Source organism: Dolichospermum sp. UHCC 0406 (genome assembly GCF_009712025.1).
Taxonomy (GTDB): Bacteria; Cyanobacteriota; Cyanobacteriia; order Cyanobacteriales; family Nostocaceae; genus Dolichospermum; species Dolichospermum lemmermannii.
Genome location: NZ_VILA01000010.1, coordinates 167,249 through 224,919, shown reverse-complemented (window position 1 = coordinate 224,919; position 57,671 = coordinate 167,249). Strand labels below are relative to the sequence as shown.

The following is a 57,671-nucleotide window of genomic DNA, read 5'->3' as shown; positions in this document are numbered from 1 at the left end:
ATTGCCACACACAGGACATGGCTAATAATTCACCGGTGAGGGGATATTCCCGCAGTATTTCCCAATCTTGATGTAAATGTTCGGTTCTGGCTAAATAGTCATCACCAACCTGTTTCAAGGCTTTTTCCATGGGGTCGAAAGGGTCTTTGCGACTGGCTAAAATCCCAAATTCGATTAATTCATGAAAAGTTTCCGGCAGGGCTTCTCTTTCATGGAGAGCAACATCGTAAAATTGCGGTATTAAGGTTGTCGGTTGATATACAAATAATTGCTGCACTGACATTCGGTTAAAAGTCAGCGTTCCGGTTTTATCCACACAGAGAACGGTCGCTGAACCCAATGTTTCTACTACGGGAACACGCCGAGTTAACACCCTAGCCTGGGAAAATCTCCAAGCACCTAAAGCCAGGAAAATTGCCAAGACCACAGGAATTTCATTGGGCAAAATCGCCATTGCCAGCGCCAAACCTGCTAAAATTCCTTGTAGCCAATCGTTCCTAGTTGCACCGTAAATAACGATGACAGCCACGCAAATAGCGATCGCTACAAAGGTCAATTTACTGACAATTTTTCGAGTTTCCCGTTGCAAAACCGTGTCTTCGGATTCGACAGTTTGCAAGGCTTTACCAATTTTACCCATTTCCGTCTGCATACCTGTGGCATAGACTTGGGCAATTCCCTGACCTTGAACTACTAACGTTCCCGAATAGACAAAAGGTAGATCTTCACCACCAGGACGATGCTGTGTGGCGGTTCTCATTGTGTTTTCTAAATCGGTAGTATCCTGCTTGCGAACGGGTAAAGATTCCCCAGTTAACAAAGACTCATCAAGACTCAAATGGGTAGACCACATCACCACAGCATCAGCAGGAACTCTATCACCCTCTGACAAAACAATCACATCTTCTCGAACTACTTCCCGTCCAGCAATTCGTTGACGTTTGCCATCACGAATAACTAATGCGCGTGGACTAGAAAGATCCCGTAATGCTTCCAGAGATTTTTCTGTTTTTTGTTCTTGGTATAAGTTGATGCCAACAATGAAAAAGATGAACCCTAGTAAAATTAAAGCTTCCTGGGCATCACCCAAAAACAGGTAAATGATACCACAACCTAATAACAGGAGAAAAATTGGCTCTTTGAAGATTTCTAAGGCAATTTCCCAGATTTGACGATGTTTGCTAGATGGTAACTCATTATATCCTTCTTGTGTTAGGCGATCACCTGCGGTTAATGCAGATAACCCCGTAATAGATTGGAGTGCAATTTTATGAGTCATGATAAAAGTTTTGTTTTCACGTCCACGTAGCGTGCAGAGTACATATAGCGATCGCCAAAAAATCCCCAAAATTTATCTTAAAAATCTCTTAAAACTGTTATTCTGAGCAGAGCGTTCCCACTCATAGGCTTATGACCAAGCTGTTTATTTATACATTAAAAACTTTTCAAACATCCTCTTAGAGGCGACACCAATACCAGTATCCGCCACTTCCATAACTACAAAATCATCCCATTTAACGATTTTTATCCTGACCAGACCATCATTAGACTGATATTGCAAAGTATTTCCCAGCAAATTGCCAAGTTGCACTTTCCAAGTTCTTGACATTTGCTGTTTTATCTAGGAAATATTAGCGGTACAAATAAAAATATCCATTAGGAGTTAACAGTATGAAAAGTTTCAAACCGATGTTAATTATTGCAAGTATCGGCTTACTGACTTTAGTAGGTTGTAACAAACCCGAACAAGCTGCCACCGAAACTACCCCAGCAGCAACTTCCAATTCTACAGAAAAAGTCCCAGGACAAAAATCCACAGTAAGTAATGCAGGTTTACTCGCTGTAGTCTCCAAAACAAAAACCGCAGTTAAAGCTGGCAATTTTGTTCAAGCCAAAAAAGAATTTGACAAATTTGAAGATGCTTGGAAAGAAGTAGAAGACGGAATCAAAGCTAAATCTCGTAATAATTATGACGCTGTAGAAAAAAGTATGGATGAAATTTCAGGAGAACTCAAAGCTGCTAAACCTCAAAAAGACAAGTTATTAGCATCATTACAGTCATTAGAAAAAACTATTAATGCTATTTCCAAGTCTTAATAAGATCTCAAATGCAATAATTTTGAATGGGACAACATTTAAATAAAATCTGTTTTCTGTAGGGTGGGTAATGCCCACCATTCTTGCTTAAATGTCTTGGATTAGTCACTTTTTTGAGTAGTTTGCATATAACGGTAAATCGCTGCTATATTCCGAGCATCATCAATACCTCGATGATGTGTACCTTGTAATTCCATTCCTAAATGTTCCAAAGCTTGTGCCATACCAAACTTATCAGATACACCTAAATATTCAGAAAATTCCGTTTTAATATTTCTATGTTCTGCACCAAAAGGATAAGGAATATGATGGAATTTACAATCTTGTAAAAATTGCGATTTATCGTAATTACCCCAAGAACAAAATATATTATTAGGAAATAAATTCATCCAATCAGTTAATTTTGACATCACTTCTGGGAAACTTTGTGCTGCGTCAACTTGTTGCTGAGAAATACTAGTCAATTCTGTGCAAAAAGCTGTAAGTTGAGGATTTCTCACAGGTTTAATAAATTGTTGAAACTCATCATCAATTTCCCAAGTTTGACGATTTAGTATTACCGCACCAATTTCAATAATTTCCATCTGATGACGGGGAATGCTCTTTTGATGACAACAAGTAGCTTCAAGATCAATGATCAAAAAGTAGTGATTCATAGGTAATTGGTAAATTTATTATATCCCCGACTTCTTTGAGAAGTCGGGGATATTATTTTTATGTTATTTACAAATTCATGAAAAAGGTTTGAGCCATTTTCGTAAAATAGCAATATCTAAAGCAAAAGCAGCAAAGGCAAACCACAATATACTTTCTCCTGCTAAGATTAAAAAAGGCAAAACCGGATTATTTATATGCCAACCAACTTCTATTTGAGTTAAACCTCGCACCAAACCAAAAGCCCAAACTCCACCAGTTTTCAGATGAGAATTGGTATCTACGCGGATAATATAGCGATAGGTGACACCAAATAGAAACCCAGAAAACCCGGCGATAACACCATTTAATAATATCTGTAAATTCACTATATCAATTTTATCATAACTAACCAAGGGAAAATACTTATCCAGCCATAAAACATTAATAAAGCTAGTGCTAAGGAAAGCTAAACCTAAAGATACGCTACCAATTGCTCCCGCTTTGAGAGATTCTAACCGTTCTGCCATTAATTCCATAATTTTTCTAACTCTCCTACCAATATAGTTAATAAATCCACTGCGTTTTCCCAGTATGATGAATATTAGAGCCGTTTTGTAATTATTTGAAAAGTAGAACTATGATTTTGACACTGGGTTGGGTATCGCTGTTAGTTGTGTTTACTTGGTCTATTTCTATGGTAGTTTGGGGACGCAACGGACTATAGAGGCATCGTGGAAAGTCCATTTTTGGGTATTTTAGCCGTATTTGGTGTAGTGCTGCTAGTAGGAGTCACTGGTGGTGTTGTTTATCTAACATTAGCAGATTGGCGCGATCGCCGTCGTCTCGAAGACGAAACCCGCGAAGCCCGACGTAGCACTAGCAAGCGAAAATGATTCTCTTACAGCTGACGTATAGCTGTATTTTGCGTTAAAAAGTGTTTATGTAGGGATAACAGCTATTCGTATCCCTACATAATCTATATTTATTGTTAAAGCAGATATCCAGGGAATAAATTCCCTGTCTAATAGCCAAAGTCGGTTAAAACCGACTAATAATAATTCTCTCTCTTCCTCTTTGCGCCTTTGCTCCTTAGCGCCTGCGAAATAAAATTAATTAAGTAAAATAGAAAAAAATATACCTGTCTATAGCCAAAAACTACAAACAAGTACAATTAAAAATAACAGTAGTTTATTAAAAAAACAAAATTATTAGTCGTTATCCCACTCTTCACGTCCGATTAAATCACCAATGCGATCGCGGAGTAAAAAATCACATTTCTCTAATTCACATTCTACACAAACCCACTCTCTAGCTGGAATGAACTGGCAAAGTGTATATATTGGTTGCTGACGGCCAACCATTCCCCTTTCCACCAGTCGGCGTGCTTCGTCCTGAATAACATTCAGAGAGTAGTAATTGTAATTGATAGAAGGCACCGTATTCACACTCATGGTTTTTTTCTCACAAAATTACATCAAAAATACATTTAGATAGCGTTCCTGTTATGCACGAGGAACAAAGATGGCAATAATTAAACCTGTGTTCGGGGTTTTGTAGTTTGCTATACGGAACTATTATCATTTTGACGCTATACACCTCTAAATTATCTAAAGAAATGTTAAGTTTGTCAAGAAAGCGTGACATTCATGGTAATTGAATTTGATATTCCTAAGATAACAGCAGTTAAGTTTACTAATCAAACCTAGATATTTCTATTTTTAACATTTTTTAACATTAATTTGTATAAAAACTATTAAAGTTATACTAGATTTGCTGTGACGTTAACTGTATTAGTATATATAGGCTTATGGCGTTTGACCTCTACCCTCAGACACAGGATTTGTAATACCCATAATTCTCTAAAAATAGGGAATCAAGGCATTGCCCATTATCCCCATCTAGATGGCTTTAACAAGCAACAAGTTCCAGATTTATGGATATTTTGGGAAACTTTAGATCAATCATTCGGTAATCTCTTCTGCTCCCTCATCCATACTTGACAATGTTCGTTTTTCCTCCAGTTGGTTTAACAAACTCAGCACTTTAGTACCTCGTTCTATAGAACGATCTTCCACAAAAATTACTTCTGGAGTCCGTCTTAATCTGACCCTAGAGCCAAGCTCACTGCGAACGTAACCTGTAGCTGACTTTAAACCAGCCATTGTTTCCGTCTTCGCTTCCTCAGTTCCATAGATGCTTACAAAGATGGTAGCGTGTTGTAGATCCCCAGAAACATCCACATCAGTAACACTGACCATTCCCATACCCACACGGTCATCTTTGATACCGTTGAATAGCATTTGGCTAACTTCCCGTTTAATTAATTCAGCAACGCGGGAAACGCGGCGATTTGTAGCCATATAAATTCCGCCTTCTCACAGAGGTTTAATAACATGATTCTAAATGCAAATTAGAGTGGACAGAGCTTGATGTGATAAAATCAACAGCAACAGTCCAATAAGCTCAACCCTTTCCTGGCTTTTGGTTTAGATTGGATTCAATCCCAGCATAGCCCGCACGGTAAGCGTTACGAAAAAAAGACCACCGGCAAAAAAGCCTAAAATAGCAATCAGCGTCACAGGACGTTTCAAGAATGGAAACAGCGGCTCAAGGGTGTTTAGAAAAATACCCAAGACGATACTAATCAAGTACCGAGGGTAGCGAAAGACGTTATCCCAAAATCCATCAAACATTTGAATTTAGACTGCCTTATTATAAACTTTATTGATTAGTTAGTTTTTAGTTTAATCGTAAGTAGATGGTAAGTCAAATCCCTAAACAAACTTACCCACGGCCATTTTTAAAGTGGGCTGGGGGTAAGACTAGATTAATTTCGCAATATAAAGACTATTTTCCTCAGCATTATCAGACTTATTATGAACCATTTTTAGGTGGGGGAGCAGTTTTTTTCTATTTGCAACCATCCAAAGCAGTTTTAACTGATATTAATGCAGATTTGATTCTTACTTATCGGTGCGTTAGAGATGATCTTGAGGACTTAATAACTTTGCTGCAAGCACATAAGCAAAGACATAATTCAGATTATTATTATGATGTGAGAAATTCTTATACTGGGACAGATTTAGAAAAAGCGGCTCGGTTTATTTATCTGAATAAAACTTGTTTTAATGGACTTTATCGGGTTAATTCTCAGGGTAAATTTAATGTCCCTGTGGGAAAATATAAAAATCCTGGTATTTGTCAAGAAGAAATTTTGAAAGTGGCATCGGTCGCACTCAAGAAGGTAGAAATTAAACAAGCTAATTTTGATGAAGTGCTAAATTATGCAACTGGTAGTAATGAATTTGTTTATTTTGATCCTCCCTATTATCCTCTAAATAAAACTAGCAATTTTACAGCTTATAGTAATTTTTGTTTTGACGAGAATCAGCAAATCAAACTTAGGGATATTTTTATTCAATTAGCTGATAAAGGTGTAAAGGTCATGCTATCTAATTCAGATTGTCCATTTATTCGTGATCTTTATAGTGATTTTAATATTCACACCATATCAGCAGCGAGGTCAATTAATTCTAATGCTCAAAAGCGAGGGAAAATCACTGAAGTATTAGTAACTTCTTATAAAAAATTGTAGGTTGGGTAGAACGAAGTGAAACCCAACATTGTTAAAAACAGTGAAACCCAACATTGTAAAAATGGTAAAACCCAACATTGTTAAAACAGTGAAACCCAACATTGTTAAAAACAGTGAAATCCAACATTGTTAAAAACAGTGAAATCCAACATTGTGAAAAACAGTGAAACCCAACATTGTTAAAAACGGTAAAACCCAACATTGTTAAAAACGGTAAAACCCAACATTCTAAAATCTAACATTTCCATAAAAATGTTGGGTTTCCTTGCGTCAACCCAACCTACGGAATTGACTTTAATTGTTTTTAGCTTCAGCATGACCGTTACGAATAGACCATGCTAATTCCAACATTTGTGTCCAGCGTTTTTGGAGTTGTTTAGGAGTACATTGAACAGCTTTAGAAATAAGTAGATCACTTTGACAGGCAGTTTTTAATTCAAAAATTTGCTGTTGCTGTGGTGTAAGTTGATGCCAAAAAATATCCCATTGCTGGGAAGATAAACCTAACTTATGTTCTAAACCAGCACCTAACCATTGATGAACTAATTGCCATTGGTGCTGTTTGGCAAACTTCTCAACGTGATATTTAAATCTTTGCTGCAAATAATCGCGTTGACGACTAGTTAAACCCAGAATTTGATCAATTTCCGGTGCAGAAAGATCCTGGAGTTTGAGAGTCAAGTAATTCATACAATCAGATTGTCCTTGAGACTCCAGATATTTCATCAATTCGGTAATCACGCGATTGCGTTCCGACTCTTCAGAAGGGTCAAAACCAGGTTTAGCAATCATTTGTGAGCGAATTTGCTGCACTGCCACATTGCGTTGATAAGATTCTGCTTCTTCCGTTTTCGCAGAATCCACAGCCATTTCAATATCTACAGTAGTTTCTTGGGGTTGACGACGGGCAAAACCTTGAGCGCGTAAAACAATTAATTGCTGATTAGCACCACCAGGTAAATTAATCCGACGTTTGGCATATTGTTCTGTAAACGCCATATACTCAGCTACTTGTAACTGAGTCCGAGGGGTGTAATTTTCAGGTAATTCAGTTTCTCGACGAAAAGCTTTAATAGCTTCGATATAAAAAGCTTGTAAAAAATCTTCAATCAGATTGTAACGAGCCTCAAACCCTAAATCTGAGCCGGCAACAGTAACGTGACGATAAACAATTGCACCCAAGCTGCTGTGTAATTCTACCCGTCCTTGTTTAGAACCAAGTTGATAGTAACGTAAACACTTTTGTAAACGATGTCTTCCTAAAGTAATTTGCCAAGACTGAATTTGTCCTGAGTTTTGAATGCGAGAGCTTTTATCACATATCCGTTCTACTTCTTTGGCTATGCGGCCAACGACATCTTGTACACCTGAAGTGGCGGATTTAACTTGAGATTGCATCTCATGGGATAAAAGTTGCACCAATGTATCACTGGTGGGAATAGACAATTCTTCAAGAGAAATATAGCTATCAAAAGCAGATGTAGAATTAGGCAGATTGGCGATGTTAGCTTTCATGACTTTTCTATAAAATTGGTATTGCACCTTAACTCAAATGCAGATACGGTATTTAATGCCAGTCTCAGGAGGGAAAGTCTTTGGAGATTTATTCCTCAAAATTCACCAACTAGATTGCTGATATGTAAATACTGTAGGAAATTTCCAAAGTTAAGGGCTTGTTAATTGTGTCGGTTTGTTTTTAGCAACTAAATCAAAGATGGCATATAAGATATTCACTGTGAGGGCAAATTGCCAAATTGCCAAAAGCCTAGTCATAGTAAGATTGGCTGATAGCCTGTATGGCGTAGCCATGATTACATGACTAAGGATGACAGCACCTGGAAGGATGACAATTTCAAAATTGGCGTAAGGTGATCATATAATTAGCGCAACGGAGTCCAAAACAAGGGGTTGCACTTGTAAAGCTTTATTCTTAAACCCAAGTAGCTACGGCTTCCCAACCTAAACCTCTCCGAATAATAACTGGTTCTTCATCGGTCAAATCTAAAATGGTAGACACTTGATATGTAGGTTCTTCGGCAGTGTCAATAATGATATCTACCAATTTATCCAAATGGTCATATAAATCTACCCTTGTCAAAATTGGTTGTTTTCCGTTCTCAACTATTTCCTGGTCTTCGTCATTTGCTCTAATATGAGCCGAAGTAGAAATAATCGGGTTTCCTAATGCTTCCATTAATGCCAAACAAACCTGATGATTTGGCACTCGAATTCCTGTGGTTTTGCGTTTGGGACTTTGTACTAGTCGTGGTACGAGTTTGGTAGCAGGGAGCAAAAATGTGTAGGGTCCTGGTATTAACCGCTTCATAATCCGGTAGGCTGTATCACTTACGGAGGCATAAGTCGCCACATTGGAGAGTGAGGGACATAAAAATGTCAGTGGTTTATCATTTGCTAACTGTTTGATTTGCCGCACTCTTTCCACCGCCGACTTGGAATTCAAATCACAACCAATTGCGTAAACTGTATCTGTAGGGTAGAGCATGATAGCGCCACCTAATAGCGCTAACTTTATTTCCTCTATTCGGCGGCTTTGAGGATTATCAGGATGAATGGTGAATATTTTGGCCATAATGATTATTGGTAATGGGTAATGGGTAATGGGTAATGGGTAATGGGTAATGGGTAATTGGTAATTGGTAATTGGTAATAGTTTTACCACTGACAACTGTACGGGCGAAGCATTTGGAGAACTATTTTTGGCAATGACCGATAATTTATCTTCCAAATGCTTCGCCCCTACTAACAACTGACAACTGTACGGGCGAAGCATTTGGAGAACTATTTTTGGCAATGACTGATAATTTATCTTCCAAATGCTTCGCCCCTACTAACAACTGTACGGGCGAAGCATTTGGAGAACTATTTTTGGCAATGACTGATAATTTATCTTCCAAATGCTTCGCCCCTACTGACAACTGACAACTAACAAATAAATTTATGAATAAAATCGCTTATCTTCAATGCCCAACAGGGATTTCTGGTGATATGTGCTTGGGGGCGTTAGTCAGTCTCGGTGTGCCTGTGGAGTATTTGGTGGAAAAACTCAATGGCTTGGGAATTGAGGCAGAATACCGATTACGGGCGGAATTGGTTCACCGTCAAGGTCAACAAGCGACTAAGGTTGATGTGGATTTGGTTCATCACCATCATCATCATTCTCATAATGAACATGATCACCACCACACCCGTCATTTGCCAGAAATAGAGGAGATGATTCTCAAGGGGAATTTGCCAGTGCGGGCGGAAGCTTGGAGTTTAGCTGTTTTCCGACAGTTGGCAGTGGCAGAGGGGGCTGTTCATGGCATCGCACCGGAAAAAGTTCATTTTCATGAAGTGGGGGCTGTGGATGCCATTGTGGATATTGTTGGTACTTGCTTAGGGTTGGATTGGTTGGGTATTGATTGCGATCGCTCAGGGTTGCCTTTGCTATACTGTTCTGCATTTCCAACGGGAGGTGGTACTGTTAATGCGGCACATGGAAGAATGGCTGTACCAGTACCAGCGGTGTTAAAGTTGTGGGAAATGCGGGGTTGTCCAGTTTATAGCAATGGTATTGACAGAGAATTGGTAACACCAACGGGGGCGGCGATCGCTACTACCTTAGTACAAGACTTTGGTTCTCCACCACCAATGACTATCAAACAGATAGGATTAGGGGCGGGTTCTCTAGATTTACCCATTTCTAATATACTACGGATCTGGTACGGTGAAAATGAATCTTTACAGACTGATAACTCTGATTTAGGGGAATATTCTCCAAATCTAGAAACTATTACTGTCCTCGAAACTCAAATAGATGATTTAAATCCGCAAGTATTCGGTTATGTGTTTGAGGCTTTATTTGCTGCGGGTGCGGTGGATGTTTTTACTCAACCCATAGGGATGAAAAAGTCACGAACTGGAATTTTATTAACTGTGATTTGTCATCCTGAAAATTTAGCTAGTTGTGAGGATGTGTTATTTCGAGAAACTAGCACTTTAGGGATTCGTCGTACTACTCAAAAACGGTCATTTTTACAAAGGGAAATGCAAAAGGTGGAAACTGTTTATGGGACAATATCTGTAAAAGTTGCCTGGACAGGAAAAGCTACAGAAAAGGTGATTACTAATGTGCAGCCAGAATATGAAGATTGTGCAGAATTAGCAAGACAAAATAATATTCCTTGGCGAGAAATTCATCGGTTAGCGTTAGAAAGTTGGCACAATTAACCAGATCCCCGACTTCTTCAAGAAGTCGGGGATCTGAATATTTCAATAAATCTAAAATGAAGAAAATTGTCCGGTGGTTGATTTTAGGTGGTACGCTATTTTTTTTGTTGAAAGCGTTAAAAGATAATTGGTTGGGAGTTAGTGCTATTCGGATTAGTGCAAATGGATGGTTAATATTAGTAGCTGCTACATTTATAACTTTACTGGCACATATTTGGGCGGGTTGGATTTGGACTTGGGTACTAAAAGAGTTGAATCAATCTGTATCTGCTATTGAATTTATTCAAGTTTATTTAAAAACGAATATTGCTAAATATTTACCTGGGAATGTTTGGCATTATTACGGGCGAATTATGGCGGCTAAAAATGCTAATATTCCTACTAATATTGCTACTTTAAGTGTTTTATTAGAACCATTATTAATGTTAGCAGCAGCTTTAATTATTATTGTTTTATTTGGTAGTGAACTTGTTGTTAATAATCTGAAATTTAATTTCATGATTCTGCAATTTCCGAGTTTAATAATTGTCTTGGGTATACTTCATCCTCGATTTTTAAATCCAGCTATTAAACTTTTAGATCGGTGGAAAAATAAAAAACCTAATGGAGAAAATCAATTAATTAATAGTTTTATAATTAAACGTTACCCGGTAAAACCATTATTAGGAGAATTAGTTTTTTTAGGGTTGAGGTGTGCTGGATTTATTTTAACTATGTTGGCTTTAACTTCTGTAAATTGGGAGCAAATACCCTTATTAGTGGGAGCTTTTAGTTGTGCTTGGGTATTGGGGTTAATTGTTCCTGGTGCGCCTGGTGGTTTAGGAGTATTTGAAACCACAGCGATGTTACTGTTACAATATCATTTTCCGGCGGCTTTGGTGATTAGTGCGATCGCTCTTTATCGTCTCATTAGTATCTTAGCAGAAACCACCGGAGCAGCCCTAGCTTGGCTATTTGAAAGGATTTAATCAATTTTATATCTATGCTCATTTAGGAGTCACCGAGATTTGATGTTATAATTTTGGTGAAATAAAATCGGGCAAATACTAGAAGGACAATTAGAAAGGCAATGAGGGAATGAGTGAAGATATCAGGCTTGATATAAAAGTTCCCTGACAAACAAATAAGCAAAGCAAAATTTGTTCAGCCAGAGAAGTTTCTAGTAAGTGAGGCTTTATATTTAAGTGAGTCAAAATAGCTATTTTGCAAGAGTTAAATATTCCTAAATAGAGAGAAATTATACTAATGCTGTTGCTATAACCATCACTGCTTGAGCAGGAGTTAGACGTGCTGAACCGTTGGCAGCTAAGAATCCAGCGAGGGCGGTAGCAGCAGCAGCAGCATCACCACCACTAACAGTAGCGGATTCTTCCAAAGAGAGTTCAGTAAACAGTTCCTTATGTTCGAGATTATTAATTTTTGACATAATTGTGTTCTTCTTAATTAGGCACATCTAATCAGAAAACCAAGTAATTATTCACTCCCCTACTCTCTGAAAAGTTTCCGAAAAACTTATGAAAAAATTAATTGAAGGGTAGGGAAGTGAACAGTTAAGGAGGAAATTGTCTATGGTTTTACTAAGTCTAAGAAATGCGCCCATCTCAATTTAAAGTAGAGAGTATCTGCTTGAATTTCTGGGAATCTGGGGCGCATTCTTGACCTCATTTGATGGAACAAACTCACGGAAAGCTACAAAGATACTACGGAGCTAATGTTGTCACTATTGATGCAACTGCATCCTCATTCCTTAATGCGGCTAATGGACGGGCTGCCAGAAATCCCGCAAGTGCCTGCGCCCCACCAACAGCAGTGCCACCACTAACGTTAGCAGATTCTTCATTGGAAAGTTCGCTAAACAATTCATTATTTTCGATAACTTGCATGATGTTTTTTCCTTAATTAACAGAATGAAGATAAAGAATGAAGTGGCACTTTTCTCAAGCAGAAAGGTACACACATTGCTCGCACAGTTCACGAAAAAGATTAAATTCCACAATTAAAAAAGCACTCAAAAATTTGAGAACTAGGAAACAAATTCCCGGAGGATAGCTTCACTAGCAGGTGTAGTTTAGAGCCAAAGTAAAATATTCACTAATGCTCAAACTTCCTTGCCTCTTTGTGAACTTGATGGTGAACTGTCCTTACTTTCTATAACGAACACCCAAAACAAAATATTCCGAAGTTGGCAAGAAAATTTGGAAGCCTTGCTGAATAGGTATTGAGCAAGCGCAACTAATGGTATTTAGGTTTTTATCAATCAAGAACTGCTATATTTTTTTCTGTTGCATAATTATAAATTTTATATTTTTCCTCTATCTAGAGTAATAAAAAAAGCTAAATTCTATCTCTACTGTTTAGACGATGTTGAATAGATTGGCATTGAGACTTAAATAGGAAGAATCGAAATAAAAATATGCGGTGATATCAAATCCGGGTAATTGCAATCATCGAATATTTTATGATGACCAAGCTGTGAACCGTCTATGCAGTTAGTGTGAGACATGGAATGTAAGTAAGAAAATATAGAGAAAAAAGATTTGGTTTCAAAACCATAAATTTATATGGTATTAATCAACATTCTCTACATTTCCTTATGTGAGAAAAAAGTATAAATGCTGAATTTATATATTTGTTGGTGAAGGCGTTATTCAATCAAGTTGAATTTACGCTCTAATTTTCACAAAAATAATCCTGTTATTCAGCAATTTGCGAATTGGAAAGATTATTTATTTCCTAGTTAATAGCCTATTTATCAAGGACATATTGTATGTTATCAGCGCAGGAATCATGGTCTTATTCTTCAGAGACTTGGCTTGACTCAAACTATCGCCAGAGATTAAAAAAAATTGCTAACAAATACACTAGGGGTACAGGCATATCTTGGGAAGATGCGGTTCAAAATGCCCATTTAAAAATATTTCAGGGTCTGCAATCTGGCAAGTTCAGAGAAGGAGGATTAGAAGAATTTTATCGCTGGGCTGCTACAGTAGCCCGCTGTGCGATTATTGATTTTGTCCGTCAAGAAAATCTGCGAAAATGCCAAAGTTTAGATTGCAATATCCCTGGAACAGATATAGCCCTGTTAGATACAATTACTGATGAATTTAATATTTTGGAAGCAACAGAAAGGGCAGATTTAATTCTTAAAGCGATAGAGAAAATTTATCAACTAGATCAACAATATCCACGCCAAAACTATCTGAAATTATGGCAAGGTAAAATTGATGGAAAAACACAAACTCAACTAGCTGGAGAATTGAGAGTTAGTCAGAGTGAAATATCCAAACGATGGCAGGAACTTTTAGGACGGATTGCTGATTCTTTAGGACTACTTAAAGTTGAAGATTTCAAGGGCAAACTGCAAGAAAATCGCCAGCAAAAGAGAGAATACAATCGGTCAACAAAGCAGTGGTAAGTGAATAAAATACTCAAATTGATTGAAATGAGAGTAAGTAGGTTAGCATTGAAAATCGTCGTTATGGCACTAGGCAAGAGGCAAGAGGCAAGAGGCAAGAGGGTTTGGGCGATTTTACTTTTCGTTACATATTACTCTTCGAGAAGCCGCTTCGCGTCTACGGTTTTTTTCCGTTCACCTACTTAAATCCTGATATTTAGAAGCGTCCGAACGTTACATAATATATGGGATTGGATGCGACTACACCCAGAATCCCGGCTCATTGTTAATTTTTGTCGGGAAACTAAATATATGCGTGTAAACTTGAGTAAATCCACATTTTTAAACAGGCAAGCGTCTAATATGCCAATCCCACAACCTGGAGAAATTTGGGAAGTGAGTCGCTTAATAAGAAGTCCTTTGAAATTCTCTCAAGAACAAGAAACTTTTTACTCTTCCTCAGCACAAAGTTTTTTGGCAGGCAACTCACCACCGCGCTATGTAATGATTGTCAAAGAACCTGAAGCAATTCTAGATACAAATGAGGAGTGGCTAATTTTTTCTGTCATGTTGCTATCAGGAGAAACAGATTTTCTCAGTGATGTAGATTTGCTAATTCCTGCGAAAATATCTGGACTAGAAAAAGATTTATTAGCTGAAACATGGCACATTATCCCAGCGTTAGCTTGTAACTTGCTACAGCCAGTTGGTAACAGACTATCGCGCCAAATTTATGACTGTCTTCTGACCGTTAGAGACTATCATTATGGGTTAGGTAAAGAACCATCAGTAATATCAGAAATCCAGGAATTAGGTTTAATAAATAGTAGCTTATCTTTTGCAAATAGCTTAAAGATTCAAGATTTTCACAAAGCAGAACAAGCCTGGAGTGATGTATTGACAATACCAGTAGCAGCTTGCCAAACTTACTTGAAAAGTATAAACTTCACCAATGCAGTATTAAATGAAGCATTGCAACTAGAACAAGACCTGCAAATTGATAGAACCTGGACTAAGAGGTTGTTTGAAAAGTATTAGATGAAACCAACAATCTCCGAAACCTAACCCCCCTTCCCCCCTTCCCTACAAGGGAATGGGGGTTTCAAAGCCTCTCCCCGCGTCGGGGAGAGGTTTGGAGAGGGGTTTATTGATACATTAAAAACTTTTCAAACATCCTCTAAGTTTGATGTCAATGAAAAGCCTCAAATTGATTAATTTGAGGCCATGATGTCAAAGTTTGGGAGAAATTTTCATGTTTTCAACAGATTCATGCAGACGCACAGAGTAAAAAAAGATATTAATCTCCAGTAATAGAAAGTTCACTCACCCAGACTCTCGGTGCAACTCCTCCTGGTGTTAACTCAACTTCTTTTTCTACATAAACAATTGATTTCAAAAGTTCTAAGAAATCACCAGCTACAGTTGCCGACTCAATACTGGTTTTTTCACCCTTATTAATTAACCAACCATCAAAAGGTAAAGAAAAAGAACCTTGTAAAGCCTTAACACCCGCATGAAGAGCTTGTAAATCATCAATTAAAATCACATTTTCCGCAGTTTCCAAACTCAATTCTTTCTCTGGAGTTCCTGCTGCAAAAACGTGATAAAAATTGGGACTGACACTCACTTTTGCGCCAATACTAGCATTACCTGTAGGTTGAGCATTTAACCGTTTTGCAGTTCCCGCACTATGCAAAAAGCTGGTTAAAATGCCCTTTTCTATTAACTTAATTTGCCGGGTGGGAGTCCCTTCACCATCAAAACTTTCAGCCCCAATATTAGCGGGGTGTAAAGCATCATCATAAACTGAAAGTAAAGGTGAAGCCAGTTCTTTACCGATATCATCAGTTTTCGATAAACTTTGATTATCCAGAATACTTTGGGCGTTAAATAAATTGGAAAAAGCCCCCAACAAACTTAAAAAAGCTTCAGCAGAGAAAACTACTTGATATTTACCAGTTTTGATTTTTTCATAATGCAAATGACTGATGGTTTTATCAGCAGTTTCTTGAATACAACCTGCAATATCTAAATCGGCTACACTTTCCTTGACTCGATAAGCACCAGCACTGCGAGGTTTTTTATTTTCCTCTTCAGTTTTGCTGTACAAATAAATAGAAGCTAAAGAATGAGATTCAGTTCTCACAGCACCATCACTATTGAGATAAAATCTGTCAATATCTCTTTGTGCTAAACCATTATAAGGCACACTTGTAATCGCAGGATGTTTTGCCATTAATTCTTTTTCTGCTACTAATAGTTTTTCTATTAGTTCAGAAACAGGTGCTTGCAGGGCTTTTTTCTGATGTGTATTAGGAATAGGAATAGTTGCTTCTGGACTAAAATCAGGAACATTTTCTTTCACACCAAAAAAACTCGCTTCGTAAGCAGTTTTTAAAGCTAATTCTAATCCTTGAGCATCTACATCTGTGGTGCTGGTAACACCCATTGTATTTTCTTCATTCCAAACCCGAACTGTTACCCCAGAACGATTGGAAGCTTTGACTTGTTTGGGTTCACCTTGGTCAACTTGAACGCTAGTATCATCTACAGTTGAACCGTAAATATCAAACTTTTTAATGCCAAGTTTGGCAGCATTTTCTTGAGCGTAGGTTGCGATTTCTTGAATGTTAGACATGATTACATTTTAAGATGAAAGTTTCGCGCAAAGGTACAAAGGAGCAAAGGCGCAAAGGAAGAAAAGAATTAATGATGAGAACAGATAATATGTATGGTTTATCTGTTTTTCATCTGATGATTTTTATCTGCCACCAACAGTAATAGAATCAACCTTAATATGGGGTTGTCCAACGGTGGTGTAAATACTGCCGCTGACTGAACCACAGAAGCCGGGAGCTAGTTCTAAATCTTGGGAACATAGGGAAATTTTATTCATGATTTCCTTGGCTTCTCCGATGAGGGTAGCACCTTTTAATGGTTTGGTAATTTTGCCATTTTCTATTAAGTAAGCTTCATCAACGCTAAAGTTAAATTGACCTGTTGCGCCCACACTTCCGCCACCCATTTTCTTACAGTAAATACCTTTATCAACGGAGGCAAATAGGTCTTCTGTTGTGTGTTCTCCACAATCAATATAGGTATTTCGCATCCGACTAGCGGCAGCAAAAGTGTAATTTTGCCGGCGGCCACTGCCTGTTCTGGGGTGTCCAGTCCGCACTGAACCGGTTCTATCAGCGAGGAAGTTTTTGAGGATGCCTTTTTCAATTAATAATGTTCTTTGGGCGGGCATTCCTTCGTCGTCCATATCAATTGTCCCGAAGGCATTATCGGCGCGGCCTTCGTCCCAAGCTGTTAAGCTTTCGTGGGCAATTTTTTCACCTTTTTTGTCGGCAAATGGTGTGGTTTTGCGTTCAATTTGGGTGGTTTCTAAAAGGTGTCCGCAAGCTTCGTGGAAAATTACACCGCCAAAGTGATTGGCCATGATAATCGGGTAAGTTCCTGATTCTACGTAATCTGCGTAAAGCATTTTACCAGCAGATTCGGCGATTTGTTCGGAGGCTTGTTGATAATCCCAGGTTCTCAGGAAGTTAGCGTCACTGGTGTTACCAGCCCTGTCAGCAATAGAGGAACGGTTAGCACCGTCAGCACAAAGGAGATTAAAACCAACGGACTGGGTGAGGCGGATATCACGGGCAAATGTGCCGTCACTGGCAGCAACTAATACTTCTTGCCAGTCGCGGAAGTAGGAAGCGCGGCGGGATTGGACGTGGGTAGCTTTTTTATTAAGTTGGGCTGTACCATCAAGGAGGACTTCTCCCATTTCGCTGATAGAACTACACAAGGGTAGCCAACCGTCTTTACCGCGTTTGCTGGCGTAGTCTCTGAGTAGTTCTAGGTTGATTTCGGGAATGAAGGCACTCGGTCCGGGTAGTTGTAAGCCTAAGATGGAAAGAGCTTTTTCTAAAGCAGCTTTTAAACCGGCAAATGTGAGGTTATTGGTGCTAACGTAGCAGTCAGCTTTGCCACGAAATACTCGCACTCCTGCACCGGTAGCTAAATTGGGGGAAATGCTGGTAATGGTATCTTCTTCGGCTAAACAACTGATGTAGTTGCGACGTTCTAAGAAGTATTCCACAAAATCAGCACCGGCAGCGCGTCCTAGTCCCAAAAGGGTTGCCAGGGGGGCTTCCCAAGTGTCATCGAAGCGTTCTGTGGTGGATGAATATTGTAAACTGGGAAGTTGATTTGAGAGAAGTAGGGTGTTTGTAAGCATGAAGTGCCTCGTCTGCTGGCGTTATCTACAGATGTGACTGAAAAAAAATCCTGGTGTGTTCAGTCTAACAAATCTATGAAAGTCGTTGTTGGCAGTTAGGCTGTAGGGTTTTCCGCCATATTGTCTTTTAAAAAGTCTATGTTGAGGATCAATTTTTATAGCTATGATTCTCCGCCCATTTATAGCAAGCCTTGTAACAGATATCATCATTATAATTTATAAGGAGAATGCCGAAAACCCTTGAAGGCGTGTCCGACTCAGGAGGACACACCTGTGCAACAGCTGCGGGATGAAGGCTAGTTGCAGGATCTATCCTGCACTGACATTTTGTATATATTGTATAATAAACGCAGGTCGAAACCAAATCAAGTTGATTGTTCAAGGTTAAATCAATGCTAGTTCTAGAATACAAAGTTAAAGGTAAACAAGATCAATACAACGCCATAGACGATGCAATTCGTACCACCCAATTCATTCGCAATAAAGTGATTAGATATTGGATGGATGCCCCGCGGGAACTCAAAATTGATAAGTTTTCTCTTAACAAGTATTCAACAGAACTACGCCAAGAATTTAGCTTTGCTGCTGAATTAAATTCAATGGCAGTACAATCAGCCGCAGAACGTGGATGGTCTGCTATATCAAGGTTTTACAACAATTGTCAATCTAATAAATCTGGCAAGAAGGGGTTTCCTCGTTTTCAAAAAAATTGCCGTTCTGTTGAATATAAAACATCAGGATGGAAATTACACAAAACTAAGCGACGGATTACTTTTACTGATAAAAAAGGGATTGGTGAACTCAAATTATTAGGTAAATGGGATATTCAATCCTACGAACTTAAAGATATTAAACGAGTGCGTTTAATCCGTCGTGCTGATGGATATTATGCACAGTTTTGTGTGAGCATTGATGTTGTAGATATTCAACCAAAAACAGGTAATGAAATCGGGTTGGATGTTGGTATTGAGTCGTTTTACACTGACTCTAACGGACATCATGAACCTAACCCTCAGTTTTTGAGAAAGGCTGAAAAATCAATCAAACATTCTCAAAGACGGATTTACAAAAAGCGGAAAGGTTCTAGTGGTAGAAAAAAAGCTAGAAAACTTTACGCTAAAAAACACTTAAAAGGTAGGGGCGAAGCATTCGCTTATAAAAATTATGCGACCAACCGACAACTCAACAGCGCGAATGCTTCGCCCGTACGGCAACGGATTGAACACGCTAAGAAAATAGCGCGTAACGTATGCAAGTCTAACGACTTAGTGGCCTATGAAGATTTACGTGTTTCAAACATGGTAAAAAATCATTGTTTAGCAAAATCAATTAGTGATGCTAGTTGGTATTTGTTCCGACAATGGATTGAATATTTTGCGGTTAAATTTGACAAAATTACTATAGCTGTAGCACCACATTATACTTCTCAAAAGTGTTCTAGCTGTGGCGTAATTGTCAAAAAATCTCTATCAACTCGTACCCATAATTGTGTTTGTGGCTGCGAATTGCACAGAGATACAAATGCTGCAATTAACATTCTTAATCTGGCAAAAAATAGGGGAGGGCATCCCCAAATTAACGCTACAGGAGTTGGAATCTCTACTCTAGTTGGTGACTCAGCGCGGTCTTGGGGGTTTCCCCCATGAGCGACTGAGGAACCCGTAAGGGTGAAAACCTGCTAGAGCAAATTCTGACGATGAATGTAGAATCCCCGTGTCTTTAGACCGGGGAGTGTCAATTCTGTAATAACTTTTGTGCGTAGGTTTAAAGAATCCATAGCAAATTAATGTAAATTAATCAAGCGATAAGTTAATTATATATCAGAACTAGCGGAAAAATTTATTCTAGCTGAACCGTCCCTGTTCCCTATTCCCTGGTAAAATATTTCAACATCTTTGAAAATACGTTACCATGACTACTGAAAATACCACAGGTGCTGATGCTATTGATAGAGCGATATCAAGGGGAATTGATTTTGATGGTTCTCCTATTCCCATAGTTAAATTAGACCTATATGAACAAGTTATGGGTTTAGAATCAAGCAGACAACGCAGCGGTGTATCCAATACCATGCGTTCTCGCATTGTTCGGATTGGTGCTAAACATATTCCCCAAACTGAACTTGATCAAAAGCTAGTTGCTGCTGGTTTTGCACCTTTAAAAGAAAAGGAAATTGCTTTTTTCTACGGTGGTAAATAAAAGACAAAGAATTCCGTGCAAAAGTCAGATCCCCGACTTCTCTAAGAAGTCGGGGATCTGGTGGTTTATAGTAAACCTAAAGATATCTAGAATAAATTTAAGTTCTCATCAAAAATGCTGCTAATTTATAAATAATTGGTTAAGCTACAAAGATTTTTAGATCAAGAAACCAAGTCAACCAGGTAATTTATCGTCATATCAACATTCACGTTTTGTGGGGTTCTGGTAATGGATATTACGACGCTGTTAATTGTTTGGTTAGTCACGGCTGTTAGCTTGTAGATTATTAGTAAATTACCTTTAGGAGTGGAAATTGATACTCCAGAAAAGGCAATTTTTTCCGCCGCAGTTTTAGGTATTATTACAGCACTAGTTAAGCCAGTTCTCAAAGTTTTGTTTGTGATACCAAATTTAGCCACCTTTGACTTATTATCTGGTATCTTCACTTTCATGATTGCTGTTGCTTGTTTTAGTACTGCTGCTTGGTTAGTAGATGGTTTCCGGTTACGTTATGGCATTTGGAGCGCAATTTTAGGTGCTTTTGCGCTTACTCTTGTCAATAACATTATCTACAAATTATTAGGTGTTTAATTGGTAATTGGTAATTGGTGATTGGTAATTGGTGATTGGTGATTGGTAATTGGTAATTGGTAATTGCTTACTATCACCTATTCGTTATATTATCAATACGAATCCCAAAAATCAATCTGGGATTAATCTCTGCAAAATCTGTTTCAAAACTATCCCAGTCCAATCAATATCGGCTGCCGTTGTCTGTTTCCCTAAAGTTAATCTAATTCCACATAAAGCCGCTGTTTGAGAATATCCCATTGCTAATAAAATGGGACTAGGGCTTAATTTTCCACTATTGCAAGCCGCACCTGCACTAATACCAATTCCGGCTAAATTTAACTGTCTTACCAAAGTTTTGCCGCTAATTTTTTCCCCGTCTGCTGGTTTTAAATAAAAACTGAGATGATGGGGTAAACGATGAATTTTGTCACCTGTGGGCATTAAACCGGGAACATCTGCTAGAATGGCAAAGAGGCGATCGCGCAATAGGATTAATCTCCCTGTTTCCGTCTCCAATTCCTGGGCTGCTAACTCCGCAGCTACTCCAAATCCAGCAATAGCGGGCGTTGCTTGCGTCCCTGAACGCAGTCCGTTCTCCTGTCCACCCCCACCCAGTAGCGGCATTAATTCCACTCCAGTCCGCACATATAACGCCCCTGCACCCAAACCGCCATAGATTTTATGACTGGATAGACTCAATAAATCTACGGGTAAAGTCTGCACATCTAGCGATAAACGTCCAGCAACTTGCACTGCATCTGTGTGAAATAAAGCGCCGTGTGTTTTTGTGATTTTCCCCAATTCAGCAATTGGTTGAACTGTTCCTATTTCACTTTGTCCATAAATCACAGATACCAACACGGTGTTATCTCGTAAAGCTGCTTTTAAGTCTTCGGGGTTGACTCTTCCTTGATGATTTACACCTAAACGGGTAATTTCCCAACCCCAATTTTCTAACATTTTCGCCGGTTCTGAAATGGCGGAATGTTCTACACTGGAAATGATCATATGTTGGGGAGTAGTGTAACATCGTGCCACTCCCATAATCGCTAAATTATCCGCTTCTGTTCCCCCAGACGTGAAAATAATAGATTCGGGAACTGCGTTAATTAATCCTGCAACTTGGATTCTGGCTGTTTCCACAACCAAGGCGGCACGGTTGCCCCATTCATGTAAACTGGAAGGATTACCCCACTGTTGTGTTAAGATTTTTTGGATAATTGCGATCGCTTCTGGACGAGTTGGGGTAGTTGCACTGTAATCTAGATATATTTGCATAAAAATTAATAAATAAGAGTTTCGCGCAGAGACGCAAAGGGGCAAAGACGCAAAGGAAGAAAGAAGTTAATGCAGGGTGTGATATAAATACATTAAAATCGCTGTAATTTACTTTGATCAGATTACTGTGTTTATTTTCCCACAAATCCGCTATTTTTCTTATATCTTTTTATTGCTATTCACTTTAGGTGGTTGTCAACAAGTGCAATCATCAAATCAGCGTTTAGCACCTTTACCTCAAGATTCTTTAATTCAAGTTTACTTCAATAATTCCCAATCTTCGGAATATCAAGAGACTTATCGTCAGCAAACCCGCTTGGGGGATGATTTAGAAAAGCAGATTGTTGACACTATTTCCCAAGCTAAATCTACTGTGGATATAGCTGTCCAAGAGTTACGTTTACCAAAAGTTGCTCAAATATTAGCACAAAAACAAAAGGATGGCGTAAAAATAAGGTTGATTTTAGAAAGTAATTATTCTCGGACTTGGAGTAGTTTTACTGCTGCGGAAATAACTAGGTTAGGAAAAAAAGAACAGGAACGATATCAAGAATTTCGGAAATTTGTGGATATTAATCAAGATCATCAAATCACACCGGAGGAAATTAGTCAACGGGATGGTTTAGCTATTGTTCAAAATGCCAATATTCCTTGGATTGATGATACTGCTGATGGTTCAAAGGGTAGCAGTTTAATGCACCATAAGTTTGTCATTGTTGATCATCGGTTTGTGATTATTACTTCTGCCAATTTTACTTTGAGTGATACGTCTGGAGATTTTAGTAATTCTAGTAGTTTAGGAAATGCCAATAATTTACTAAAAATTGATAGTTCTGAATTAGCAAGTTTACTCACGGAAGAATTTAATATTATGTGGGGTGACGGAATAGGAGGAAAACTAGATAGTAAATTTGGTGTTAAGAAACCTGTTCGTAACCCACAAACAATCATATTAGGTAAAAGCAAAATCACAGTTCATTTTTCTCCAACTTCTCCCACTCAACCTGGGAGTATTAGCAGTAATGGATTAATTGCTAAAACTTTATCTAAAAGTACAAAAACTGTTGATTTAGCATTATTTGTATTTTCAGATCAACAACTTGCCAATATTCTTGAAGAACGTCATCATCAAAATGTGCAAATTCGGGCTTTAATTGCACCACAATTTGCCTATCGTCCCTACAGTGAAGCGTTAGATATGATGGGATTTGCTTTAAGTGATAACTGTAAATATGAAGTTGATAACCGTCCTTGGAAAAATCCCATTTCTACTGTGGGAGTGCCAATTTTACCTAAAGGAGATTTATTACATGATAAATTTGCAGTTATTGATAACAAAACTGTTATTACAGGTTCACATAATTGGTCAGAAGCAGCAAATAATAGCAATGATGAAACATTAATAGTGATTGAAAATCCTACAGTTGCGAATCATTTTCAAAGAGAATTTGACCGCCTTTATGGTAAAATAAAACCCGGTTTACCAGCAAATATTAAATCTAAAATTGATACGGAAGTTAAAAAATGTCCCCAAATTAAACAACCATCATCTTTCGTAAATTCGATTAACACTAAAATTAATCTCAATACAGCAAGTCAAGCAGAACTAGAAACTCTGCCTGGTGTGGGTAAGAAGTTAGCCCAAAGGATAATTATAGCGCGTCAACAGCAAAAATTTACTTCTTTACAAGATGTTGATAAAGTACCAGGAATTAGTGATAAGATTTTAGCAAAATGGGAGGGAATGATAATATTAACCTCAGATTAACGCATATACGGATAATTGTGTTACCATTAATGATATGATGGTAGAGAAAACGGGTTAGTATTTTAGTAAATGCCTTAAAGTTAAAATATTGCTAGGAGAACTTATGAAATTTTACGATAAATTGAATGGGGCGATCGCTCAAAATCAGAGTTTACTATTTGTAGGACTAGATCCTAATCCAGAAATGCTCCCTGAACGATATTCCCAGAAATCAGATCCCAAAAGTATGATTGATAGTCTGTGGGATTGGTTAGAATTTACTATTTCCCAAACCAGTGATTTAGTATGTGCCTATAAACCAACTCTGGGATTTTACGCAGCTTTAGGTATTCCGGGATGGGAATTATTAGAAAAAACTTTAAAAGCTATTCCTGCCCACATTCCGATTATATTAGATGCCAAACATAGCGATCTTAATACTAGTACAATTTTCGCTAAAACTGTTTTTGAAGAATGGCAAATTGATGCGATTACACTGAGTCCTTATGCAGGACAAGATCACGTAGCACCCTTTTTAGTTTATCCCGATAAAGCCGTTTTTATTTTGTGTACAACTTCTAATCCAGGTGCGGCAATTTTACAGCAATATCCTACAGCGGAATCCCCTTTTTATTTACAAGTAGTCAAAGAAGCAAAAAATTGGGGAACACCTGAACAACTGGGTTTAGAAGTAGGAACTATTCAGCCAGATATTTTAGCAAAAATTCGCAAAGAAGCACCAGAAAGAGTAATTTTAGCCCGCAGTATTTGGTCTGAAGGTGGTAATCTTAAAAATTTGCTATCAGCGGGATTAAATTATAATGGTGATGGGTTACTTCTTCCCGTTTCTCAAGATATGTTAGGGAGTGAAAATCTATGTACACAACTGCAATCTTTAAGGGCGGAAATTAATCATCTCAGAACTGAAATTTCCCAAGAAAACTCCACTTGTTCCGTCTGGTTTTCCGATGTTTGTTTGTTAAATAAACACCCGCTTTTAGATTTAATTTTACAACTTTATGACATTGGTTGTATCATGTTTGGTGAATTTGTCCAAGCTTCTGGTGCTACCTTTCCCTATTATATAGACCTCCGCAAAATCATTTCCAATCCCCAAATATTTCATCAGATAGTAATTGCTTATGCAGGGATTCTTAAAGACCTAACTTATGATAGAATAGCCGGTATTCCTTATGGTTCTTTACCTACTGCTACTGGATTATCATTACATCTAAATTCCCCGATGATTTTTCCCCGCAAAGAAGTAAAAGCACACGGAACCCGCAAGGTAATAGAAGGTAATTTTAATCCTGGAGAAGTTGTTGTCATTGTTGATGATATTTTGATCAGTGGTAAAAGCGTAATGGAAGGAGCAGAAAAGTTAAAATATGCAGGATTAAATGTCAATGATATTGTAGTATTTATGGACCATGAACAAGGTGTAAAAGACAGATTGCGAGAAAATGGTTATCAAGCACACGCAGTTTTAACAATTTCTGAAATTACAGAAACTTTATATGCAGCAGGACGTATTAGTGAGGAACAATTTAAAACTTTATCTGAAATAAATTAGACATTTATTCTCAAGATAGTGATACAAAAATAATTCAATAATTAGGATTTTGTAGTAAACTGTTTATTAGTTTGACTAGGGATTTGATTGATGATTCCTACTATTTCCACTATTCCCCTTTTTCAACTTGCTTCTGGTGAGTTTCTTTCTCTTCAAGTATATAAATTTGTTGGTGCTAAATCTGGTAAAAAAGTATATATCCAATCTAACTTACACGGTGCGGAAATTGTTGGTAATGCTGTCATTTACCAAATTATTGATTTCTTAACGACATTAAATAATACTCAGATAATAGGAGAAATTTGGCTTGTACCTGTTTGTAATCCCTTAGCTGTTAACCAACGAACTCATAATTTTTCAACAGGTAGATTCAATGTTTACGATAGTCAAAATTGGAATAGAATTTTTTGGGATTATGAAAAAAAACATGATGATATAGAAGAATTTGCTCGTTCTCAAATTGGTTTAGATATAGATACAATTAAATATAACTTTTCCCAAAAAATTCAAACTAGTTTCAATAGTCTTTTAGATAAAATAAATGCCCCTAGCAGTGTCCAATTAACTGATAAATATCGTTATAAGCTGCAATCTCTGTATTTAGATGCAGACTACGTAATTGATTTACATAGTCACACTGGAGAAGGAATAGAATACCTTTATTATTTCCGAAATCGAGAAGATAGTGCTAATTTATTTCTTCTAGATTATAGCATTTTATTCGATGAATATGATGGTGATGCTTTTGATGAATCATTTATCAAACCCTGGTTAGCTTTAGAGAATGCTTTGTTAAAATTAACCGGACAAAAAATGAGATTTGATAAAGAAGCATGGACATTAGAATTAGGAACGGGAATGCAAATGAATGCAGATTCAGTAACTAAAGGAGTGAGCGGAATTAAAAATTATTTAACTCAAAAAAGTATTTTAGAAATACAGGATTTAACCCAATCAAAAACTATATATCATCAAACAAATTTTCGTTCACTTAGTCAACTAAAAAAATATTGGAGTCCCGTAGGAGGAATGATTTTATCTAAAGCTGCATTAGGTACTTCAGTAAATCAGGGAGATTTGCTATATCAAGTTCTGACATTCAATAAAATCGGTGAATTACCCACAACTATTCATGTTTATGCTGAGAAAACAGGCTTGGTTTATGATATATCAATAAATAACTCTGTTAACGAGGGAGAATTTGTATTAGCGACCATGTAGTTTGTCATGGAAAACATTTAACACAGAATTATTAAATCTATTAATTCATCTGCGTTTATTTGCGTTTATCTGCGTTCAAATGTTGATTCTTAAAAATGAAATTACCATTCGTCCTATGAAAGATGATATCCATGATTATCAATTAATAGAAAAATGGCGTAGTGATGAAAAAGTATTACAATTTTATGGTGGTACAGATAATCCTTATGATTTAGAAAAAGTAATAGAAACTTATCAACCTAGAATCAAAGGAGAAGAATCTCTAATTTACTGTATTTTCTCTTATCAAAATCGAGAAATCGGTTATTTACAATATTATGATTTGGATAAATTACCAGAAAATATCAGACAAATGTATTGTCTAGAAAAAACGGCGTTGCTGAATTGAGGGATGAAAAGCAAAAATTCCATGTCTGAAACTCTTAAACTTTGCGCCTTTGCGCCTTTGTGTGAGGCAAATTCATACTTTCATTCACCAATGCCGAAAAAACAGATATTCTAAAACCTGAACGATGAACTGGATTTCCCCCCTTCTTTGTCAGGGAATCCTCTATTTTATTGAGTATTTATACTTATTTTCCCAACCGGCTGTTTTTTAGCCAGAGGTAATGGCTAGAAAATAGTTATTTTGTACTATATTTTGAATTCCAAAATCAGGTTTGTAACGTTTTGTTACGCAATCAACATTTATGAACATAGTCCGTACCATACTTAATTATACAATTTAACTGTTACTCAATTCAAGTATTTACTTCTACGAAGGCATTCATTTAATAAATACCAAGAATTAAGGGGGTTAACTGCAAATTTCTTCTATCGGGTTGCCTAGGGATGGAATTTATTGGCCAATTTACAAATTAATGAAAAAGTTCCGTAAATTTTTCAGTCTGAATAGGAGCGATCGCGTGCTTCTGTTTAAGAGGTTGTTTGAAAAGTATTATATCAAACCAGTAATCTCCAAAAACCTAACCCCCCTACCCCCCCTTCCCTGCAAGGGAATGGGGGTTTTAAAGCCTCTCCCCTTGCAGGGGAGAGGTTTGGAGAGGGGTCAGTAGCAGTGTTAACACTTTTAGATAATACCTTAGTTGCTCGTCTCCGTCCTGAATTTGCTTTACCTATTTTAGGAAAGGCGGTTTCGGGTGCTGTTATCCTCAAAAGTCAACGAGGAGAAGCAGAGGAAACTGCAAAAGCATTATTACAAGATTTCGACAATTTAATGAATTTTAATAGTGAGGACAATCACCATGATACCAGTAGCTAGAACTGCCAACATCCTGATTACCGAAGTAGATAATGAAGTGATGATTTATGACCGTGAAAGGGATGCCTGTCATTGTCTCAATCCCATCGCAACGAAGGTCTATTATTATGCTGATGGTCGGAATACAGTCGATGATATTGCTACTTTTTTAGAACAAGAACTGGAATTATCTGAGGATTTAGATATTCGCGGGTTGGTCTGGTTAGCGTTAGAAGAGTTAGAAAAATGTGATCTAATTAAAGAATATCTCAGAGAACCGCTTCCTAATGTACTGAAAATGTCTCGACGCAAGGTATTAGGAAAAACTACCAAGTTGGCAGGAGCAGCAGCAATTGGGGTTTTGTTTCCGATGATTCAGTCGGTAATTGCTCCAAAACTAGTAATGGCAGCATCAGGTGGAGGCCCAACACCAACACCAACTCCAACAGACCCAACACCAACACCAACTCCAACTCCAACACCAACTCCAACTCCAACTCCAACTCCAAATTAATTTTTGCTTGGTTTAATCCTATTCCTAATCATCAAACACAAACTTGGCAATGGATACTGGCATTAACAGTTATGGTAGATGCCAGTATTCTGGGTTGGCATTCTCAAAAGCAACCCATTTTTGACTTTAATCGCCTCAAAGAAGGAAATCGTTGGAAAAAAGGCTGGTTAAAAAATAGCCCCTATGATTTACAAAAAGGTTCTTATTTTATTGTCTTTTTCAGTCAAACCTGTGGCTACTGTAAGCGATTGGTTCCTTTTCTCAATATGATGCAAACACAGAAAAGTTTGCCCCAAGTGTTGGGAATTTTATCAATAAATGATGAAGAAATAGAAACCTTTAAAATGGAACAAAGAGCGCGATTTCCTGTTATTTCAATGGATAAGTTGCTATTTCGATACATGGCAGATGCTTTTCCTACAGCCGCATTAATAGAAAATGGTCAAATTGTCAGTAAATGGATAGGGAAAATTCCGCCAGAGTTTCTCGATAAAATTAAACAATCCTATGAAGTCGCAATCTTAGGGAAATCCAGCACAGTTAAACAACCAGAATATGCGACCGTAGGAACATCTCAATCCTCTAATATTGCTACTTTTCCAGAGTCTTCTATTACCACTCCTAAAAAATTCTCAGAGAGTAATATTTTTCAGCGTTTTAAAAATAAATCCATCGAGATAGATAGAAGAGATAATCTTTCGGGCGAAGAGTTTTATGCAGACTATTATGCTAAAAGTAAACCCGTGATTATCACCAATATGATAAATCAATGGACTGCCTTATCTTTGTGGACTCCGAATTATTTAAAAGCCCATTATGGAGAGACAGAGGTTGAAATAATGGCTAATAGAAATTCAGATGATAAATATGAAATTAATATAGAAAACCATAAAACAAAAATCCAATTTGGAGATTATGTCGATATGGTAGTTAATCAAGGAGAAAATAACGACTACTATATGGTGGCTAACAATAGAAATCTGGAAACCACTCAACTAGGAAGATTATTAGAAGATATTGTCATGCCTCCTGAATATCTAGATCAGTCTAAAAGTTCTGGCAACGTCTTTTTTTGGTTTGGTTCGGCTGGTACTATCACCCCTTTACATTATGACCGGTCTAATCTGATGATGGCACAGATATATGGACGTAAAAAATGGCAAATTATTCCGCCTATTTATACTCCTTTTTTATACAATAATGTTGGGGTTTTTAGTGAAGTTGACTGTGAAAAACCAGACTATAATAAACATCCTCTTTTTGAAGAAGTAAAGATTATAGAAGTGGTCTTAGAACCAGGAGAAATTATTTTTGTTCCAACTGGTTGGTGGCATCAAGTAAAGTCTTTAGATGTTAGTGTCTCTCTCTCTTTTACTAATTTTAGGTTTTAAAATATGAATCAAGATGACTCTAAATATCTTCTTTACAAAGATTATGAAGCTGGACTAAATAACGAATTGATGTCTATAGAGTTAGCTGTAGGTATTGCCTATCTGACTAACAGAAAGCTCATCTATTATGGAACAGTTGGAGATGACAAACAGTTGATACATATTCGAGGCGGAAATGGTCATTATGTCCCTGCGATGAGACGGGATATTATTAATAATCAAAGAATTCCAACTATATTAGATCTTTTAGAAGAACTTCCTGTTGAAACAATTGATTATAAGAGTTTTCGAGAAAATATTGAATCACCAAAATTGGCTTATCATAACAGTGATTTAAGATTAATAAATACTGTTTTTGTTCCTTCTCGTATTGAATCAGATCCTAATAAATTAGATGAATTTGCTGAAGGGAGACAAATATTTAAAGATGTTGAAGAAGATGTTTTACATTTTAAGGAATGTAATTTAGGATTTTATTCTCGATTTTTTTACACACCACCAGATTCTTTTTATTCTGTTATAGACCAGATTCGTTTTAAAGAAGTATATAAAGAATTAGCTGATAAAATATCTCAATCATTAGGTGAATTTAATGGTATTGCTCTTCGTCTTACTGATTTTAGAAAATTTTTACCTCAAAATGAAGAAACTTATAGAGAAGAAATTTTAACAACTCTTCGAGCTAACTTTTCCAATAATGAATTATTAGTGATCCTCACAGATGAATCAGAAAATAAAGATTTTTTTATGTCTATAATAACAGAATACAAAAATCATTTATTTTTAGATGAATTTATTATTAGAGAATTTGCTGATTATTTTAAAACTTTACCTTTTACTGATGAAGTAACTCTAGGACTTATTTGTAATATGGTGATGCACAATGCTAAAGATTTTATCGGTACTCCAGGCAGTAGTTTTTCGGCCATTATCCATAGATATTGGTTAAAAAAACAAATACAAAAAGGAAAATCTGTATCTGAATCACCTTTTAAATATGTCAATAAGGGTTTTGCGGGAAGTTTTAAAGATGGCATCTTTTTAGAAACCAAAGAAGGATTTTATAGCTGGAATCGTGTTGATTTACCTATTCATACAGAAACAAAATCTTGGTATCGAGAATGGGTAGAATCAGTAGTCCCACCCCCTGTAGTAACGACAAAACAAAAAAAATTTCCTGTAAATTTGCTCGTGAAAATATTGCCAATTTGGAAAAAAAGTAAGCGTATTCAGCGAAAAATAACCAATTTTAACCGAACAAAAGTAAAAGTTTTTGATGATAATCAGCCCGAAATCGAGTTACTGCTTTGCTGTGCCAGAACTCAACTCTCTTCCGAAATCAGCCAACAAATCCAAAACCTAGTTCAGCAAAGCATCGACTGGACATACCTTCTCCAAACCGCAGCTCGTCATAGTGTTCTCCCTCTCCTCTATCAAAACCTTAAAACCCTCTGTCCAGAAGCCGTCCCCAAACCCGTTCTGTCCGAACTCCGCAATTTCTTTCATACCAACGCGGCTCACAACCTTTTCCTTACCCAAGAACTTCTCAAAATTCTTAAACTATTTCAAGATAATGATATCCCTGCTATTCCTTTTAAAGGACCTGTTCTAACGGCTGCAATTTATGGTAATTTGGCTCTACGACAATTCAGCGATTTAGATATTTGGGTTGACAGCAAAGATTTTCTGACAGCGATTGACCTCCTTACTGCTCAGGGATACCAAACATCCAAAACATCATTAATACAAACAGGGCTAAGGAGACTTGCGCTATACAAACTCTATATTGAATACAATGCCCACGAGTATCCCCTCAACAGCATCGATAATCGAGTCCACATTGATCTTCACAAAAGTATTACCAGCAAAAGCTTTTTCCTATTTCAACTTGATTTTGAATATCTATGGAAGCGTCTTGAGCCAATTTCTCTTTTTGGCACAGAAGTACCTAACTTGCATCCCGAAGATTTGTTGTTAATTCTCTGTGTACATGGTTCCAAACATGGCTGGGAAAGACTGGGATGGATCTGTGATGTTGCTGAGTTTGTTCTAGTCTATCAGCAGATGGAGTGGAAACTCCTAATCGAGCAAGCAAAAACCCTCGGTTGTGAACGAATGCTTTTGATGGGTCTATTGCTTGCACAACAACTTTTAGGTATTGATCTACCAGAACCCATTCATCAAAGCATTGAGGCAAATCCAACAAGTAAATTATTGGCTATGCAAGTGCGCCAGGGACTCTTTTATGACAGTTTGATTTTTGAAGCTAGTTCAAAATTTAGCTACGGTTTCAGAATGATGGAACGCCCACAGGATAAATTCCGTTATTCTGTCGGATTCATCATCAATAAGAGCTTCATACCTATCCTTATAGCCATTAGAGATTTTATTATAAAGTTGAAGCAAATTTAGATCCTCTGTATTCAGGATATTATCTCAAGCTTGGCTTTAAAACCCACATTCCGCACTTCATTTTGTAATATACTAAACACGGGTGAGATTTAAACTTTTGCCAAATGATAAAGAACCCAGATGTGTAGGGGTTTAGCACTGCTAAACCCCTACGTTTAGAATCAAACAATCAAGCCGTTTTGAGTATACATCAAGATTACCAATATCGGGCTAATAATGGTCAGATAGCGATTCCTAGGTCGCGCTTCGCGATCGCATTACCACCAGGAAAAATCAGGATTAATACTTAATAAAACTATCTAATTTGATGACATTTTTGAAGCATAAATACAGCACTTCCCGGTGTTATGAGGTACATATCTAGCGGGCAAGATGCCCGCACTACAAGAGTTTCATGATTCAACTTTGTACCTCATAAGAGCGGAAACCGCTGTATGTGACATTTTGAAGTGCGGAATGCCGATTATTATATATTTAAACATACCATGAATTAATCTCTTTCTTCTTGTTTAAGATTTTCCAACATCGGTTATAATACCACCAAATGCAAATTATGTCTAGTATCTGCTTGCAAATAACGTTGTTGAAGTGGTTGCCATTCTTGCCATAATTGATAACGATTTGCGGCTAATAGGGTCGTTAACCCACGTAATTGAGTATCCAGTTCTGATTTGAATATATTTTCTAACCATTCATGTAAAACCATATTATCTTGCATCATTCCCAAGATTTCTTGGATGCTTTTAATATCATGAAGATGTGCGGTAAAAGACTCACCATATAATTCAGTAAATAACTCCATTTGGTAGCGGAGACCTTTGGCTTGTTTCCGTAAACTATGCAAAGTTTTACCTTCTATTTTCAGATGTTCTTCTAATTGCTTGGGTGTCCATTTTGTTTGCACTACTATTTCTGATTTAACAATTTTAGTCCCAATTAACCATCCTGGATGTAAGCAAAATTCACTAACTTCTGGTGAGAGTAAATCTGGTAACACATGATAAATTGGTACTGATGAAAAACTTTGATAACTGGGATTTTTTAACCAATGTTCACATTCATTTTTAAAAGATTTATAAACTTCATCTTGAAATATATTCTGCACATGAGAAACGGCAATTTCTCGTTGTTTATGCAATTCCTTAAAAGCGGTTTCTAGAGATTTTTGTTCTTTTTCAAGTAAATGCGGTTTGTAATTCTTTTCCAGAATTTCTGCAAGCACATCTAAATCTCTGAGACCACCCAAAATTCTAGCAAGTTTACCAATATTTTTATCACTAACTAATTTTGGTAAAAATAAATATCTCTCGAATCTACTAACAGCAGTTCGTAAGCGCCGCATTCCCACACGCATTTGGTGGAGTGGTTCTGGATCTTCGTCTTTTTTAACTGCTTTTTCCCATTTTATGGTTTTTTCAAAATGGTTTTCAATGGCTTGATGTGCAGTTTCACCAAGAGTTTTGATAGATGTTTCTGAAGGAATTTTCATAAATAAAAAAAATTAGCAATATAGCAATCCCAAATAAGATACAGGTATTTCTCTTCCCTCTCTTCCTCTGCGCTCTCTGCGTCTCTGTGGTTCGTTACCTCCATTTCCCGTAAGGGATACACAAATCAAATAGAATTGCTCATAATATCTAAAGATTAGTGGAAATAGCTTGTACCGGACAAGTAGGAATACATTGTTCGCAAACAATACAGCGCGATCGCACAAAGGTGAGTTTATATGTCTCTGGATTAATAGCCAAGGCTTCAGTTGGACAAACCCCCGTACATAAACCACAGTGAACGCATACATCCTCATCAATGATAATTTCACCTAAACCCAGGGAAACATGAATATGTTGCGATCGCATCCATTCAATTGCTGCATCTAACTGATCAATGTCTCCCAATAATTCTACTACCAGTTTACCAATTTGATTCGGGGCAACTTGGGCGCGAATAATATTCGCAGCGACATTAAAATCCTTTGCTAGTCGGTAGGTAACAGGCATTTGAATCGCCCGTTTGGGAAAAGTCAGGGTAACTCTTTTTTTCATTATGTGAGAAAACAGTAAGATGAACTAAGTTAATAAGTCTTAATAAATTGATTATGAGTACCCAAGCCCCTGCAAATTCTAGTAACCGCATCAAAAACTTCTTAATTGCCATTGTAGCGATCGCTTTGGGAGTTGCCCTCTTCCTGGGACTTAAAACTGATTCTACCTCAGTTTCCCTGGCGGAATTGGGTAAAACTGCTATTCCCTTAGAAGTAGCCCTCAGCAACGGAAAACCTTCTCTAGTCGAGTTTTATGCCGATTGGTGTACAGTTTGCCAGAAGATGACACCCGACATGGCCAAACTCCGAGAAAAGTACAATAACAACCTGAATTTTGTGATGTTGAATGTTGATAATACCAAATGGTTGCCAGAAATGCTCAAATATCGAGTAGATGGCATTCCCCACTTTGTATTTTTGGGTAAACAAGGAGAAACCATCGCTGAAACCATTGGTGATATTCCCCGCACCATTATGGCTAGTAATTTAGAAGCTTTAATTACTGGTTCTACCCTTCCCCATATTCAAGGTAATGGTAAAACTTCGCAATTTTCCGCCTCAGTCGCCACAGATGGAAATCAAGATGATCCTCGCAGTCATGGTAGCCAAGTTGTAAATTAGATGATTGGGGATTGGTAAAAAGTTATTAATTTATTATTTGTCAGAATCAGGATTTTCAAGATTTAAGGATGTCCAGGATGAAGTTTTTTAATTATTATTTATGATCAGATCATATTAATATGATTGATTAATTTCCAATTACAAATCCTGTAAATCCTCTAATCCTATAAATCCTGATTCAGACTTGCTATCTTCAAAGTAAGATAGTGTATGATTGTCTTTTTTCTCAAAATTTACTATGGCTACAATTAACGACAACTACCTGAAACTCAAAGCTGGTTATCTGTTTCCAGAAATTGCGCGTCGGGTAAATGCCTTTGCCCAAGCTAACCCTGATGCTAAAATTATCCGTCTGGGGATTGGTGATGTCACCGAACCCTTACCAGAAGCTTGTCGCACAGCCATGATTAAAGCTGTAGAAGATATGGGCGATCGCTCATCTTTCAAAGGATATGGTCCAGAACAAGGTTATAATTGGTTAAGGGAGAAAATCGCCACCCACGACTTCCAGGCACGGGGAGCAGCCATAGAAGCCGATGAAATCTTTATTTCCGACGGTTCTAAGTGCGATTCCGGCAACATTCTCGATATTTTTGGCAAAAATAATATTATCGCCGTTACAGACCCCGTATATCCGGTTTACGTAGATACTAACGTTATGGCGGGTAATACGGGAGACGTGAATGAAAAAGGCGAATATGGTGGTTTAGTTTATTTACCTGTTACTGCTGAAAACAACTTTACAGCCGAAATTCCTAGCCAAAAAGTTGATTTAATTTATCTTTGCTTTCCTAATAATCCCACAGGTGCAACTGCTACGAAAGAACATTTGCAAGCATGGGTAAATTATGCCAAAGCTAACGGTTCAATTATCTTTTTTGATGCTGCTTACGAAGCATTTATTACAGATCCTACCTTACCTCATTCTATTTTTGAAATAGAAGGTGCGAGAGATTGTGCAATTGAATTTCGTTCTTTCTCTAAAAATGCTGGTTTTACCGGAACTCGTTGCGCTTTAACTGTTGTTCCCAAAACCCTCACAGCTAAAGCCGCTGACGGTTCTAATGTCGAACTTTGGAAACTCTGGAATCGTCGTCAATCTACCAAATTTAATGGCGTTTCCTACATTATTCAACGGGGTGCAGAAGCAGTTTATTCAGAAGCAGGACAAGCACAAATCAAAGCTTTGGTAAACTTCTATTTAGACAATGCCAAAATCATCCGTGAAGAACTCACAAACGCAGGTTTAAAAGTTTATGGTGGCGTAAATGCACCTTATGTATGGGTGCAAACTCCTCATGGTTTATCCAGTTGGGAATTTTTCGATAAGTTATTAGAAACCGTGAATGTTGTGGGAACTCCCGGTTCTGGTTTCGGTGCTGCGGGTGAGGGTTATTTCCGTATTTCTGCGTTTAATAGTCGGGTAAATGTGGAAGAAGCCATGAAACGGATTACCGCTAAGTTTAAGGTGTAGAATATGGTGGTGGGTAATGCCCACCCTAAATAAATTATGATTAAGTTAGCCGTGATTCAGTGTTAACGGTATAATTCAAATATGTAATATTTCTCAAGGAAGAAAATTCACATGAAGTTACTACAAGTTCAAGTACCCGATTTCCGCGTTTTGAAAGATGTTGATATTAAGTTTGATAGAAGGTTTGTCCCTAATATCTTTCCTTTAGGAAGTCTCAATGGAGGTGGCAAAAGTACACTTTTACAATTAGTTTTTGTGTTATTACATTGCTGCACAAATCCAGAAAGAAAAGTTTTTATAAAGAATCTACTACATGGATTTACACTTAATGATGATTCTAGTGATAGAGTATTAGCTATTATCAAGGTTTGGGATGGTGAAAAAGAAGTTGAAATTAAATTTCTGGTTTGTCATAATACTTATATTGAAAATATCTTAAACCAGGATACTGAATGTAAAAATAATGAAGACTGGAAATTATCTAATTTTCAAGAACTAGAGAATATTAACAAGAAGATTTATAAAATAGAACAAGATATTGAACAAATAGAAAAAGCAATTAATAAAATAGAAACTTATCAAGAAATACAAAGTGACATCCGACTAATTGACTTACTGAATGGTTTAAAAAGGATCAATAAGTTGAGGAGACCATTGCCATCAATTGAAGAACTCAAAGAAGAAGTTGAAGAAATGCTTGATATATATAACATAAATCTTAATGAATATTACCAAGAGAAAGAAAAAATAGATATTGTATTGCAAAAAATATCCACATATTTGCATGAAAAAAATATTGTATATATATGTAATTATTCTTCAGGAATTGATACCGAAAAAAATGAATTTGTATTATGCCAAATTGGTGATAATTTAGATATAAATAAAGCAGAAGCCTGGTTAGATGAAATATCAAATAAAGTATTCTTAGCTGCTCCTATTAGTCAAGTTTTTCTATTTACTTCTCAAACATCCAGAAGACTATTATTTCAACAAAATAGTGATAGAGATTATAATTCAGATTTAAAATTATCTAAATTAAAACTACCAGGATTTTTTACTTATGATTTTGCTCCAGTAGACTTATTGATTAAAGTATTCACAAATGCTCTTGAAGAAGATTCTAAAACTGCTATAGAAACTGAAGGTGAGTATGGTAAGCGATATAAAGCATTATTAGATGATTTGAATTTATTGTTAGCCAATAAAAAAGTGAATATCTCTACAGATTTCTCTAAAATCACCTTCAAGTTAGATACAAATGATGGAAATATTGAACTTTCTCCTGAAGATTTAAGTCATGGTGAATTAAAGAGATTGAGTATTTACCTATGGATAAAGTATAGTAAAATTAAAAATGCTATTGTTCTCATGGATGAAATTGAAATAGGATTTCATCCAGATTGGCAATATGAAATAATTAGAGATTTAGAAGAATGGTCTCCTAATAATCAATATATTCTAGCAACTCATTCTTATCAATTATGTCGAGCGCTTACACCGGCTCATGTCAGGGAACTAGAACCAAAACTTATCAAATCAGATAATAATATTCCACTATGAATACTTATCAAAAAAAACTAATGCAACATTGTAACGAAATTCTGGGAAATCCAAACATTAGACAGAGAATTGTTGTTTTGTGCGAGGGTCAAGGTAGTATTTTAAATTTAAGTGACGAAACAACAGTAAATTACGGAAAAATGAAGCAAATGCCAGATGCAGATTTTTATATAAAATGCATTCCAAAGACATGGAAAACATACAAACCAGAATTTTTTAATTGTCAAGGTAGAACAGGTGTTATAGATACTTATTTTAAGCTTTTAGAATTACATGAAGAAGGTAGTAGAGAGTCATACTTAAATCCTGATAAGCTGTTTGCTATAGTTGATTTAGATTTACAGTCCCAAAATATTGATAATTACGGTTTCTCTAATACAGAAGAAATTTTCTCAAATCTTTATCAGCAAGGTCAAGTTAATGAAGAAAATACCAGAAATCATCGCATTTGGGTAACAGGATTAATTCACAAAGAAGCATATTTTATCATACCTGAACTGCAAGAAGTTTTTGATAATCACATCAATGTTCCTATGTATAATAGTCAAAAACTTATTCTTGAAGATATTTATATTACTATGGCAGATGCTATTATTAATAGCAATGATTTAAACAATAACTTATCAACCGTCTCTAATCGCATTAGTCATTGCTCAGGATTAGATTGTACAGATTTAGAAAAGTTACGTAATTCCTGGAAAGAACAGTTTGAAAATTCTCCAGATAAAGCACGCAAAAATGATTTGATTTATGCCCTATTAATGCTTAAAAAAGTTAAGGATAAAACAACTAAAGAGAAGTATTGGGAAGACATTAAACCACCAATTGATTGGACTAATACAGAGGAGGTATTTAGGGATAAATTATTAGGGGAAATAGCTAAATTTTACTCAGAACAGAGTAATTGTGCTAAATATCATATTCCTGCTTTTATACAATTTTTAAAACATTTTTCTACTTTGAATTAATTTCACTCTATTCTCTCCTTTCCCCCGCAGTTCTAATCAATTCCCCTATCAAAGCCACAATAGCAGTCATAGAAATTAACATCACACTTAAAGCATTAATATCCGGTTTAAGTCCCGTTCTAATGCGACTAAATATTTCCATTGGTAAGGTATTAGTCCCACTTCCCGCAGTAAAACTAGCAATTAAAAAATCATCCAAACTCAAGACAAAAGCCAATAAACACCCAGAAATAATCCCCGGCATTAATTGAGGTAATAAAACTAAAATAAAGGCTTGTATGGGGGTTGCACCTAAATCTAAAGCGGCTTCTTCTAAATGAGGATTGATATTATTCATGCGCGAAGAAACCACCAAACCCACATAGGATAGACAAAAAACAATATGGGCAGCGATAATAGTCCAGATACTCAAAGGAATAGCAAAAGCTGCTAAACATACTAGTGTCGAAACAGCGATCGCAATATCAGGAATTAATAAGGGTAAATAGGCAATTCCCTGATATAATTTCTTACCAAGAAAGTCATAACGTGCCAACCCCACAGCCATTAATGTTCCGAACACTGCGGAAACTCCTACTGCACAAAAAGCCACCAACAAACTATTATATAACCCGGATAAAATCCGTTCGTCATTAAACAGTTTTCCATACCATTCTAAGGTAAATCCTTGCCATTTCGCACTGTAAGGTGACTGATTAAAACTATAAAAAGCCAGTACCAAAATAGGTAGGTACATAAACACAAATATAACTAGTGCAAAAACTGCCTGCCAGGAAACACGCGGTTTATTTATTTGTTTGTATATATTCATTTTACCTAATATATGCAACTATTTATTTATCGTTATATATTATACTTATTTTTGTCTTTTAAGTCAAGTTCAAAATCCAAAATATAACAATTATATTTTGTCTAATTTATTTCTTAAGGATCAGACATTGACATTACCTCAGATAGACAAAATATATCAAATATAAAGCATAAGATTTGGTAGTACAATCATGAATAAGGGCGGTTTTTTTACTTTTAGCTATTTCCTGTTAGCTATTCAATTTATTTTCAAATAACTGGAAATAGAAATCGGATATTTTAGGAGATTGATAATGAAAATTGCTCAAATCGCTCCACTGTGGGAGAGAGTACCACCACCAGCTTATGGTGGAATAGAATTGGTAGTGGGGTTATTAACTGATGAATTAGTCCGTCGAGGACACGAAGTGACATTATTTGCATCAGGAGATTCTTTAACTTTAGCCAAATTAATATCAGTTCATCCCCGCGCTTTAAGGCTAGATTCTACTATCAGAGATTCAAGTATTTATGAATTTCTACAAATAGCATCAGTCTATGAAAAAGCCGCAGATTTCGATATTATTCATTCCCACATGGGAGTCGCAACATTAACATCTGCAAACCTGGTAACAACTCCTACGGTGCATACCTTACATGGCATTTTCACACCAGACAATGAAAAAATATTTAAACATTGTCGAAAACAGCCTTATATTAGTATCTCTAATTCTCAAAAAGAACCCAGATTAGGATTAAACTATGTAGACACTGTTTATAATGGCATTGATGTTAGTAGTTATGAATTTTATCCTCAACCAACAGAACCATCTTATTTAGCTTTTTTAGGCAGAATGTCTCCAGAAAAAGGACCACATTTAGCAATTGAAATTGCTAAAAAAACTGGACGGAAGTTAAAACTTGCAGGTAAAGTAGATTTGGTAGATTGGGAATATTTTGAACAAAAAGTTAAACCGCATATTGATGGTCAGCAAATTGAATATTTAGGTGAAGCCAATCATCTCCAAAAAAATGCCCTTATGGGTGGTGCTTATGCAACTTTATTCCCAATTACTTGGCGAGAACCTTTTGGTTTAGTCATGGTAGAATCAATGGCATCAGGTACGCCTGTAATTGCCATGCGAATGGGTTCAACAGCAGAAGTGATTGTTAACGGGGAAACAGGTTTTCTCTGTGATAATGTCGAAGAATGTATTAATGCTATTGATCAAGTCAGGAGTTTAAATCGTTACGCTTGTCGTCAATATGTGGAAGAACATTTTAGTGTTCAGCAAATGACTGATGGTTATGAAGCAGTTTATCAAAAGCTAATTGCAGAAAAATTAGCGCGACAAAATGGTTTTTCTCGCACTGCTTTAGTGAGTTAGTAGGGGTGGGGTTTCCCCACCCAGAGAACTTCTTTCTAACTGCCTTTCTTACTCCTGACTCCTGACTCCTGACTCCTGACTCCTGCTATAAACACCTTTCTGATGTCTAACTTCAACTACTGTATGCACATTCCCACGAGGGGTAAAATCTGTTTTCACGGTGACTTCTAAAGGATCACAAGCAGCGACAAAATCATCTAAAATTTGATTGGCTGTTTCTTCATGGGAGATATAGCGATCGCGGTAGCTGTTAATATAAAGCTTGAGTGCCTTCAACTCTACTACCCTTTCATCTGGAATGTATGTAATATAAATGGTCGCAAAGTCAGGATAACCGGAAAAAGGACATTTACAAGTAAATTCCGGTAAAGTAATATTAACGTCATAGCGTCGCCCAATGCGGGGGTTCGGAAATGTAATTAATTTCCCTTCCGCAATTTCGCGTTCACCATATTTCATTTCTTGACTTACTGGAGATACAGTTTCAGGTGCAAAGTTACTCATTATATTAGTAAAAAGAAATGCAGAGATTCACAATTATTAACTTAACAGTTTTTAACATTTCTCTCCAGCTTAATGAGTTATTTACTAGGCATCTCCGGTAATTGTGCGTGGTTTGAAACCCTTGTAGAGACGTTCTATAGAACGTCTTTACATTCATTTTCGGAGAGGTCTACTCAATTTCTTTTTCCCAGTCAGGACAATTTTTATCATCCCAACCATGAGGGTGCATAGCACAGACTAACAAATTACCGCTATAAACCTGGCCATGATAGTTACTACAACCAATACAAGCAGCATTTTTTTCTAGTGTAGCTTCTACTTGATATGGAAAACCAGGATCTATATCTTCGGTGATATCTTCCAGTTCCCAGTAAATCTCCAAAATTGGTTCGGCTAAATCTTGTAAAAACTGTTCGTGCAACGTAGCTAAAGTATCAATATCAGCCTCAAATGCGCTTTGTACTTCTTCAGTAATCTGTTCCGTAACCTCAAAAAAAGCGTCTATCATGTCATTCACTCCGAGGAAGAACTGCTCTACTTCATCAGCCACGGTTTCGATCATGTCTATTAAGTCTTTTTGCCACTCTTCCATAACTTATACTCTCAAAGGCTGAAAACATGATGCTAAACGCCGTCTGACTGAAAGTTATAGAGTCTACGGTTAGTAATTGCAACTAAAACCATCTTGGGTATAGCGTCATTTTTCTAGAATTAAAAGTTACTGATACCCAAGGTGAAAATTTTATCTTTACGGTTTGCGTTGCAGCCGTTTTAACTCTTCCTGTAGTTCTAGCACTTGATCGCGGAGATGATCTACGTTATCGCCATTTTCTTTATTTTCTTTTTTCGCCTCTTTCACACTAGGCTCTTCGTCATCATCTATGATATTTATCCGACGAGGTTCGGAAGGGGGTGTTTTTTCAGGCGTTTGTCCAGAAGTTGGTTGCTGTTGAGCTTGCTTCATCATATCTTCAACGAAGCGACGAGCCTCTTCTGTGTTCATCTCGCCTTTAGCCACCATTTCATCTGCTAATTTCTGGACTTGCGATCGCAGTTCGGCTAATTTTCCGCCAGCTTTTTCGCCAGCGTAAGAAGCTAACCCAACGCCGAGATAAAAAGCTTTTTGTACAATATCTCCAAAACCAGGCATTGCTGCTGAAAGCTCCTACAAATAAGGCGACCCGGAGACTACGCCTACCACAAGCATCCCTTATTGCTGCTACCTTCCGGTCCTGACAAGATTTGGGCGTTGAAGTTGCATAGATCCAGGTCTTCCATCATCATAACACTAAAATTCAAAATTTGTGTACTATTCCACAACAATTCGCCATTCAAATAATTGGTAGCTGACACAATCGTTCTGTACCAAGGGATCAGCCAATACTATTGCTTGTGCTTCATCCATTGATGCCGCCTCAAATAACATCATTCCACCACCCTTTTGCGCCCAATAACCTGTTTTAGCTTTGTGTCCTTTAGTAATCAACTCTTGAACATAGGCTCTGTGAGCGGGTACATATTGGTCAAAGGTGGGTTTATCAAGCTTACCAGTTTCAATTTTAACAAACCAAGGCATATTTCAGATCGGGATTTTTAGATTAGCAATGTTTCATTTAGTCTAAAATATCATGATTTGTTATCGTATTCCCGCTAATTCATATATTTTTGTGATTTATGTAATATTTAAGATTACACATTTATCCTGTATACTTAGTGAGTAAAAGTTAAGAATAAAATGAGTCTGAAAACAGACAACTAGTAAATAAAAAACTCATATACAAGAAATGCACTGTGGAAATCGAGCAGGAACATTTAATTGTATGAGGATTATTTACTTGTTGCCAGAGGTAAACAGGAAATTTCGCATTGGCTTTTTTCCTAATTACCAAACTGATTAAATCAATGTCACCAGGATATAATCATGCCTAGCAAATTAAATCTAGATAGCAATGAAACTCTTAAAAAAGGTGCGAAAGGACCAAAAGTTCAACAACTACAAGAAATCTTAAAAGCACTCAATCTAGATCCAGGAATAATAGATGGTGATTTTGGCAATAATACTGTCAAAGCCGTTAAACAATTTCAAAGTCAAAAAGGGCTTGAAGCAGATGGTGTAGTCGGAAAAAATACTCAAAATGCTTTAAATAATGCTCTTGGACAAGCAACAACAAGCGCAGCATCATCTATATCATCTCCAACTTTAAACACCCCTACAAAAGGTTTTGGTGGGATAACTGGAAAACTACCACTTCCGGGTGTTCCTCTCATCAAAGAATTTGAAGGTTGTGATTTAAACGCTTATCGAGATCCTCTCAGTGGTAATTTACCTATCACCATTGGTTGGGGTACTACTAAAAAAAGAGATGGTAGTAACTGGAGATTAGGTGAAAGTATCACTCAACAAGAAGCAGATGATTTATTGATGCTTCAGTTGGAAAATAGCTATCTCCCACCTCTGCAAAAAATTCCGGTTTGGAATGAGTTAAACGCCAATCAACAGGGTGCTTTATTAAGTTTTGGTTATAACTTGGGTGCTAACTTTTACGGTAGTTCCAATTTCAAAAGTATGACTAGAGTGTTGAGAGATAAAAAGTGGGATGAAATTGAAGAAACTTTTCTAAAATACAGAAATCCTGGTAGCAATGTAGAAGCAGGATTGAAACGGAGAAGACAAGCAGAAGCTAAACTATTTTTAACTCCTGTTTAGTTAATAATTCAATCCTTGCAAAGAGGTTTAACGAAACCTCTTTACATGACAAGAATCCTATTTAATTACCATTGGGACGCTGAATAATTGTCTCTACTACTCGTCGTTTTGCTTGTGGATCAATTCCTACCAAACGCACATATTCACCGCTATATTCAGATAAACAAGCTTCTAAGGTAGAAATAGCATCGGAATGGGCATCAATTTGAAAAGAACCGCAACTTTGCCAAGAACCTGTGCGAAAACGTCTTTCATCAATGTGTTCAATACCAATTTTATAACCTTGAGCTAAAATTTGTCGAACTTGTGCTTGAGTTTCTAAACTTAAATGAGTAGGTTGATTAATCGCAGGTTTACTCACAGGAACTTCCGCAATAGGTGAAGTTGCTTGATAACCTTTACCTCGATTTAAACGATTATATTCATCCACTAAATGAGAAGTTTCCACCCGTTTTTGTTCACCAACCATAAATTTACCCGACTCAATTAAATGCGATAAAGTAAAATCTGGCTTTTTAAATGCTGGTGGACCCTCCAAACTATTGACAACTCGCAAAGAGACATTTTCAAAACCAATTTTATGGATAAAATGACGGATTTGTTCATCATAAATCCGAGAACGCAAAGCACTAAAAAAGTCAATAGATTGATGAGGGAAAGTATCAACAAATTGTGCAATTTCTTTTTGTGAAAGACCATCTTCTGCAAAAATTCCTCCCACAATTCCTACCTTATCATCGCGGTTTGGTTCCCAGTAAAATTTATCCATTCTCCCATCACGAATTAATGGTGCATAGAGAGTAGAAAAATCATTTCCAGTGACAATAATCGGGACACGACATAAAGGATTGGAATCATAACTTCCCGGTAATTGCACATCTGTGGGATTATCAGCAATATTCATCAATGTGGCATTTACCAACTGAGTATTTACTGTATATTGAGTTCCTTCATCAAAACGTCCCGCACCAGCATCTAAATCATTAATCATCAGTACGCACATTTTCCCCCGTACCTTGATTAATTCTGCTGTTTCCCGATAACGTAACCGAATTAACCGCGCAGGATCTCCCGCGTCTGGACTTTCTAATTCTCCTCCAGATATCAAGGTGACTTCGATACCCATTTTCTCAAAAACCAACTCGCATTGAAAAGTTTTTCCCTCACCTTTGCGGCCATGAATTCCTAAAATTAAAGGAACGCGAATCCCAGGAATATTTAAGAAATTTTTGGTGATATGAACTGCAAGTTTATCAAGAAAACTAGGCGCAATGTAGTAACTCATAGAATGTATCCCTGGTTAGTTGTCAGTTGTCAGTTGTTAGTAGGGGCGAAGCATTTGGAAGATAAATTATCGGTCATTGCCAAAAATAGTTCTCCAAATGCTTCGCCCGTACAGTTGTCAGTTGTTAGTAGGGGCGAAGCATTTGGAAGATAAATTATCGGTCATTGCCAAAAATAGTTCTCCAAATGCTTCGCCCGTACAGTTGTCAGTTGTTAGTAGGGGCGAAGCATTTGGAAGATAAATTATCGGTCATTGCCAAAAATAGTTCTCCAAATGCTTCGCCCGTACAGTTGTCAGTTGTTAGTTGTTAATTATCTAAGTCACTTTCGAGAACAGAGGCTAGAACTTGTCTGGTATTAGTTTGAAATTCTTTGACATTAACACGATTCAAAAACCAAATTGATAGTAACATTCCTAAAGCTTCTAAGACAAATACCAAACCATAAGCTAATACTAAATTATCTGGTAAAAACTTACGTCCCAAATCTAAAACTGTACCACCAATTACCGTAGCAATGCCTCTAGATAAAGATTGGGCAAGTCCCCAAGCACCAATAAATGTACCTGCGGCTTCGGCAATTGTTAAGTCTAACATTAAAGTTACTGCTGCGGTGGTCACAAAACCAGTAGCTAAACCAAATAAAACTAAAGTTGATTTTAGGAGAGATGGATTTGCAGAAAATCCAGAAAAACCTATGAATAAAGCGGCAAATGCTACTAAAATACAACCTAATTTTATAGTTCGAGCTTTACCTAAACGGGGAACAATGAAAAAACCCGTGATACCATAGGAAATTAATATCCCTGTCCCGTAAAAAACGTTGAGTTTGGTACTTTCTGCTAAGGGCATTTTAAAGACTTGCCCCGCATAAGGTTCTAAAATGGGATCTTGCATAAACAAGCTAATAGTCATCACTAATAAAAAGGTGAAAAACAAGCCTGTTTGGGGACTAGCTGTTAAAATTTTCCAAGCACCTTTTAAGGTGATACCATCTTCCCGATTTCCTTTATTGGCACGATTCAAGAAACGGGAATATTTGTTTTCAACCCCTGCAGTTGCCACAATTGCTAAACTAAAAACGATGCTGGGAACAATTATAAATAGACGATTAATTGCCGCTTGTAAAGTTTCTAGAGGTGCGTTTGCATCTAATTGTTTTAATAAGCTGGAACTGATGATTGCTCCCACTATAATCCCTACCATTAACATTGACCAAACAATCCCCACAACTTGAGAACGGTTGTCTTCTTCGGAGATATCCACTAATAAAGCTGCAAATGCTGTACCACTAGCGCAAATTGCTAAACCGTAAATTGCGAACATGAAACCGAGAACCGCTGTCCAACCGATTGTTTGGGTAGTCCATATCCAGGTATCGCCAATATTAGCGGCATTTAACTGCCACATTACTTGTACCGCAAAAAATGCGGCGATCGCAAATATTCCTGCTCCTCCCCAGACATAAGCCGTGCGATGATAACCTAATAAGGGTTTAGCATCGGACATTTGCCCAAATAGAATCCTTGTCGGTGCGATAAAATAAGGTATTGCTAATACTAAGCTGCCTATAGTTGCCGGAATTGCGATTTCTTGAATCATGACGCGGTTAAGCACTCCCAGAGTCAAGATAGACATCATACTCAACCCCATTTGAAACAATCCTAGCCGAAACATGGTCAAAATGTTGACCTTGGGGATAGATAAGGATTGATTTGGGGTGTCAAATGTATCATCCATTGCCATAGCTGCTTGTTTGTATTGTTTACCAGATACAGAAATCAAATACAGCACTTCCCGGTGTTATGAGGTACATATTTAGCGGGCAAGACTTGTACTGAGCTTGTCGAAGTATGCCCGCACTACAAGAGTTTCATGATTCAACTTTGTACCTCATAAGAGCGGAAACCGCTGTATGAGTCCTATGTTATCTCAATTAAATGGTAAATTAATTTTGGCAATGTTCACAGTTAATTTTTATTAGAATACAATTCTCACTATGAATGATTCATCAATTACCATTACTAAGTTATTAGATTCTGATTTAGAAGAACTGAGAAAAATCAGTCAAGAAATTTGGTATAACCACTATTCTTCAATTCTCAGCCATGCACAAATCGAGTATATGCTAACTAAAATGTATGGAACAGGAATAATTGAAAATGAAATTTATAATAGAGGGATATTTTATGATCAAGTTTTGCATAATTCTAAATTAGTTGGTTATTTATCTTACAGTTCAGAAATAATAGATAGTATTAGTTATTTAAAATTACATAAATGTTATTTATTGCCATCATTACATGGTTTTGGCTATGGTCAAAAAATGTTATTTCATATTTATCAAAAAGCGCAAGCAATGAACTTAAAACAAATAATTCTGAATGTTAATAAAAGGAATGAAAAAGGAATTAAAGCTTATTCTCGATTTGGTTTTAAAATTATTGATAGTCAGGTAATAGATTTTGGTAGTGGCTTTGTTTTGGATGATTATATCATGGGTTACGAGCTTTAAAAAATAAGAAACTAATTCTGATTAATAACTTGCTTGATTAATTTAATTATTTAGTAGTTTATTGAGTAGGGTGTGTTAGCGATAGCATAACGCACCTAATTTTTATGTAGTAATTTGTAATTGTGTAGTAATAAGCTGATACATATTTATTAGACATTGTACTACTTATAAATATAACCATTAGAGGATGTTTGAAAAGTTTTTAATGTATAAATAAACCCCTCTCCAAACCTCTCCCCGAAGCGGGGAGAGGCTTTAAAACCCCCCTTCCCTCGTAGGGAAGGGGGGCAGGGGGGTTAGGTTTTTGGAGATTATCGGTTTCATCTAATACTTTTCAAACAACCTCTTATAGCACTATATCCATTTATGTCCAGTGTTTGAATTATTTAGTCACAGCAGTATCCATATTTTTCATTAATTTTCATTAAAAGTTAAACAGAAAATAATCATTAGACATCTCCGAAAAAGATCGTAGAGACGTTCCACGGAACGTCTCTACAAGGGTTTCAAGTCACGTACATTTAATTCTCGGAGATGTCTATTATTTAGACAGGATTTGATATATTATACTGGAAGACTTATACTGGAATCAGTAAAATTTTGTTTGAGGTAATTACGATGAAATGTCATAACTGGTGACTACCACCGCTATAGCCTCTGTTTTTGGTGGAAATATGAATATAGCTCAAGCCCAATCTCTACTGGCACACTGCATTGGAGCGGATGCTAGTGAGTTAAGAGCGATCGCCTGTAGGCTGTTTGTTTGATCAAAATCACATTTTGAAGTGATGTGTTACGCTTCCCTTACTCATCCTAGGAAGAAGCTACCACACTCAGAATACTACATAACAGCCGTTTTTTTATATACGCAAGATTTCTGCGTGCTAACTAAACCAGGAGTAATTAAAATGAGTCAGCAAAATCTAGTTTTCACTAATCCCAATGAAATTACCATTCCTAATGGTGGAGCAGCAACAACCTACCCCTCAAGTATCAACGTCTCCGGGTTAAATGGCACAATTACGAGTTTGAAAGTAACCCTAAGCAATATTAGTCATACTTATCCCGATGACCTTGATATTCTACTGATAGGTCCTACAGGTGCCAATATCTTGTTAATGTCAGATGCAGGTTGGTCTTGGGACTTAAACAATGTCACCTTAACCTTTGACCCCAATGCCAGTGATTTTCTGCCGGATCAAGGTCAGATCAGCAGTGGTAGTTATCGAGCCACAGACTATGAAACAGATGACAGATTTAATAATTCTCCTGCTCCCAGTGGTGACTATGGAATAGATTTTTCCGTATTTAACAACACCATCCCCAATGGTACATGGAATCTGTATGTAGTGGACGATACAGGGGTAGACATCGGCAACATCGCGGGCGGATGGTCAATAGCTATTGATACTACTGATGTAACGACAAAACCAATAGTCACATTAGCTACTTCTCCGAAGAAAGTAGCAGAACATAGTGGAGGGAATATTCTCTACACCTTCACCCGAACAGGCAATATCGCCAGTGAGTTAACCGTCAATTACACCGTATCAGGTTCAGCTATATTCAACACAGACTATAGTCAGACTGGTGCCACATCCCATACTGCCACTACCGGAACAGTTTCCTTTGCGGCTGGAGCGGATACAGTTACCCTAACAATTTCTCCTCTTGAGGACAACATTCAAGAAAATGACGAGACTATCATCTTAACCCTGGCAACAGCGACAGATTATATCATTGGCACGACCACAGAATTGACTGGAACGATTACCAACGGAAATGATCAGTTTGAAGCAACGGGCAGTGATCTAGTTAGCAACAAGATATATGACGGTGGCGATGAAATTGACACCCTGATTGCGGATTACAGCAGTGCCAGTTTCACCTATTTAGGAAACGGTGGTTATGGAGTAACTAACACCTATACCAATAGTTTTGAAGGTTTATGGTATAGATTGGCGGGTTGGGGGTTTCAGCCATTACTAAACTACTATAACGTAGAAGTGTTTCAAGTAACAGGAACACAATATGCAGATTACCTCAGAGGCTACAGTGGAGATGACACCCTAATTGGGGGTGAGGGAAATGATGATATCGCGGGAGGAGATGGGAATGACCTGATCAGAGGTGGTAATGGTAACGACACCCTGAAAGGGGAAGGTGGAAATGACGAAATTGAGGGTGGTGATGGCAATGATACCATTGATGGTGGCACAGGTCGTCATGTTATCCGTGGAGGAAAAGGAGATGACACAGTAGTCAGTGCCAAAGCTGGAGACAGCATTGACGGGGGAGAAGGAACAGATACGCTACAAAGCCTAGACCTGAGCAGTTTAAATGTAGATTTAGGTCTGGATTTAAGAGCTACAGAACAGGTAAGTGGAGATAATAATACCCGCATTAACAATTTTGAGAATATTTCCTCTGTGACTCTAGGCAGTGGTTATGACACCATGATTGCCACTGGTAATTTATTGGTCAGCAATGGCAGCATTAACGGTGGGGGCGGCACTGACAGACTGATTGCGGATTACAGCAGTGCCAGTTTCACCTATTTAGGAAACGGTGGTTATGGAGTAACTAACACCTATACCAATAGTTTTGAAGGTTTATGGTATAGATTGGCGGGTTGGGGGTTTCAGCCATTACTAAACTACTATAACGTAGAAGTGTTTCAAGTAACAGGAACACAATATGCAGATTACCTCAGAGGCTACAGTGGAGATGACACCCTAATTGGGGGTGAGGGAAATGATGATATCGCGGGTGGAGATGGAAGTGATATTATCATACCAGTAAATCCCAATGTTGCCAAACCAGGGTTAGGTACTGTAGATACAGTCACTGGGGGAACAGGGGAGGACACTTTTATTCTCGGCGATGTCACATGGATTGGTTATGATGACTATAATCGTACCACTGCTGGTACAAGTGACTACCTGATCATCAAAGACTTTAATCCCCTGGAAGATATCATTCAGCTTTTGGGTTCCAGTAGTGATTATACGACCACAGTTTCAGGTAATAACATTAACCTCTACATCAATAAACCTGATAGCGAACCTGATGAACTGATTGCTGTTTTAGAAAATACCCAGGGTTTAATCAACTCATTGCAATTTAACCTCACTGGTAGCTATTTCAATTATATCGCCAGTAATGCTGTCCTAAACATCACTGGTACATCTAGCATACAAACGGAGGGCGACTCAGATAACAAGTCATTTGTATTTACTGTCACTCGGACAGGGGACGCTAGTGGTACAAGCACAGTAGATTGGTTTATTACCCCGTCTGGTGATAACCCCGTTAACTCCACCGATTTTTTTGGTGGGGCAATTCCACCAGGAGAAAGCCTCACCTTTTTACCAGGAGAAACCAGCAAGGAAATAAGAGTGCGGGTCAGAGGAGACAGCACCATTGAATCCAACGAAACCTTTACGGTTTATTTGTCTACTCCCTCCCGATCTACTATCGGTACTCGCAGTGCCACAGGCATCATTTTAAATGATGATGGTAGTCAACCGACTCTCCCAGTGATCGGTACTTCTGGTAATGATACTTTCAATGGTACTATAAATGCTGATTGTTTGATAGGTTTAGCTGGCAACGACACCTATACTGTGAATAATGCGGGTGATGTGGTAGTAGAAAACCCCAGTGAGGGAACTGATAGGGTTAATGCTTCCATTTCCTACACCCTGGCCGATAACGTTGAAAATCTTACGCTTACGGGAAGTGCTAACCTCAATGGTACAGGCAACGACCTCAATAATAGCCTCACTGGCAACACAGGCAATAATATCCTCACAGGAAATGCTGGTAACGATACTCTTAACGGTGCCGCTGGCATTGATACCTTAATTGGTGGTTTAGGTGATGATATTTATGTCGTAGATAGCACTACTGATACCATTACTGAAAACTCAGGAGAAGGAACAGATATCATTCAATCTTCTGTTACCTTTGATTTAACGGTTTTCCCCAACATCGAAAATCTGACCTTAACAGGAACAGCTGTTATTAATGGTACTGGGAATGCAGGTGACAATTCATTAACAGGTAATAGTGGCAATAATACCCTCACAGGAAATGCTGGTAACGATCTTCTTAACGGTGGTACTGGTAACGATCTTCTTAACGGTGGTGCTGGTGCAGACACCCTCACAGGTGGAATAGGAAGCGATACCTTCGTTTTCCAATTTGGACAATCCCCAGTATCAGGAGCAGACCGAATTACCGACTTTGCCATTGGCACTGATAAAATTGACCTGTTGACCTCCCTGGGTGTAGCTATGAATGCTCCCACTGCCTTCACTCGTGCTGCTAATAGTACAGACACTACCTTAACAAATGTGGTCAATAGTGTATTTACTGATGCTAATGGAGCATTAACTGATAATCAGGCTTTAGGTGTAAGTAGTGCAGCTTTAGTCAGTGTCACCACTTCTGGTATTGCCGGAACTTATTTAGTCATTAATGATGGTGTGGCTGGCTTCCAATCTAGTAATGACCTATTGGTGAATATCACAGGATCCAGTGGTACATTACCAGCTTTGGGTACTATTGCTGTTAGTAGCTTCTTTATCTAAGTGCCTAAGCTCTCCTTTTGTAATTGGGGAGCTATTTTCACCCAAATCACTTTAATACAGCAGTTTCCTAAGATATTATACTCAAAACGGCTTGATTGTTTGATTCTAAACTTAGGGGTTTAGCACTGCTAAACCCCTACACATCTGGGTTCTTTGTCATTTGGCAAAAGTTTAAATCTCACCCGTGTTTAGTATATGAGCGATCGCATTCCGTCCACCGGAGGCGATCGCCATCAAAAGTTATGCAGTTATTAAATCCAGGTTTCACTAGATGCCCAGATTAAGGAGACTTCATATTGATTAAACCCACATTCAGCATTACTATAAACGCTGTATGGGATAGACATCAAAAATTTTATCAGCACTGATTATAGGCATATTTTCTACCATAGCCTGTGCAATTAACATTCTGTCAAAAGGATCACGATGATGTAAAGGTAATTGAGTAATAGCCGTAATATGACTGATTTTTATATCTAACACCGTGAAGTCATTAATACTAATTTGCTGCGTGATAAATGTCTCAAATGGAAGATTAAACGTTAGCTTTCCTAACCCGTGTTTAATTCCCATTTCCCAAACACTAGCTATACTCAAAAAAATCTGATTATTCTCATCGTTAATCAATTCTAAAACTTGATTACTAAGTCGAGAGTTATCTGTTACATACCAAATAAATGTATGTGTATCTATCAAAAACATCATCACATATATTCCTGAAAATCTTCTAAAGGTGCATCAAAATCATCAGCCATTGTTACCATTCCTTTAGCAGTACCAGGTTGACGACGGTGTTTAACTGGTAATACAGGAATTAATTTCACCACAGGTTGATTATCTTTCATGATGATAATTTCATCACCACCAAGTGCGGCTTCAATTAAATCAGACAAGTGTTGAGATGCTTCATTAACAGTAATTTGTTGCATAATTACCACCTTTAGCCTTTTGTATGTGCGACTCAACCGACAATTCTATTCTCTATCAAAAACTAAAAAAAAGGGTATTGCTGAATCAAAGAATGAAACTCACCGATAGCCTGAGTGGCGTAACCATGGTTAATTTTGAAAACTCTTACCTTTGCGTCTTTGCTCCTTTGTGCCTTTGCGCGAAACATAATTCATAAAGCCATTATGTAACGCTAAAAAAAAGAGAGATAGAAAACTCTACCTCTCTTTTTAATTCATCAAATTACTATTAGCTAACTAGCTCTTAGTATCTGCTGGGTTTGTGAACAAGGAAGCTCATAACTTGACACTGCTTGATGTTGTCAAAACCAACAACACGAATGTAGCAGTTACCATACTGAGAACGGCAACCTTGAACTTCGCTCAATACTTCTTGAGTAGTTTTAGCGCCGAACAAAGGCAACTTCCACATTGTCCAATAAAGTTCTGTAGGTTCAGAAGTTTCGTTGAATTCAATTGCAGGAATGAAACCTTGTGTGATGATGTACTGAACTTGCTTGGCGATTTGCGCGTCAGACAGAGGGGGAAGATAAGAAAGGGTTTCGTAACGACGCTCTTTAGGTAAAGTTTGCATAGTTTTTGATAAGTGGGGGGAGATTTTTTATGACTTGGTTGACTGACTAATTAGATAAATTATCCAAATTAGAATCAGATATTGTCTGTCTTTGGTATTTCGAGGCTGGGACTTGATAAACTTAGTTGCGTAATGCGTTCGAGATGCTGGCGACGCTGTTCCATATTGGCTTGCTGAATGCCAGTTATCACCATTTCTGGTAAAAACTCTGTCACTTCCGCCGCTATATGTTCCCTGACAGTCATAATCCGCAAAGCCAAATCTGACTTTTCTAGAAACAGTTCCTCAATATAGGCTTCTCCGTCTTGGATTTTGCCAGCGGAGAAGTTTTGCAACCAATGTGCCAGAGGAGGATTTGTTTCGCCTAGCTGTGCCAATACAGTCCTCAACGCCTGATAAGTCAGGTAGCTTTGGAGAGTTTTGGCTGTGTCTTTCGCAATTTGCTTTAAATCCATGCTTGACCCAGCCCTTTAGATTTTTAGATTTTGGATTGTATATGAATCCAAAATCTCAAATCCTCAATTATCAGACGGTATCCATTGCTTCAAACTCGAACTTAATTTCTTTCCACAGTTCGCAAGCAACAGCCAACTCAGGAGACCACTTAGCAGCTTCGCGGATAATATCGTTACCTTCACGAGCCAAGTTGCGACCTTCGTTACGAGCTTGAACAACTGCTTCTAGAGCTACGCGGTTAGCTGTAGCACCAGGAGCGTTACCCCAAGGATGTCCGAGAGTACCACCACCGAATTGGAGTACGGAGTCATCACCAAAGATTTCTACCAACGCGGGCATATGCCATACGTGGATACCACCGGAAGCAACTGCCATTACACCGGGTAAGGAAGCCCAGTCTTGGGTAAAGTAAATACCACGAGACTTGTCTTGCTCGATGTAGTTTTCACGCAATAGGTCAACGAAGCCCATGGTGATTCCCCGTTCACCTTCTAACTTACCAACTACTGTACCGGTGTGAATGTGGTCACCACCAGACAAGCGGAGAGCTTTAGCCAATACGCGGAAGTGGATACCGTGGTTCTTCTGACGGTCAATTACAGCGTGCATAGCACGGTGAATGTGCAACAGAATACCGTTATCACGACACCAGCGAGATAATGTGGTGTTAGCGGTGAAACCTGCGGTCAGGTAATCGTGCATGATGATGGGCTGCTTGAGTTCTTTAGCGTACTCAGCCCGTTGGATCATTTGTTCGCAGGTAGGAGCGGTAACGTTTAGGTAGTGACCCTTGATTTCGCCGGTTTCTGCTTGTGCTTTGTTGATAGCTTCAGATACAAACAAGAAGCGATCGCGCCATCTTTGGAAAGGAGCAGAGTTGATGTTTTCGTCGTCTTTGGTGAAGTCCAAACCACCACGTAAACATTCGTAAACTGCGCGTCCGTAGTTCTTAGCGGAAAGACCTAATTTGGGCTTGATTGTACAACCCAACAGAGGACGACCGTATTTGTTCAATTTGTCGCGCTCTACTTGGATACCGTGAGGAGGTCCTTGGAAAGTCTTGATGTAAGCTACAGGGAAACGAATGTCTTCCAAACGTAACGCCCGTAAAGCTTTAAAACCAAATACGTTACCGACGATGGAGGTTAGTACGTTGGTGATAGAACCTTCTTCAAACAAGTCCAAAGGATAAGCAACATAACAAATATATTGGTTATCTTCACCGGGAACTGGTTCGATGTCGTAACAACGACCTTTGTAGCGATCTAGGTCGGTGAGCAAGTCTGTCCATACTGTTGTCCAAGTACCAGTGGAAGACTCAGCAGCTACAGCCGCACCAGCTTCTTCAGGAGGAACTCCGGGTTGGGGGGTCATCCGGAAAGCTGCTAATAAATCTGTATCTTTAGGAGTGTAATCAGGTGTGTAATAAGTTAGTCTGTAATCTTGAACCCCAGCTTTATACCCAGACTTAGCCTGAGTCTTAGTTTGCGCGTAAGACATATTTTTCTTCCAAGAAGTCTTTCTTTTTACTATCAAATCACGTTATGTGCCACTTCTTCTCATTCCTACTCTTAATTCATTCTTAATGAGATTATAAGTTTTGCTTATAGTTAGGGGCGATCAATTTCTATGGTGGCAGTATTACTCCTGCACGAATTAAGTTGCGGTAATTGCTACTGCAACAAATTGTTTACCAGTTATTTTTCGTCCCAAGAATACAAAATCTTTTCATCTTGAGTTTGCATACCCTACTCAACTGGCTTGATTCAGCCGTCTGCGGATTTTTGCCTGAAAGCCGCATTCCAGACCTAAGGCTGGTTTGCTGCAACTCTCTTTTTTTCCTGATGTCTTTACCTAAAGCGGGTAAGGAGGGATCATGAGGCATTTTTCCTGAAGACAAGTTTAGTCAGGGGATGAGCAAGAAAAGAAGAAACTGCACATCACGGAATTTGTAGCTTACCCCACAATATATCAATAATTCAATAAGTTATTTTGCGAATTTTGTTAATTGATATATTTAAATTTGTTATCACATAAAGATTTAACATTTTGTGAAGATTTGTTTACAATTGTGTATATCTCAAGTAAATATTCACTTGAAAGTTATGCAATACCTGTAGATGTAGCTGGTACTTAAAAGCTTTAAGACAAGTATATATTGCTACTGTTTTATACTAAGTAAATTACTCATGCAATTTGCTCAATGGGAGATAATATAGAAACAGAGAGTTGTTTTAGAGGAGATTCTATGCTGACGTTACAAGAAATTATTACTTCTATTGAAAGATTACCCACAGAAGATAGAGAGTATTTATTTGAGTTTCTTCAAAAGCAACGAATTGAGAAGAAGCGGGCTGAAATTTTAACTAATGCTCAGGAAGTTAAACAAGCTTTTAAAGATGGTACAGCAAAGAGGGGAAGCGTTGATGATTTAATCTCTGATTTACTAGGAGATGATGATGGAAGTTGTCTGGAGTAGTGGATTCAAGCGGTCTTTTAGGAAGATTACCAAGAAAACCCCGCAATTAAAAAATCAAATTGTTAATGTATTAAGGCCTTTGGCCGATGATCCCTTTACACCGTCTTTGAAGTCTCATAAGTTAGGAGGAAATTTAGCGGGTTTATGGTCTTGTTCTGTTGCTTATGATTGTAGAATTATCTTTAATTTCTCTGAAGATGAAGAGTTATTAGAAATGGTTATTTTATTGATAGATATTGGCAGTCATGATGAAGTTTATTAAATGGTAAAATCTAGGCTGAGACTTTGCATTTAAAGATTAAAATAGCCTAACCAATTAAATGAATATGCAAAAATAATATCAAGCTGGATATACTTAACTAAATGCGTGCAAACTTACTGGGATTAATAGCCTTACCAAGCATGGTAACAC

Annotated in this window: 58 protein-coding genes, 1 other RNA gene and 1 pseudogene (1 of these 60 cut by a window edge); 30 read left to right on the top strand and 30 right to left on the bottom strand. The window is 37.5% G+C overall.

Annotated features, from left to right (window positions below):
- A protein-coding gene (locus FJR09_RS09820; RefSeq protein ID WP_168653337.1) for a cation-translocating P-type ATPase crosses the window boundary here: on the bottom strand, window positions 1-1,279 show its beginning. The gene continues 1,313 nt to the left of window position 1, outside the view; 1,279 of the gene's 2,592 nt are visible here — the first part of the coding sequence; the start codon lies at window positions 1,277-1,279; the stop codon falls past the left edge of the window.
- Between the two features lie 144 nt (window positions 1,280-1,423).
- Window positions 1,424-1,609, bottom strand: a complete 186-nt coding sequence (locus tag FJR09_RS09815; protein WP_168653338.1) for an ATP-binding protein — start codon at window positions 1,607-1,609, stop codon at window positions 1,424-1,426.
- A 62-nt stretch (window positions 1,610-1,671) separates the two neighbouring features.
- Between FJR09_RS09815 and FJR09_RS09810 the strand changes: the two genes are divergently transcribed.
- Entirely contained in the window at window positions 1,672-2,097 is a 426-nt protein-coding gene (locus FJR09_RS09810) for a DUF4363 domain-containing protein (protein WP_168653339.1), read from the top strand.
- 101 nt (window positions 2,098-2,198) lie between these two features.
- On the opposite strand, the gene FJR09_RS09805 is transcribed toward FJR09_RS09810, so the two are convergent.
- A complete protein-coding gene (locus tag FJR09_RS09805; protein ID WP_168632542.1) occupies window positions 2,199-2,753 on the bottom strand; it encodes a 3'-5' exonuclease in 555 nt (184 codons plus the stop codon).
- A gap of 75 nt (window positions 2,754-2,828) precedes the next feature.
- Window positions 2,829-3,269, bottom strand: coding sequence for a hypothetical protein (locus FJR09_RS09800; RefSeq protein ID WP_148761832.1), 441 nt, complete (start codon window positions 3,267-3,269; stop codon window positions 2,829-2,831).
- A 101-nt stretch (window positions 3,270-3,370) separates the two neighbouring features.
- Here FJR09_RS09800 and petN point away from each other — a divergent pair, with 101 nt between their 5' ends.
- Window positions 3,371-3,457 carry a cytochrome b6-f complex subunit PetN gene (petN, locus tag FJR09_RS09795; RefSeq protein WP_013189847.1) on the top strand — a complete coding sequence of 29 codons (87 nt, stop codon included), beginning with the start codon at window positions 3,371-3,373 and terminating at the stop codon, window positions 3,455-3,457.
- A gap of 7 nt (window positions 3,458-3,464) precedes the next feature.
- Window positions 3,465-3,626 carry a hypothetical protein gene (locus FJR09_RS09790; protein WP_015079329.1) on the top strand — a complete coding sequence of 54 codons (162 nt, stop codon included), beginning with the start codon at window positions 3,465-3,467 and terminating at the stop codon, window positions 3,624-3,626.
- A gap of 315 nt (window positions 3,627-3,941) precedes the next feature.
- Here FJR09_RS09790 and FJR09_RS09785 read toward each other — a convergent pair whose 3' ends face one another.
- The 3 genes from FJR09_RS09785 to FJR09_RS09775 all read right to left on the bottom strand — a co-directional run bounded on the left by FJR09_RS09785 (window position 3,942) and on the right by FJR09_RS09775 (window position 5,426).
- The gene (locus FJR09_RS09785) at window positions 3,942-4,184 is read right to left on the bottom strand and encodes a DUF4327 family protein (protein WP_015079328.1); all 243 of its coding nucleotides are present in this window, start codon (window positions 4,182-4,184) and stop codon (window positions 3,942-3,944) included.
- Window positions 4,185-4,694: 510 nt separating this feature from the next.
- Entirely contained in the window at window positions 4,695-5,093 is a 399-nt protein-coding gene (gene rbfA, locus FJR09_RS09780; protein WP_015079327.1) for a 30S ribosome-binding factor RbfA, read from the bottom strand.
- A 126-nt stretch (window positions 5,094-5,219) separates the two neighbouring features.
- On the bottom strand, window positions 5,220-5,426 hold the full coding sequence (locus FJR09_RS09775) for a DUF751 family protein (RefSeq protein ID WP_015079326.1): 207 nt from the start codon (window positions 5,424-5,426) through the stop codon (window positions 5,220-5,222).
- A 65-nt stretch (window positions 5,427-5,491) separates the two neighbouring features.
- On the opposite strand from FJR09_RS09775, the gene FJR09_RS09770 reads away from it, so the two are divergent.
- A complete protein-coding gene (locus FJR09_RS09770) occupies window positions 5,492-6,328 on the top strand; it encodes a DNA adenine methylase (protein ID WP_168653340.1) in 837 nt (278 codons plus the stop codon).
- A gap of 294 nt (window positions 6,329-6,622) precedes the next feature.
- Here the strand turns inward: FJR09_RS09770 and FJR09_RS09765 are convergent, their stop codons facing one another.
- From FJR09_RS09765 to FJR09_RS09750, 3 genes are all read right to left on the bottom strand, one after another.
- A complete protein-coding gene (locus FJR09_RS09765; RefSeq protein ID WP_015079324.1) occupies window positions 6,623-7,843 on the bottom strand; it encodes a HetZ-related protein in 1,221 nt (406 codons plus the stop codon).
- A 415-nt stretch (window positions 7,844-8,258) separates the two neighbouring features.
- The gene (locus FJR09_RS09760) at window positions 8,259-8,918 is read right to left on the bottom strand and encodes an L-threonylcarbamoyladenylate synthase (RefSeq protein ID WP_041458287.1); all 660 of its coding nucleotides are present in this window, start codon (window positions 8,916-8,918) and stop codon (window positions 8,259-8,261) included.
- Between the two features lie 145 nt (window positions 8,919-9,063).
- A complete protein-coding gene (locus FJR09_RS09750; protein ID WP_085929740.1) occupies window positions 9,064-9,264 on the bottom strand; it encodes a hypothetical protein in 201 nt (66 codons plus the stop codon).
- Between the two features lie 22 nt (window positions 9,265-9,286).
- On the opposite strand from FJR09_RS09750, the gene larC reads away from it, so the two are divergent.
- A complete protein-coding gene (gene larC / locus FJR09_RS09745) occupies window positions 9,287-10,558 on the top strand; it encodes a nickel pincer cofactor biosynthesis protein LarC (protein WP_168653066.1) in 1,272 nt (423 codons plus the stop codon).
- Window positions 10,559-10,614: 56 nt separating this feature from the next.
- The gene (locus FJR09_RS09740) at window positions 10,615-11,526 is read left to right on the top strand and encodes a YbhN family protein (protein WP_168653065.1); all 912 of its coding nucleotides are present in this window, start codon (window positions 10,615-10,617) and stop codon (window positions 11,524-11,526) included.
- Between the two features lie 269 nt (window positions 11,527-11,795).
- Here the strand turns inward: FJR09_RS09740 and FJR09_RS09735 are convergent, their stop codons facing one another.
- Window positions 11,796-11,984: a hypothetical protein gene (locus tag FJR09_RS09735; RefSeq protein ID WP_039201479.1), complete on the bottom strand. Its 189-nt coding sequence runs from the start codon at window positions 11,982-11,984 to the stop codon at window positions 11,796-11,798.
- A 274-nt stretch (window positions 11,985-12,258) separates the two neighbouring features.
- Complete coding sequence (locus tag FJR09_RS09730) at window positions 12,259-12,441, bottom strand: hypothetical protein (RefSeq protein WP_015079319.1); 183 nt, start codon at window positions 12,439-12,441, stop codon at window positions 12,259-12,261.
- 884 nt (window positions 12,442-13,325) lie between these two features.
- On the opposite strand from FJR09_RS09730, the gene FJR09_RS09725 reads away from it, so the two are divergent.
- The gene (locus FJR09_RS09725) at window positions 13,326-13,973 is read left to right on the top strand and encodes a sigma-70 family RNA polymerase sigma factor (protein WP_015079318.1); all 648 of its coding nucleotides are present in this window, start codon (window positions 13,326-13,328) and stop codon (window positions 13,971-13,973) included.
- A gap of 342 nt (window positions 13,974-14,315) precedes the next feature.
- Window positions 14,316-14,990 carry a hypothetical protein gene (locus FJR09_RS09720; RefSeq protein WP_254433073.1) on the top strand — a complete coding sequence of 225 codons (675 nt, stop codon included), beginning with the start codon at window positions 14,316-14,318 and terminating at the stop codon, window positions 14,988-14,990.
- 259 nt (window positions 14,991-15,249) lie between these two features.
- Here FJR09_RS09720 and FJR09_RS09715 read toward each other — a convergent pair whose 3' ends face one another.
- On the bottom strand, window positions 15,250-16,590 hold the full coding sequence (locus FJR09_RS09715; RefSeq protein WP_015079316.1) for a TldD/PmbA family protein: 1,341 nt from the start codon (window positions 16,588-16,590) through the stop codon (window positions 15,250-15,252).
- A gap of 123 nt (window positions 16,591-16,713) precedes the next feature.
- Window positions 16,714-18,186, bottom strand: coding sequence for a TldD/PmbA family protein (locus tag FJR09_RS09710; RefSeq protein WP_168651056.1), 1,473 nt, complete (start codon window positions 18,184-18,186; stop codon window positions 16,714-16,716).
- Between the two features lie 392 nt (window positions 18,187-18,578).
- Between FJR09_RS09710 and FJR09_RS09705 the strand changes: the two genes are divergently transcribed.
- The 3 genes from FJR09_RS09705 to FJR09_RS09695 all read left to right on the top strand — a co-directional run bounded on the left by FJR09_RS09705 (window position 18,579) and on the right by FJR09_RS09695 (window position 20,976).
- Window positions 18,579-19,832: an RNA-guided endonuclease TnpB family protein gene (locus FJR09_RS09705; protein WP_168654069.1), complete on the top strand. Its 1,254-nt coding sequence runs from the start codon at window positions 18,579-18,581 to the stop codon at window positions 19,830-19,832.
- A gap of 265 nt (window positions 19,833-20,097) precedes the next feature.
- The gene (locus FJR09_RS09700; protein ID WP_015079314.1) at window positions 20,098-20,385 is read left to right on the top strand and encodes a DUF4090 family protein; all 288 of its coding nucleotides are present in this window, start codon (window positions 20,098-20,100) and stop codon (window positions 20,383-20,385) included.
- 282 nt (window positions 20,386-20,667) lie between these two features.
- Window positions 20,668-20,976: a phage holin family protein gene (locus FJR09_RS09695; protein WP_371416366.1), complete on the top strand. Its 309-nt coding sequence runs from the start codon at window positions 20,668-20,670 to the stop codon at window positions 20,974-20,976.
- A gap of 111 nt (window positions 20,977-21,087) precedes the next feature.
- Here the strand turns inward: FJR09_RS09695 and FJR09_RS09690 are convergent, their stop codons facing one another.
- Window positions 21,088-22,236, bottom strand: a complete 1,149-nt coding sequence (locus tag FJR09_RS09690; protein ID WP_015079312.1) for a cysteine desulfurase family protein — start codon at window positions 22,234-22,236, stop codon at window positions 21,088-21,090.
- Window positions 22,237-22,363: 127 nt separating this feature from the next.
- Between FJR09_RS09690 and FJR09_RS09685 the strand changes: the two genes are divergently transcribed.
- The 8 genes from FJR09_RS09685 (at window position 22,364) to FJR09_RS09650 (ending at window position 32,334) form a co-directional block, all read left to right on the top strand.
- Window positions 22,364-24,004, top strand: a complete 1,641-nt coding sequence (locus FJR09_RS09685; RefSeq protein ID WP_168650387.1) for a DUF655 domain-containing protein — start codon at window positions 22,364-22,366, stop codon at window positions 24,002-24,004.
- A 103-nt stretch (window positions 24,005-24,107) separates the two neighbouring features.
- On the top strand, window positions 24,108-25,556 hold the full coding sequence (locus FJR09_RS09680; RefSeq protein WP_168650389.1) for a bifunctional orotidine-5'-phosphate decarboxylase/orotate phosphoribosyltransferase: 1,449 nt from the start codon (window positions 24,108-24,110) through the stop codon (window positions 25,554-25,556).
- Window positions 25,557-25,646: 90 nt separating this feature from the next.
- Window positions 25,647-26,777: a succinylglutamate desuccinylase/aspartoacylase family protein gene (locus tag FJR09_RS09675; protein ID WP_015079309.1), complete on the top strand. Its 1,131-nt coding sequence runs from the start codon at window positions 25,647-25,649 to the stop codon at window positions 26,775-26,777.
- A gap of 1 nt (window position 26,778) precedes the next feature.
- A complete protein-coding gene (locus FJR09_RS09670; RefSeq protein WP_015079308.1) occupies window positions 26,779-27,165 on the top strand; it encodes a hypothetical protein in 387 nt (128 codons plus the stop codon).
- A 669-nt stretch (window positions 27,166-27,834) separates the two neighbouring features.
- Window positions 27,835-28,038 carry a hypothetical protein gene (locus FJR09_RS09665; RefSeq protein WP_168650391.1) on the top strand — a complete coding sequence of 68 codons (204 nt, stop codon included), beginning with the start codon at window positions 27,835-27,837 and terminating at the stop codon, window positions 28,036-28,038.
- The gene (locus FJR09_RS09660; RefSeq protein ID WP_168650383.1) at window positions 28,022-28,531 is read left to right on the top strand and encodes a hypothetical protein; all 510 of its coding nucleotides are present in this window, start codon (window positions 28,022-28,024) and stop codon (window positions 28,529-28,531) included. Before FJR09_RS09665 ends, FJR09_RS09660 begins: the two co-directional genes overlap by 17 nt.
- A gap of 71 nt (window positions 28,532-28,602) precedes the next feature.
- Window positions 28,603-29,922, top strand: a complete 1,320-nt coding sequence (locus tag FJR09_RS09655; protein WP_217356963.1) for a cupin-like domain-containing protein — start codon at window positions 28,603-28,605, stop codon at window positions 29,920-29,922.
- 3 nt (window positions 29,923-29,925) lie between these two features.
- Window positions 29,926-32,334 carry a nucleotidyltransferase family protein gene (locus tag FJR09_RS09650; protein WP_168652480.1) on the top strand — a complete coding sequence of 803 codons (2,409 nt, stop codon included), beginning with the start codon at window positions 29,926-29,928 and terminating at the stop codon, window positions 32,332-32,334.
- Window positions 32,335-32,863: 529 nt separating this feature from the next.
- Here FJR09_RS09650 and FJR09_RS09645 read toward each other — a convergent pair.
- Together FJR09_RS09645 and FJR09_RS09640 are read right to left on the bottom strand one after the other, a co-directional pair.
- Complete coding sequence (locus tag FJR09_RS09645; protein WP_015079301.1) at window positions 32,864-33,823, bottom strand: CHAD domain-containing protein; 960 nt, start codon at window positions 33,821-33,823, stop codon at window positions 32,864-32,866.
- Between the two features lie 148 nt (window positions 33,824-33,971).
- A complete protein-coding gene (locus FJR09_RS09640; RefSeq protein ID WP_015079300.1) occupies window positions 33,972-34,376 on the bottom strand; it encodes an NIL domain-containing protein in 405 nt (134 codons plus the stop codon).
- Between the two features lie 53 nt (window positions 34,377-34,429).
- On the opposite strand from FJR09_RS09640, the gene FJR09_RS09635 reads away from it, so the two are divergent.
- From FJR09_RS09635 to FJR09_RS09620, 4 genes are all read left to right on the top strand, one after another.
- Window positions 34,430-34,996 (top strand): thioredoxin family protein, encoded by a 567-nt coding sequence (locus tag FJR09_RS09635; protein WP_168652479.1) that lies wholly within the window; start codon window positions 34,430-34,432, stop codon window positions 34,994-34,996.
- A gap of 238 nt (window positions 34,997-35,234) precedes the next feature.
- Window positions 35,235-36,470, top strand: a complete 1,236-nt coding sequence (locus tag FJR09_RS09630; RefSeq protein ID WP_168652478.1) for an LL-diaminopimelate aminotransferase — start codon at window positions 35,235-35,237, stop codon at window positions 36,468-36,470.
- A 111-nt stretch (window positions 36,471-36,581) separates the two neighbouring features.
- Window positions 36,582-38,033, top strand: coding sequence for an AAA family ATPase (locus tag FJR09_RS09625; RefSeq protein ID WP_168652477.1), 1,452 nt, complete (start codon window positions 36,582-36,584; stop codon window positions 38,031-38,033).
- Entirely contained in the window at window positions 38,030-39,001 is a 972-nt protein-coding gene (locus tag FJR09_RS09620) for a hypothetical protein (RefSeq protein WP_168652476.1), read from the top strand. Before FJR09_RS09625 ends, FJR09_RS09620 begins: the two co-directional genes overlap by 4 nt.
- A gap of 7 nt (window positions 39,002-39,008) precedes the next feature.
- Here the strand turns inward: FJR09_RS09620 and FJR09_RS09615 are convergent, their stop codons facing one another.
- On the bottom strand, window positions 39,009-39,737 hold the full coding sequence (locus FJR09_RS09615) for an ABC transporter permease (RefSeq protein ID WP_217356961.1): 729 nt from the start codon (window positions 39,735-39,737) through the stop codon (window positions 39,009-39,011).
- A 367-nt stretch (window positions 39,738-40,104) separates the two neighbouring features.
- Here FJR09_RS09615 and FJR09_RS09610 point away from each other — a divergent pair, with 367 nt between their 5' ends.
- Window positions 40,105-41,178 (top strand): glycosyltransferase family 4 protein, encoded by a 1,074-nt coding sequence (locus tag FJR09_RS09610; protein ID WP_015079294.1) that lies wholly within the window; start codon window positions 40,105-40,107, stop codon window positions 41,176-41,178.
- Window positions 41,179-41,226: 48 nt separating this feature from the next.
- Here FJR09_RS09610 and queF read toward each other — a convergent pair whose 3' ends face one another.
- The 5 genes from queF to FJR09_RS09585 all read right to left on the bottom strand — a co-directional run bounded on the left by queF (window position 41,227) and on the right by FJR09_RS09585 (window position 43,258).
- Complete coding sequence (gene queF, locus FJR09_RS09605; RefSeq protein ID WP_015079293.1) at window positions 41,227-41,682, bottom strand: preQ(1) synthase; 456 nt, start codon at window positions 41,680-41,682, stop codon at window positions 41,227-41,229.
- Window positions 41,683-41,851: 169 nt separating this feature from the next.
- Window positions 41,852-42,274, bottom strand: coding sequence for a hypothetical protein (locus FJR09_RS09600; protein ID WP_015079292.1), 423 nt, complete (start codon window positions 42,272-42,274; stop codon window positions 41,852-41,854).
- Between the two features lie 156 nt (window positions 42,275-42,430).
- The gene (locus FJR09_RS09595) at window positions 42,431-42,832 is read right to left on the bottom strand and encodes a phasin family protein (RefSeq protein ID WP_015079291.1); all 402 of its coding nucleotides are present in this window, start codon (window positions 42,830-42,832) and stop codon (window positions 42,431-42,433) included.
- 25 nt (window positions 42,833-42,857) lie between these two features.
- Window positions 42,858-42,954: signal recognition particle sRNA small type (gene ffs / locus FJR09_RS09590), an RNA gene on the bottom strand.
- A 37-nt stretch (window positions 42,955-42,991) separates the two neighbouring features.
- Window positions 42,992-43,258 (bottom strand): YciI family protein, encoded by a 267-nt coding sequence (locus FJR09_RS09585; protein ID WP_015079290.1) that lies wholly within the window; start codon window positions 43,256-43,258, stop codon window positions 42,992-42,994.
- 345 nt (window positions 43,259-43,603) lie between these two features.
- Between FJR09_RS09585 and FJR09_RS09580 the strand changes: the two genes are divergently transcribed.
- Window positions 43,604-44,389 carry a glycoside hydrolase family protein gene (locus tag FJR09_RS09580; protein WP_168633977.1) on the top strand — a complete coding sequence of 262 codons (786 nt, stop codon included), beginning with the start codon at window positions 43,604-43,606 and terminating at the stop codon, window positions 44,387-44,389.
- A gap of 61 nt (window positions 44,390-44,450) precedes the next feature.
- Here FJR09_RS09580 and FJR09_RS09575 read toward each other — a convergent pair whose 3' ends face one another.
- Window positions 44,451-45,674 (bottom strand): ribulose bisphosphate carboxylase small subunit, encoded by a 1,224-nt coding sequence (locus tag FJR09_RS09575; RefSeq protein WP_015079288.1) that lies wholly within the window; start codon window positions 45,672-45,674, stop codon window positions 44,451-44,453.
- A gap of 185 nt (window positions 45,675-45,859) precedes the next feature.
- Here FJR09_RS09575 and FJR09_RS25825 point away from each other — a divergent pair, with 185 nt between their 5' ends.
- Window positions 45,860-45,985: a hypothetical protein gene (locus FJR09_RS25825; RefSeq protein ID WP_256370248.1), complete on the top strand. Its 126-nt coding sequence runs from the start codon at window positions 45,860-45,862 to the stop codon at window positions 45,983-45,985.
- Here FJR09_RS25825 and FJR09_RS09565 read toward each other — a convergent pair.
- Window positions 45,982-47,418, bottom strand: coding sequence for a BCD family MFS transporter (locus FJR09_RS09565; RefSeq protein WP_041458282.1), 1,437 nt, complete (start codon window positions 47,416-47,418; stop codon window positions 45,982-45,984). The genes FJR09_RS25825 and FJR09_RS09565 overlap by 4 nt on opposite strands.
- 253 nt (window positions 47,419-47,671) lie before the next feature.
- Between FJR09_RS09565 and FJR09_RS09560 the strand changes: the two genes are divergently transcribed.
- Together FJR09_RS09560 and FJR09_RS26040 are read left to right on the top strand one after the other, a co-directional pair.
- Window positions 47,672-48,187 carry a GNAT family N-acetyltransferase gene (locus FJR09_RS09560; protein ID WP_015079286.1) on the top strand — a complete coding sequence of 172 codons (516 nt, stop codon included), beginning with the start codon at window positions 47,672-47,674 and terminating at the stop codon, window positions 48,185-48,187.
- A gap of 908 nt (window positions 48,188-49,095) precedes the next feature.
- The gene (locus FJR09_RS26040) at window positions 49,096-52,782 is read left to right on the top strand and encodes an S-layer family protein (RefSeq protein WP_305791044.1); all 3,687 of its coding nucleotides are present in this window, start codon (window positions 49,096-49,098) and stop codon (window positions 52,780-52,782) included.
- Window positions 52,783-53,103: 321 nt separating this feature from the next.
- Here FJR09_RS26040 and FJR09_RS09550 read toward each other — a convergent pair whose 3' ends face one another.
- The 5 genes and pseudogenes from FJR09_RS09550 to FJR09_RS09530 all read right to left on the bottom strand — a co-directional run bounded on the left by FJR09_RS09550 (window position 53,104) and on the right by FJR09_RS09530 (window position 56,280).
- Entirely contained in the window at window positions 53,104-53,487 is a 384-nt protein-coding gene (locus FJR09_RS09550) for a type II toxin-antitoxin system VapC family toxin (RefSeq protein WP_015079283.1), read from the bottom strand.
- On the bottom strand, window positions 53,487-53,711 hold the full coding sequence (locus FJR09_RS09545; RefSeq protein WP_015079282.1) for a type II toxin-antitoxin system Phd/YefM family antitoxin: 225 nt from the start codon (window positions 53,709-53,711) through the stop codon (window positions 53,487-53,489). Before FJR09_RS09545 ends, FJR09_RS09550 begins: the two co-directional genes overlap by 1 nt.
- A gap of 283 nt (window positions 53,712-53,994) precedes the next feature.
- Window positions 53,995-54,324, bottom strand: coding sequence for a ribulose bisphosphate carboxylase small subunit (locus FJR09_RS09540; RefSeq protein ID WP_015079281.1), 330 nt, complete (start codon window positions 54,322-54,324; stop codon window positions 53,995-53,997).
- A gap of 46 nt (window positions 54,325-54,370) precedes the next feature.
- A pseudogene (locus FJR09_RS09535) lies at window positions 54,371-54,779 on the bottom strand (chaperonin family protein RbcX).
- Window positions 54,780-54,849: 70 nt separating this feature from the next.
- Window positions 54,850-56,280, bottom strand: coding sequence for a form I ribulose bisphosphate carboxylase large subunit (locus FJR09_RS09530; RefSeq protein ID WP_015079279.1), 1,431 nt, complete (start codon window positions 56,278-56,280; stop codon window positions 54,850-54,852).
- 703 nt (window positions 56,281-56,983) lie between these two features.
- On the opposite strand from FJR09_RS09530, the gene FJR09_RS09525 reads away from it, so the two are divergent.
- Window positions 56,984-57,259 (top strand): hypothetical protein, encoded by a 276-nt coding sequence (locus tag FJR09_RS09525; protein WP_254433072.1) that lies wholly within the window; start codon window positions 56,984-56,986, stop codon window positions 57,257-57,259.
- Window positions 57,240-57,521, top strand: coding sequence for a type II toxin-antitoxin system YafQ family toxin (locus FJR09_RS09520; RefSeq protein WP_168653189.1), 282 nt, complete (start codon window positions 57,240-57,242; stop codon window positions 57,519-57,521). The genes FJR09_RS09525 and FJR09_RS09520 overlap by 20 nt, the downstream gene beginning before the upstream one ends.
- Window positions 57,522-57,671: the final 150 nt, after the last annotated feature.

Excerpts from the sequence above, each read along its gene's own strand:
- FJR09_RS09810 (WP_168653339.1), top strand. The coding sequence starts at position 1,672 with ATGAAAAGTTTCAAACCGATGTTAATTATTGCAAGTATCGGCTTACTG.
- larC (WP_168653066.1), top strand. The coding sequence starts at position 9,287 with ATGAATAAAATCGCTTATCTTCAATGCCCAACAGGGATTTCTGGTGAT.
- FJR09_RS09680 (WP_168650389.1), top strand. The coding sequence starts at position 24,108 with ATGAAATTTTACGATAAATTGAATGGGGCGATCGCTCAAAATCAGAGT.
- FJR09_RS09655 (WP_217356963.1), top strand. The coding sequence starts at position 28,603 with ATGGTAGATGCCAGTATTCTGGGTTGGCATTCTCAAAAGCAACCCATT.
- FJR09_RS09785 (WP_015079328.1), bottom strand. The coding sequence starts at position 4,184 with ATGAGTGTGAATACGGTGCCTTCTATCAATTACAATTACTACTCTCTG.
- FJR09_RS09595 (WP_015079291.1), bottom strand. The coding sequence starts at position 42,832 with ATGCCTGGTTTTGGAGATATTGTACAAAAAGCTTTTTATCTCGGCGTT.
- FJR09_RS09520 (WP_168653189.1), top strand. The coding sequence starts at position 57,240 with ATGGAAGTTGTCTGGAGTAGTGGATTCAAGCGGTCTTTTAGGAAGATT.
- FJR09_RS09710 (WP_168651056.1), bottom strand. The coding sequence starts at position 18,186 with ATGCTTACAAACACCCTACTTCTCTCAAATCAACTTCCCAGTTTACAA.
- queF (WP_015079293.1), bottom strand. The coding sequence starts at position 41,682 with ATGAGTAACTTTGCACCTGAAACTGTATCTCCAGTAAGTCAAGAAATG.
- FJR09_RS09690 (WP_015079312.1), bottom strand. The coding sequence starts at position 22,236 with ATGCAAATATATCTAGATTACAGTGCAACTACCCCAACTCGTCCAGAA.
- FJR09_RS09545 (WP_015079282.1), bottom strand. The coding sequence starts at position 53,711 with ATGCAACAAATTACTGTTAATGAAGCATCTCAACACTTGTCTGATTTA.
- FJR09_RS09700 (WP_015079314.1), top strand. The coding sequence starts at position 20,098 with ATGACTACTGAAAATACCACAGGTGCTGATGCTATTGATAGAGCGATA.
- FJR09_RS09575 (WP_015079288.1), bottom strand. The coding sequence starts at position 45,674 with ATGAGTTACTACATTGCGCCTAGTTTTCTTGATAAACTTGCAGTTCAT.
- FJR09_RS09560 (WP_015079286.1), top strand. The coding sequence starts at position 47,672 with ATGAATGATTCATCAATTACCATTACTAAGTTATTAGATTCTGATTTA.
- FJR09_RS09660 (WP_168650383.1), top strand. The coding sequence starts at position 28,022 with ATGATACCAGTAGCTAGAACTGCCAACATCCTGATTACCGAAGTAGAT.
- petN (WP_013189847.1), top strand. The coding sequence starts at position 3,371 with ATGATTTTGACACTGGGTTGGGTATCGCTGTTAGTTGTGTTTACTTGG.
- FJR09_RS09600 (WP_015079292.1), bottom strand. The coding sequence starts at position 42,274 with ATGGAAGAGTGGCAAAAAGACTTAATAGACATGATCGAAACCGTGGCT.
- FJR09_RS09580 (WP_168633977.1), top strand. The coding sequence starts at position 43,604 with ATGCCTAGCAAATTAAATCTAGATAGCAATGAAACTCTTAAAAAAGGT.
- FJR09_RS09720 (WP_254433073.1), top strand. The coding sequence starts at position 14,316 with ATGCCAATCCCACAACCTGGAGAAATTTGGGAAGTGAGTCGCTTAATA.
- FJR09_RS09540 (WP_015079281.1), bottom strand. The coding sequence starts at position 54,324 with ATGCAAACTTTACCTAAAGAGCGTCGTTACGAAACCCTTTCTTATCTT.
- FJR09_RS09530 (WP_015079279.1), bottom strand. The coding sequence starts at position 56,280 with ATGTCTTACGCGCAAACTAAGACTCAGGCTAAGTCTGGGTATAAAGCT.
- FJR09_RS09800 (WP_148761832.1), bottom strand. The coding sequence starts at position 3,269 with ATGGAATTAATGGCAGAACGGTTAGAATCTCTCAAAGCGGGAGCAATT.
- FJR09_RS09675 (WP_015079309.1), top strand. The coding sequence starts at position 25,647 with ATGATTCCTACTATTTCCACTATTCCCCTTTTTCAACTTGCTTCTGGT.
- FJR09_RS09585 (WP_015079290.1), bottom strand. The coding sequence starts at position 43,258 with ATGCCTTGGTTTGTTAAAATTGAAACTGGTAAGCTTGATAAACCCACC.
- FJR09_RS09620 (WP_168652476.1), top strand. The coding sequence starts at position 38,030 with ATGAATACTTATCAAAAAAAACTAATGCAACATTGTAACGAAATTCTG.
- FJR09_RS09760 (WP_041458287.1), bottom strand. The coding sequence starts at position 8,918 with ATGGCCAAAATATTCACCATTCATCCTGATAATCCTCAAAGCCGCCGA.
- FJR09_RS09705 (WP_168654069.1), top strand. The coding sequence starts at position 18,579 with ATGCTAGTTCTAGAATACAAAGTTAAAGGTAAACAAGATCAATACAAC.
- rbfA (WP_015079327.1), bottom strand. The coding sequence starts at position 5,093 with ATGGCTACAAATCGCCGCGTTTCCCGCGTTGCTGAATTAATTAAACGG.
- FJR09_RS09815 (WP_168653338.1), bottom strand. The coding sequence starts at position 1,609 with ATGTCAAGAACTTGGAAAGTGCAACTTGGCAATTTGCTGGGAAATACT.
- FJR09_RS09725 (WP_015079318.1), top strand. The coding sequence starts at position 13,326 with ATGTTATCAGCGCAGGAATCATGGTCTTATTCTTCAGAGACTTGGCTT.
- FJR09_RS09645 (WP_015079301.1), bottom strand. The coding sequence starts at position 33,823 with ATGAAAATTCCTTCAGAAACATCTATCAAAACTCTTGGTGAAACTGCA.
- FJR09_RS09565 (WP_041458282.1), bottom strand. The coding sequence starts at position 47,418 with ATGGCAATGGATGATACATTTGACACCCCAAATCAATCCTTATCTATC.
- FJR09_RS09640 (WP_015079300.1), bottom strand. The coding sequence starts at position 34,376 with ATGAAAAAAAGAGTTACCCTGACTTTTCCCAAACGGGCGATTCAAATG.
- FJR09_RS25825 (WP_256370248.1), top strand. The coding sequence starts at position 45,860 with ATGCTTCGCCCGTACAGTTGTCAGTTGTTAGTAGGGGCGAAGCATTTG.
- FJR09_RS09765 (WP_015079324.1), bottom strand. The coding sequence starts at position 7,843 with ATGAAAGCTAACATCGCCAATCTGCCTAATTCTACATCTGCTTTTGAT.
- FJR09_RS09550 (WP_015079283.1), bottom strand. The coding sequence starts at position 53,487 with ATGATGTTTTTGATAGATACACATACATTTATTTGGTATGTAACAGAT.
- FJR09_RS09740 (WP_168653065.1), top strand. The coding sequence starts at position 10,615 with ATGAAGAAAATTGTCCGGTGGTTGATTTTAGGTGGTACGCTATTTTTT.
- FJR09_RS09630 (WP_168652478.1), top strand. The coding sequence starts at position 35,235 with ATGGCTACAATTAACGACAACTACCTGAAACTCAAAGCTGGTTATCTG.
- FJR09_RS09625 (WP_168652477.1), top strand. The coding sequence starts at position 36,582 with ATGAAGTTACTACAAGTTCAAGTACCCGATTTCCGCGTTTTGAAAGAT.
- FJR09_RS26040 (WP_305791044.1), top strand. The coding sequence starts at position 49,096 with ATGAGTCAGCAAAATCTAGTTTTCACTAATCCCAATGAAATTACCATT.
- FJR09_RS09775 (WP_015079326.1), bottom strand. The coding sequence starts at position 5,426 with ATGTTTGATGGATTTTGGGATAACGTCTTTCGCTACCCTCGGTACTTG.
- FJR09_RS09735 (WP_039201479.1), bottom strand. The coding sequence starts at position 11,984 with ATGTCAAAAATTAATAATCTCGAACATAAGGAACTGTTTACTGAACTC.
- FJR09_RS09770 (WP_168653340.1), top strand. The coding sequence starts at position 5,492 with ATGGTAAGTCAAATCCCTAAACAAACTTACCCACGGCCATTTTTAAAG.
- FJR09_RS09715 (WP_015079316.1), bottom strand. The coding sequence starts at position 16,590 with ATGTCTAACATTCAAGAAATCGCAACCTACGCTCAAGAAAATGCTGCC.
- FJR09_RS09805 (WP_168632542.1), bottom strand. The coding sequence starts at position 2,753 with ATGAATCACTACTTTTTGATCATTGATCTTGAAGCTACTTGTTGTCAT.
- FJR09_RS09525 (WP_254433072.1), top strand. The coding sequence starts at position 56,984 with ATGGGAGATAATATAGAAACAGAGAGTTGTTTTAGAGGAGATTCTATG.
- FJR09_RS09635 (WP_168652479.1), top strand. The coding sequence starts at position 34,430 with ATGAGTACCCAAGCCCCTGCAAATTCTAGTAACCGCATCAAAAACTTC.
- FJR09_RS09615 (WP_217356961.1), bottom strand. The coding sequence starts at position 39,737 with ATGTACCTACCTATTTTGGTACTGGCTTTTTATAGTTTTAATCAGTCA.
- FJR09_RS09610 (WP_015079294.1), top strand. The coding sequence starts at position 40,105 with ATGAAAATTGCTCAAATCGCTCCACTGTGGGAGAGAGTACCACCACCA.
- FJR09_RS09730 (WP_015079319.1), bottom strand. The coding sequence starts at position 12,441 with ATGCAAGTTATCGAAAATAATGAATTGTTTAGCGAACTTTCCAATGAA.
- FJR09_RS09650 (WP_168652480.1), top strand. The coding sequence starts at position 29,926 with ATGAATCAAGATGACTCTAAATATCTTCTTTACAAAGATTATGAAGCT.